Annotated in this window: 56 protein-coding genes and 1 riboswitch (1 of these 57 cut by a window edge); of the genes, 21 read left to right on the top strand and 35 right to left on the bottom strand. The window is 73.0% G+C overall.

Translation table 11 applies throughout. The features are described 5' to 3' along the window. The 7 genes from ACIBR0_RS03525 to ACIBR0_RS03495 form a co-directional block, all read right to left on the bottom strand. Window positions 1–792, bottom strand: partial view of an ABC transporter ATP-binding protein gene (locus ACIBR0_RS03525; RefSeq protein WP_396712505.1) — the 5' portion only. Its footprint begins 141 nt before the window's first position; the window shows 792 of its 933 coding nt (coding positions 1–792); its start codon is at window positions 790–792; the stop codon falls past the left edge of the window. A 134-nt stretch (window positions 793–926) separates the two neighbouring features. Beyond that, the gene (locus ACIBR0_RS03520; protein WP_396712504.1) at window positions 927–1,463 is read right to left on the bottom strand and encodes a hypothetical protein; all 537 of its coding nucleotides are present in this window, start codon (window positions 1,461–1,463) and stop codon (window positions 927–929) included. A gap of 1 nt (window position 1,464) precedes the next feature. Then, window positions 1,465–3,360 (bottom strand): DNA primase, encoded by a 1,896-nt coding sequence (gene dnaG, locus ACIBR0_RS03515; RefSeq protein WP_396712503.1) that lies wholly within the window; start codon window positions 3,358–3,360, stop codon window positions 1,465–1,467. A 70-nt stretch (window positions 3,361–3,430) separates the two neighbouring features. Next, window positions 3,431–5,071, bottom strand: coding sequence for a BCCT family transporter (locus ACIBR0_RS03510; RefSeq protein ID WP_396712502.1), 1,641 nt, complete (start codon window positions 5,069–5,071; stop codon window positions 3,431–3,433). Between the two features lie 93 nt (window positions 5,072–5,164). Then, entirely contained in the window at window positions 5,165–6,001 is an 837-nt protein-coding gene (locus ACIBR0_RS03505) for a siderophore-interacting protein (RefSeq protein ID WP_357030747.1), read from the bottom strand. Window positions 6,002–6,006: 5 nt separating this feature from the next. Then, window positions 6,007–7,290 (bottom strand): deoxyguanosinetriphosphate triphosphohydrolase, encoded by a 1,284-nt coding sequence (locus tag ACIBR0_RS03500; RefSeq protein ID WP_396712501.1) that lies wholly within the window; start codon window positions 7,288–7,290, stop codon window positions 6,007–6,009. Continuing rightward, on the bottom strand, window positions 7,287–7,640 hold the full coding sequence (locus ACIBR0_RS03495) for a VOC family protein (RefSeq protein WP_396712500.1): 354 nt from the start codon (window positions 7,638–7,640) through the stop codon (window positions 7,287–7,289). Before ACIBR0_RS03495 ends, ACIBR0_RS03500 begins: the two co-directional genes overlap by 4 nt. Before the next feature lie 210 nt (window positions 7,641–7,850). On the opposite strand from ACIBR0_RS03495, the gene ACIBR0_RS03490 reads away from it, so the two are divergent. After that, window positions 7,851–8,339, top strand: coding sequence for a roadblock/LC7 domain-containing protein (locus ACIBR0_RS03490; RefSeq protein ID WP_396712499.1), 489 nt, complete (start codon window positions 7,851–7,853; stop codon window positions 8,337–8,339). A 139-nt stretch (window positions 8,340–8,478) separates the two neighbouring features. Here the strand turns inward: ACIBR0_RS03490 and ppdK are convergent, their stop codons facing one another. Further along, window positions 8,479–11,187 carry a pyruvate, phosphate dikinase gene (gene ppdK / locus ACIBR0_RS03485; protein WP_396712498.1) on the bottom strand — a complete coding sequence of 903 codons (2,709 nt, stop codon included), beginning with the start codon at window positions 11,185–11,187 and terminating at the stop codon, window positions 8,479–8,481. Window positions 11,188–11,502: 315 nt separating this feature from the next. On the opposite strand from ppdK, the gene ACIBR0_RS03480 reads away from it, so the two are divergent. Further along, complete coding sequence (locus tag ACIBR0_RS03480) at window positions 11,503–13,224, top strand: beta-N-acetylhexosaminidase (protein ID WP_396712497.1); 1,722 nt, start codon at window positions 11,503–11,505, stop codon at window positions 13,222–13,224. Between the two features lie 125 nt (window positions 13,225–13,349). Here ACIBR0_RS03480 and dusB read toward each other — a convergent pair whose 3' ends face one another. Beyond that, the gene (dusB, locus tag ACIBR0_RS03475; RefSeq protein WP_396712496.1) at window positions 13,350–14,522 is read right to left on the bottom strand and encodes a tRNA dihydrouridine synthase DusB; all 1,173 of its coding nucleotides are present in this window, start codon (window positions 14,520–14,522) and stop codon (window positions 13,350–13,352) included. 178 nt (window positions 14,523–14,700) lie between these two features. On the opposite strand from dusB, the gene ACIBR0_RS03470 reads away from it, so the two are divergent. Continuing rightward, on the top strand, window positions 14,701–15,672 hold the full coding sequence (locus ACIBR0_RS03470; protein WP_396712495.1) for a hypothetical protein: 972 nt from the start codon (window positions 14,701–14,703) through the stop codon (window positions 15,670–15,672). Window positions 15,673–15,749: 77 nt separating this feature from the next. On the opposite strand, the gene ACIBR0_RS03465 is transcribed toward ACIBR0_RS03470, so the two are convergent. The 3 genes from ACIBR0_RS03465 to ACIBR0_RS03455 form a co-directional block, all read right to left on the bottom strand. Then, window positions 15,750–17,129: a glycine--tRNA ligase gene (locus ACIBR0_RS03465; RefSeq protein ID WP_396712494.1), complete on the bottom strand. Its 1,380-nt coding sequence runs from the start codon at window positions 17,127–17,129 to the stop codon at window positions 15,750–15,752. A gap of 115 nt (window positions 17,130–17,244) precedes the next feature. Beyond that, the gene (locus tag ACIBR0_RS03460; RefSeq protein WP_396712493.1) at window positions 17,245–17,823 is read right to left on the bottom strand and encodes a hypothetical protein; all 579 of its coding nucleotides are present in this window, start codon (window positions 17,821–17,823) and stop codon (window positions 17,245–17,247) included. A gap of 24 nt (window positions 17,824–17,847) precedes the next feature. Beyond that, on the bottom strand, window positions 17,848–18,189 hold the full coding sequence (locus tag ACIBR0_RS03455; RefSeq protein WP_396712492.1) for an antibiotic biosynthesis monooxygenase family protein: 342 nt from the start codon (window positions 18,187–18,189) through the stop codon (window positions 17,848–17,850). 27 nt (window positions 18,190–18,216) lie between these two features. Between ACIBR0_RS03455 and ACIBR0_RS03450 the strand changes: the two genes are divergently transcribed. The 7 genes from ACIBR0_RS03450 (at window position 18,217) to ACIBR0_RS03420 (ending at window position 22,382) form a co-directional block, all read left to right on the top strand. After that, window positions 18,217–18,474, top strand: a complete 258-nt coding sequence (locus ACIBR0_RS03450) for a hypothetical protein (RefSeq protein WP_357041759.1) — start codon at window positions 18,217–18,219, stop codon at window positions 18,472–18,474. A gap of 54 nt (window positions 18,475–18,528) precedes the next feature. Next, window positions 18,529–19,485, top strand: coding sequence for a metal ABC transporter substrate-binding protein (locus tag ACIBR0_RS03445; protein WP_396712491.1), 957 nt, complete (start codon window positions 18,529–18,531; stop codon window positions 19,483–19,485). Further along, a complete protein-coding gene (locus ACIBR0_RS03440) occupies window positions 19,482–20,243 on the top strand; it encodes a metal ABC transporter ATP-binding protein (RefSeq protein WP_396712490.1) in 762 nt (253 codons plus the stop codon). The genes ACIBR0_RS03445 and ACIBR0_RS03440 overlap by 4 nt, the downstream gene beginning before the upstream one ends. A gap of 2 nt (window positions 20,244–20,245) precedes the next feature. After that, window positions 20,246–21,118 carry a metal ABC transporter permease gene (locus tag ACIBR0_RS03435; protein ID WP_396712489.1) on the top strand — a complete coding sequence of 291 codons (873 nt, stop codon included), beginning with the start codon at window positions 20,246–20,248 and terminating at the stop codon, window positions 21,116–21,118. Window positions 21,119–21,155: 37 nt separating this feature from the next. Then, the gene (locus ACIBR0_RS03430; RefSeq protein ID WP_396712488.1) at window positions 21,156–21,470 is read left to right on the top strand and encodes an ArsR/SmtB family transcription factor; all 315 of its coding nucleotides are present in this window, start codon (window positions 21,156–21,158) and stop codon (window positions 21,468–21,470) included. Between the two features lie 100 nt (window positions 21,471–21,570). Further along, a complete protein-coding gene (locus ACIBR0_RS03425; RefSeq protein WP_396712487.1) occupies window positions 21,571–22,176 on the top strand; it encodes a hypothetical protein in 606 nt (201 codons plus the stop codon). Between the two features lie 38 nt (window positions 22,177–22,214). Beyond that, the gene (locus ACIBR0_RS03420) at window positions 22,215–22,382 is read left to right on the top strand and encodes a hypothetical protein (protein WP_186832171.1); all 168 of its coding nucleotides are present in this window, start codon (window positions 22,215–22,217) and stop codon (window positions 22,380–22,382) included. A 231-nt stretch (window positions 22,383–22,613) separates the two neighbouring features. On the opposite strand, the gene ACIBR0_RS03415 is transcribed toward ACIBR0_RS03420, so the two are convergent. The 6 genes from ACIBR0_RS03415 to ACIBR0_RS03390 all read right to left on the bottom strand — a co-directional run bounded on the left by ACIBR0_RS03415 (window position 22,614) and on the right by ACIBR0_RS03390 (window position 28,754). Continuing rightward, window positions 22,614–24,632, bottom strand: coding sequence for an acyl-CoA dehydrogenase family protein (locus tag ACIBR0_RS03415; protein ID WP_396712486.1), 2,019 nt, complete (start codon window positions 24,630–24,632; stop codon window positions 22,614–22,616). 123 nt (window positions 24,633–24,755) lie between these two features. Then, window positions 24,756–25,259 (bottom strand): DUF6328 family protein, encoded by a 504-nt coding sequence (locus ACIBR0_RS03410; protein WP_396712485.1) that lies wholly within the window; start codon window positions 25,257–25,259, stop codon window positions 24,756–24,758. Between the two features lie 87 nt (window positions 25,260–25,346). Further along, window positions 25,347–26,096 (bottom strand): sugar isomerase domain-containing protein, encoded by a 750-nt coding sequence (locus tag ACIBR0_RS03405; RefSeq protein WP_396712484.1) that lies wholly within the window; start codon window positions 26,094–26,096, stop codon window positions 25,347–25,349. 61 nt (window positions 26,097–26,157) lie between these two features. After that, window positions 26,158–26,988, bottom strand: coding sequence for an alpha/beta fold hydrolase (locus ACIBR0_RS03400; RefSeq protein WP_396712483.1), 831 nt, complete (start codon window positions 26,986–26,988; stop codon window positions 26,158–26,160). A 30-nt stretch (window positions 26,989–27,018) separates the two neighbouring features. Further along, window positions 27,019–27,804, bottom strand: a complete 786-nt coding sequence (locus ACIBR0_RS03395; protein ID WP_396712482.1) for a TIGR03943 family putative permease subunit — start codon at window positions 27,802–27,804, stop codon at window positions 27,019–27,021. After that, window positions 27,801–28,754, bottom strand: a complete 954-nt coding sequence (locus ACIBR0_RS03390; RefSeq protein WP_396712824.1) for a permease — start codon at window positions 28,752–28,754, stop codon at window positions 27,801–27,803. The genes ACIBR0_RS03395 and ACIBR0_RS03390 overlap by 4 nt, the downstream gene beginning before the upstream one ends. A gap of 361 nt (window positions 28,755–29,115) precedes the next feature. Then, window positions 29,116–29,221: riboswitch (TPP riboswitch) on the top strand. Between the two features lie 73 nt (window positions 29,222–29,294). Between ACIBR0_RS03390 and ACIBR0_RS03385 the strand changes: the two genes are divergently transcribed. From ACIBR0_RS03385 to gndA, 4 genes are all read left to right on the top strand, one after another. Further along, window positions 29,295–29,885, top strand: coding sequence for an ECF transporter S component (locus ACIBR0_RS03385; protein WP_396712481.1), 591 nt, complete (start codon window positions 29,295–29,297; stop codon window positions 29,883–29,885). Window positions 29,886–29,990: 105 nt separating this feature from the next. Further along, entirely contained in the window at window positions 29,991–31,436 is a 1,446-nt protein-coding gene (locus ACIBR0_RS03380) for an ABC transporter ATP-binding protein (protein ID WP_396712480.1), read from the top strand. Further along, on the top strand, window positions 31,436–32,236 hold the full coding sequence (locus ACIBR0_RS03375) for an energy-coupling factor transporter transmembrane component T family protein (protein WP_396712823.1): 801 nt from the start codon (window positions 31,436–31,438) through the stop codon (window positions 32,234–32,236). The genes ACIBR0_RS03380 and ACIBR0_RS03375 overlap by 1 nt, the downstream gene beginning before the upstream one ends. A gap of 125 nt (window positions 32,237–32,361) precedes the next feature. Then, complete coding sequence (gndA, locus tag ACIBR0_RS03370) at window positions 32,362–33,804, top strand: NADP-dependent phosphogluconate dehydrogenase (protein ID WP_396712479.1); 1,443 nt, start codon at window positions 32,362–32,364, stop codon at window positions 33,802–33,804. Between the two features lie 32 nt (window positions 33,805–33,836). Here the strand turns inward: gndA and ACIBR0_RS03365 are convergent, their stop codons facing one another. The 5 genes from ACIBR0_RS03365 to recO form a co-directional block, all read right to left on the bottom strand. After that, window positions 33,837–34,601, bottom strand: coding sequence for a pirin family protein (locus ACIBR0_RS03365; protein ID WP_396712478.1), 765 nt, complete (start codon window positions 34,599–34,601; stop codon window positions 33,837–33,839). Next, window positions 34,595–34,816, bottom strand: a complete 222-nt coding sequence (locus ACIBR0_RS03360) for a thioredoxin reductase (RefSeq protein ID WP_357036528.1) — start codon at window positions 34,814–34,816, stop codon at window positions 34,595–34,597. Before ACIBR0_RS03360 ends, ACIBR0_RS03365 begins: the two co-directional genes overlap by 7 nt. Before the next feature lie 123 nt (window positions 34,817–34,939). Further along, the gene (locus ACIBR0_RS03355; RefSeq protein ID WP_396712477.1) at window positions 34,940–35,125 is read right to left on the bottom strand and encodes a hypothetical protein; all 186 of its coding nucleotides are present in this window, start codon (window positions 35,123–35,125) and stop codon (window positions 34,940–34,942) included. A 64-nt stretch (window positions 35,126–35,189) separates the two neighbouring features. Beyond that, window positions 35,190–35,990 (bottom strand): isoprenyl transferase, encoded by an 801-nt coding sequence (locus tag ACIBR0_RS03350; protein WP_357036522.1) that lies wholly within the window; start codon window positions 35,988–35,990, stop codon window positions 35,190–35,192. 8 nt (window positions 35,991–35,998) lie between these two features. Then, window positions 35,999–36,874 carry a DNA repair protein RecO gene (recO, locus tag ACIBR0_RS03345; protein WP_396712476.1) on the bottom strand — a complete coding sequence of 292 codons (876 nt, stop codon included), beginning with the start codon at window positions 36,872–36,874 and terminating at the stop codon, window positions 35,999–36,001. A gap of 102 nt (window positions 36,875–36,976) precedes the next feature. Here recO and ACIBR0_RS03340 point away from each other — a divergent pair, with 102 nt between their 5' ends. Further along, window positions 36,977–37,753, top strand: a complete 777-nt coding sequence (locus tag ACIBR0_RS03340) for a DUF4097 family beta strand repeat-containing protein (RefSeq protein ID WP_396712475.1) — start codon at window positions 36,977–36,979, stop codon at window positions 37,751–37,753. On the opposite strand, the gene ACIBR0_RS03335 is transcribed toward ACIBR0_RS03340, so the two are convergent. From ACIBR0_RS03335 to ACIBR0_RS03300, 8 genes are all read right to left on the bottom strand, one after another. Then, window positions 37,740–38,909 (bottom strand): acyltransferase, encoded by a 1,170-nt coding sequence (locus ACIBR0_RS03335; RefSeq protein ID WP_396712474.1) that lies wholly within the window; start codon window positions 38,907–38,909, stop codon window positions 37,740–37,742. The genes ACIBR0_RS03340 and ACIBR0_RS03335 overlap by 14 nt on opposite strands. A gap of 150 nt (window positions 38,910–39,059) precedes the next feature. Continuing rightward, window positions 39,060–39,962: a GTPase Era gene (gene era, locus ACIBR0_RS03330; protein ID WP_396712473.1), complete on the bottom strand. Its 903-nt coding sequence runs from the start codon at window positions 39,960–39,962 to the stop codon at window positions 39,060–39,062. Then, on the bottom strand, window positions 39,959–40,345 hold the full coding sequence (locus ACIBR0_RS03325; RefSeq protein ID WP_396712472.1) for a cytidine deaminase: 387 nt from the start codon (window positions 40,343–40,345) through the stop codon (window positions 39,959–39,961). Before ACIBR0_RS03325 ends, era begins: the two co-directional genes overlap by 4 nt. Then, entirely contained in the window at window positions 40,338–41,750 is a 1,413-nt protein-coding gene (locus ACIBR0_RS03320) for a hemolysin family protein (RefSeq protein WP_396712822.1), read from the bottom strand. The genes ACIBR0_RS03325 and ACIBR0_RS03320 overlap by 8 nt, the downstream gene beginning before the upstream one ends. Further along, complete coding sequence (gene ybeY / locus ACIBR0_RS03315) at window positions 41,726–42,199, bottom strand: rRNA maturation RNase YbeY (protein WP_396712471.1); 474 nt, start codon at window positions 42,197–42,199, stop codon at window positions 41,726–41,728. The genes ACIBR0_RS03320 and ybeY overlap by 25 nt, the downstream gene beginning before the upstream one ends. An 18-nt stretch (window positions 42,200–42,217) precedes the next feature. Further along, on the bottom strand, window positions 42,218–43,273 hold the full coding sequence (locus ACIBR0_RS03310; protein ID WP_396712470.1) for a PhoH family protein: 1,056 nt from the start codon (window positions 43,271–43,273) through the stop codon (window positions 42,218–42,220). A 161-nt stretch (window positions 43,274–43,434) separates the two neighbouring features. Next, window positions 43,435–44,805, bottom strand: a complete 1,371-nt coding sequence (locus ACIBR0_RS03305) for a serine hydrolase domain-containing protein (protein WP_396712469.1) — start codon at window positions 44,803–44,805, stop codon at window positions 43,435–43,437. Continuing rightward, window positions 44,802–45,158 carry a histidine triad nucleotide-binding protein gene (locus tag ACIBR0_RS03300; RefSeq protein ID WP_357029890.1) on the bottom strand — a complete coding sequence of 119 codons (357 nt, stop codon included), beginning with the start codon at window positions 45,156–45,158 and terminating at the stop codon, window positions 44,802–44,804. The genes ACIBR0_RS03305 and ACIBR0_RS03300 overlap by 4 nt, the downstream gene beginning before the upstream one ends. A 94-nt stretch (window positions 45,159–45,252) precedes the next feature. On the opposite strand from ACIBR0_RS03300, the gene ACIBR0_RS03295 reads away from it, so the two are divergent. After that, complete coding sequence (locus ACIBR0_RS03295) at window positions 45,253–46,014, top strand: SDR family NAD(P)-dependent oxidoreductase (protein WP_396712468.1); 762 nt, start codon at window positions 45,253–45,255, stop codon at window positions 46,012–46,014. A gap of 61 nt (window positions 46,015–46,075) precedes the next feature. Then, window positions 46,076–46,984, top strand: coding sequence for a polyphosphate kinase 2 (gene ppk2, locus ACIBR0_RS03290; RefSeq protein WP_357029894.1), 909 nt, complete (start codon window positions 46,076–46,078; stop codon window positions 46,982–46,984). A 63-nt stretch (window positions 46,985–47,047) separates the two neighbouring features. On the opposite strand, the gene ACIBR0_RS03285 is transcribed toward ppk2, so the two are convergent. From ACIBR0_RS03285 to hrcA, 3 genes are all read right to left on the bottom strand, one after another. Then, window positions 47,048–47,782, bottom strand: coding sequence for a 16S rRNA (uracil(1498)-N(3))-methyltransferase (locus ACIBR0_RS03285; protein ID WP_396712467.1), 735 nt, complete (start codon window positions 47,780–47,782; stop codon window positions 47,048–47,050). A 2-nt stretch (window positions 47,783–47,784) separates the two neighbouring features. Beyond that, complete coding sequence (dnaJ, locus tag ACIBR0_RS03280) at window positions 47,785–48,930, bottom strand: molecular chaperone DnaJ (RefSeq protein ID WP_357029931.1); 1,146 nt, start codon at window positions 48,928–48,930, stop codon at window positions 47,785–47,787. A 75-nt stretch (window positions 48,931–49,005) separates the two neighbouring features. Continuing rightward, complete coding sequence (gene hrcA / locus ACIBR0_RS03275; protein ID WP_396712466.1) at window positions 49,006–50,028, bottom strand: heat-inducible transcriptional repressor HrcA; 1,023 nt, start codon at window positions 50,026–50,028, stop codon at window positions 49,006–49,008. Window positions 50,029–50,261: 233 nt separating this feature from the next. Here hrcA and ACIBR0_RS03270 point away from each other — a divergent pair, with 233 nt between their 5' ends. Beyond that, the gene (locus tag ACIBR0_RS03270) at window positions 50,262–50,948 is read left to right on the top strand and encodes a DUF4870 domain-containing protein (RefSeq protein WP_396712465.1); all 687 of its coding nucleotides are present in this window, start codon (window positions 50,262–50,264) and stop codon (window positions 50,946–50,948) included. A gap of 79 nt (window positions 50,949–51,027) precedes the next feature. Here ACIBR0_RS03270 and hemW read toward each other — a convergent pair whose 3' ends face one another. After that, window positions 51,028–52,251: a radical SAM family heme chaperone HemW gene (gene hemW / locus ACIBR0_RS03265; protein WP_396712464.1), complete on the bottom strand. Its 1,224-nt coding sequence runs from the start codon at window positions 52,249–52,251 to the stop codon at window positions 51,028–51,030. 20 nt (window positions 52,252–52,271) lie between these two features. Between hemW and ACIBR0_RS03260 the strand changes: the two genes are divergently transcribed. From ACIBR0_RS03260 to ACIBR0_RS03250, 3 genes are all read left to right on the top strand, one after another. Continuing rightward, window positions 52,272–53,081 (top strand): enoyl-CoA hydratase-related protein, encoded by an 810-nt coding sequence (locus ACIBR0_RS03260; RefSeq protein WP_396712463.1) that lies wholly within the window; start codon window positions 52,272–52,274, stop codon window positions 53,079–53,081. Window positions 53,082–53,218: 137 nt separating this feature from the next. Further along, window positions 53,219–54,082 (top strand): hypothetical protein, encoded by an 864-nt coding sequence (locus tag ACIBR0_RS03255; RefSeq protein WP_396712462.1) that lies wholly within the window; start codon window positions 53,219–53,221, stop codon window positions 54,080–54,082. Window positions 54,083–54,304: 222 nt separating this feature from the next. Continuing rightward, complete coding sequence (locus tag ACIBR0_RS03250) at window positions 54,305–55,210, top strand: phytanoyl-CoA dioxygenase family protein (RefSeq protein ID WP_396712461.1); 906 nt, start codon at window positions 54,305–54,307, stop codon at window positions 55,208–55,210. Window positions 55,211–55,360: the final 150 nt, after the last annotated feature.

The raw sequence follows: 55,360 nt of genomic DNA, 5'->3' as shown, positions 1-55,360 counted from the left end.
CCGGTCGGGCAGGACCTCGACCCGCTCCCCCAGCCCGTCGAGCTTGCCGGCGAACGGCTCCTGCGACTCGGCGGCGAAGCGCAGCTCCACCACCTCACGGGTGGAGTGCTGCTCGATCAGCGCGCGGGGCGAGCCCTCGGCGACGATCCGCCCGCCGTCCATCACCACGAGCCGGTCGCAGAGCTGCTCCGCCTCGTCCATGTAGTGCGTGGTGAGAACCAGGGTGACGCCCTGCTGCTTCAGCCGGAACAGCCGCTCCCACACCAGGTGCCGGGCCTGCGGGTCGAGGCCGGTGGTCGGCTCGTCGAGCAGCACGATCTCCGGCTCGTTGACCAGCGCGCGGGCGATGGTCAGCCGGCGCTTCATGCCACCGGAGAGCGGCTCGACCTTGCTGTCGGCGCGCTCGGTGAGCTGCACGAAGTCGAGCAGCTCCGCCGCGCGGGCGCGGGCCACCCGGCGCGGGATGCCGAAGTAGCGCGCGTAGGTGGTCAGGTTCTCCCGCACGGTCAGCTCGGGATCGAGGTTGTCGAGCTGGGGGCAGACGCCGAGTCGGGCCCGGATGGCCGGCCCGTCCCGGACCGGGTCCATGCCGAGGATGCGCAGCTCGCCGCCGGTGGGCGGGGAGGTGCAGCCGACCATCCGCATGGTGGAGGACTTGCCGGCGCCGTTGGGCCCGAGGAAGCCGAACGCCTCGCCGGAGCGCACCTCGACGTCGATGCCGTCGACGGCGGTGAAGTCGCCGAACCGCTTCACCAGCCCCCGAGCCTGGATGAGTGGTTGAGCCATGGTCACCCCGAAACCCTAGCGACCACCCCCGACACTCCCCACCGAGTTATCGGCCCACCCGATCGCTGACGCGCCACCGGTACGACACGCCGGCCGGTGTGCTGCCCAGCCGTCACCGATCACGCCGGCCGAGGGCCGCCTCAGGCGTCGCCCGACGTCGTGGCGGTTCGGGCGGCGGCGACAAGGCGGTCGGTCTCCGCGAGGACCTCCGGGTCGTCGGCGGGCGTCCCGGGCTCGAACCGCACCGTCCAGGTCACCCCGTCCACGCCGGGCACGCGCCGCGCGGCGATCCGGCCGGCGCCGCCGGGCACCGGGTGCTGCTGGGTGTACGCCACCGAGCGGGTCACCCGGGCCCGCACCTGGTGCGGCAGCTCCCCCGGGTCGAGCAGGAGGTAGGTCTCGGCCGGGCTGTCCGCCACCACGAGGTAGCCGTCGCGTTCGGCGACCCGCTCGGCGGGCGTGACCGTCAGCTCCCGGCCGGACCAGACGGCCTTGTGCAGGTCGTGCCACCCCAGGCGGTGGCCCCGCCCCGGCAGCCAGAGACCGAGGTTGGTGGCCACCACCACCCCGTCCCCCTCGCCGTTGCCCGCGGCGGCCCAGGCGAGCACGCGCTCATCGGCCTGAAGCGGCGGACGGTCGGCAGGCGGCAGCTTCGGCTTCCGGCTGAACAGTCCCATCTCAGAGCCCTCCCGCGGCCTGCTCCCGCAACGCTCGGGCGTGCTGCTCCAGGGACAGCAGCTCACCGAAGGCGGCGAAGTACTCGTCCTTGTTGTTGACCGGGTTGATCCGCTGGATCCGGGACTTCAGGTCCTTGATCCGGCCGGTCACCGAACCCCACTGGACGCGCGCCATGGTGATCGACACGTACCGCGGGTCGGGCTCGCCGTCGATCCGCAGCGGTTCCACGGCCAGTTCGCCGACGAGCGCCCGGGCGGCCAGGTCGGCGCAGGCGTCGCGGACCGACTCGATCCAGACCGCCCCGCCGGCAGCCGCCGCAGCCCCGCCCGCCGCGGCGATCGCCTCGCGGACCACCACGTGGACGGGGTGGCGGTAGTCCGGGGCCTCGACCGTGTCGAACATCGGCCCGGCCAGCACCGGCTCCTGCAGCGCGAGCTTCAGCGCCTCCCGCTCGACCATCGCCTGCGGGCTGTCCACGACCGGCTCGGCGCGGGCAGGACGCGGCGCGGCCTCGGCACCACGCCCGGACGGCGGGGCGTTGCCGGCGGCGAGCACCGCCCGCTGCACCGGCTCGATCTCCATGCCGAGGTCGCCGGCGAGCTTGCGGACGTACTCCGGGCGCTTCTCCCGGTCCTTGATCTTGGCCACCAGCGGCGCGGCCCGGCGCATCGCCTCCACCCGGCCGTCGACGGTGTCCAGGTCGTGGCGGCCGATGACGTGCCGCAGGGCGAAGTCGACCAGCGGCTCACGGCGGGCGACCAGGTCGCGGACCGCCAGGTCGCCCTTGGCCAGGCGCAGCTCGCACGGGTCCATGTTGTCCGGGCTGACCGCGATGAAGGTACGCCCGACGAAGCGCTGGTCGTCGTCGAAGGCGCGCAGGGCGGCCTTCTGCCCGGCGGCGTCCCCGTCGAAGGTGAAGATGATCTCCCCGGCCACCGCGTCGGTGTCCATGAGCAGGCGGCGCAGCACCCCGATGTGGTCGGCGCCGAAGGCCGTGCCGCAGGTGGCCACGGCGGTGGGCACCCCGGCCAGGTGGCAGGCCATCACGTCGGTGTAGCCCTCGACCACCACGACCTTGCCCTGCTTTGCGATCTCCCGCTTGGCCTGGTCGATGCCGTAGAGGACGTGCGACTTCTTGTAGATCGGCGTCTCGGGGGTGTTCAGGTACTTCGGGCCGTCGTCGTCGTCGAAGAGCTTGCGGGCGCCGAAGCCGATCACGTCGCCGGTGAGGTCGCGGATCGGCCAGAGCAGCCGGCGGCGGAACCGGTCGATGAGGCTGCCCGAGCGGGCCGGCCGGGACAGCCCGGCGGTGACCAGCTCGTCGTGGGTGAAGCCCTGCTGGCGCAGGTGCTTAGTCAGCAGGTCCCAGCCGTCCGGGGCGAACCCGCAGCCGTAGCGCTCGGCGGCGGCCCGGTCGAAGCCGCGCCGGGCCAGGAACTCCCGTGCCGGACGGGCGCCGGCCGTGGTGAGCTGCGCCCGGTAGAACTCGACGGCGGCGGCGTGCGCGGCGACGAGCCGCTGCCGCTGCCCCTGCTGGGGCCGGGCGCGCGGCGTGGTGTGGTCGGACTCGACGTAGCGCAGCTGGATCCCGGCGCGGGCGGCGAGCCGCTCGACCGAGTCGATGAAGCTGAGGTGCTCGGCGTCCATCAGGAACTTGATCGCGTCGCCGCCGACCCCGCAGCCGAAGCAGTAGAAGACGTTGCGGGCCGGCGAGACGTTGAACGACGGGCTCTTCTCGTCGTGGAACGGGCACAGCCCCTTGAGGTTGCCGCCGCCGGCCGACCGGAGGGTCACCGTGTCGGAGATGACCTCCGCGATCGAGGTGCGCTCACGGACCAGCGCGATGTCCTCGTCCCGGATCCGCCCCGCCATGGTCGCCACCTCCTCGGCGTACATCCTGCCCTGCCGGACCGACGTTCCGCCGCGCGGGGACGCCGCGTGTGGCGGCCACCGCTACGCGGACGGTTCACCGGGGCCGGCGGCGGAGGTAGCGGCGGATCGGCGGCGGATCCTCCTCGGCGTAGGACCGGGCGGCGCGTACGGCCTCCGCGAGGCCGTGGCGGCGGCCCGGCCGCGGCGGGTTGACCGCCGGGTCCCGCGACATGTCCCGGACCAGCGCGACGGCCAGGCCGAGCATCACCACCACGAACGGCAGCGCCACCAGGATCGTCGCCTGTTGCAGCGCGCCCAGCCCGCCCACCAGCAGCAGCACGGCGGCGACCGCGCCGATCAGCACGCCCCAGAGCACCACCAGGAGCCGGTGCGGGCGCAGCGCGCCGCGCGAGGTCAGCGACCCGAGCACCAGCGACGCGGAGTCGGCGCTGGTCACGAAGTAGAACGCGATCAGCACCATGGCCAGGACGCTGGTCAGACCGGCGAGCGGCAGGGCGTCGAGCAGACCGAAGAGGGCCTGCTCGGCGCCCGCGCCGGCGTCCGCCACCAGGTCCCGGGTGCCGGTGGCCTGGGCGCGCAGCGCGCTGCCGCCGAGCACGGCGAACCAGACCGCGCTGGCGCCGCTGGGCACCAGCAGGACCCCGACCAGGAACTGCCGGACCGTCCGCCCCCGGGAGATGCGGGCGATGAACGTGCCGACGAAGGGCGCCCAGGAGATCCACCAGGCCCAGTAGAAGATGGTCCAGGAGCCGAGCCACGCCGGGTCGGAGAAGGCGCCGGTCCGCGTGGACATGAAGACCAGGCTGCTGAGGTAGTCGCCGACGGCGGCGGGCAGCACCTCCAGCGTGTAGATGGTGGGCCCGACCACGAAGACGAAGAGCATCAGCAGCACCGCGAGCACCACGTTCGTCGTCGAGAGCCACTTGATCCCGCGATGCAGCCCGGAGAAGGCGGAGATCACGAAGGCGAGGGTGAGCGCGCCGATGACGACCAGTTCCACGGCGGTGCTGCCCGGGACACCGGCCACCAGGTCAAGTCCGGCGGCGACCTGGAGCGCCCCGATCCCGAGACTGGTCGCCGAGCCGAAGACCGTGGCGAACACCGCCAGCAGGTCGACGGCCCGGCCGGCGGCGCCATCGGCCCGGTCGCCGAGCAGCGGGCGGAAGGCGGCGGAGATGCGGTTCTCCCGGCCCTTCCGGAAGGTCGAGTACGCCAGGGCGAGCGCCACCACGGCGTAGATCGCCCACGGGTGCAGGGTCCAGTGGAACAGGGTGTACTGCATCGCGGCGGCGCCGGCCGCACCGGTCTGCGGCTCCACGTTCACCGCCGGGGGTGGTGTCGCGTAGTGCTGGATGGGCTCGGCGACCGCGAAGAAGACCAGACCGATCCCCATGCCGGCGCTGAACATCATCGCGATCCAGGCCAGCGAGCTGAACTCCGGCTCGTCGTCGTCGGCGCCGAGGCGGATCCGCCCGAACCGGCTCGCCGCGATCACGACGGCCAGCACCAGGAAGGCGTCGGCGGCCAACACGAAGAACCACCCGAAGGTGTCGATCGCCCAGGCCAGGCCGGACTCGCCGACGCCGGCGAGCGAACGCCGGGCGAGGACGCCCCAGGCCACCACGGCCAGCACACCGCCGACACCGAGCACCAGCACCGTCCGGTCGACGGACCCTTCCGGGCGGCCCGCCCGTTCCCGCACCTGCTCGCTCATCGTCACCCCCTGCCCATCCTGCGGGGGCGACGGGAGGGCGCGACGGGGTTCGGCCCAAAGGCCACCCGTTACGGTCGGGGGTCGGAGCTGGCCTCAGGCCGGCAGGGCGGCGGTCTCCTCGGCCTCGACCTGCCGGTTCCAGTCCTGCTTGGTGGCGCGCCAGCCCTCGTCGTCCAGGCCCCGCCGCCAGTACCCGGAGATGGACAGCCGCTCGCGCGGCACGCCCCGCTCGACGCGCAGCAGCCGGCGCAGTTCCTTGACGAAGGTCGCCTCGCCGTGCACGAACGCGTGCACGTCACCGGCGGAGAAGTCCAGCTCGCGAACCGCCTCGACGAGGGCCTCGCCGACCGGGCGGGCGCCGCGGTGCAGCCAGGTCAGCCGTACCGCGCCGGGGCTGGGCAGGGGCTGCTCGTCGGCCGGTCCGTCGACCTCGACCAGCGCCACGGCCGGCGCGCCGGCGGGGAGACGTTCCAGGGCGGCGGCGATGGCCGGCAGGGCGCTCTCGTCGCCGACCAGCAGGTGCCAGTCGGCGTCCGGGCTCGGGGCGTACGCGCCGCCGGGCCGGGTGAAGTGCACCTCGTCGCCGGGGCGCAGCGCGGCTGCCCAGGGTCCGGCGAGCCCCTCGTCGCCGTGGTGCACCACGTCGACGGTCATCTCGGCGGCCAGCGGGTCGAAGGCCCGCACGGTGTACGCGCGCAGCCGGGGCCAGTGCGCGGGCGGCAGGTCACGACGGATCGCCGCGAGGTCCATCGGGGCCGGGTAGTCGACCCCCGGCACCGGGAAGACGATCTTGATGTAGTGGTCGGTGAACTCGCCGACCGGCAGGCCGACCAGTTCCGCACCGCCCAGCACGAGCCGGATCACGTGCGGGGTGGGCCGCTCGGTGCGTACCACCCGGGCGGTCGTGATCTTCTTCGGGCGCTCCGTCATGCTGGTTAGGCTAGCCTAAGTTGCTGGTCGGGGCCATCGGCGGGCGCCCCACCCCCGACGAGGCGGGCGTGCCAGGCCACGGCGGCCGGGTCGGTGAGCGAGGCGACCTGGTCGATCACCACCCGCAGCCGGGCACCGTCGTCGGCCGCCTCCCGCCACAGCGGGGCGAAGACCTCGTCCAGCCCGTCCGGCGCCCGGTCCGCCAGCACGCCGACCAGCCCGGCCAGGATCTCCCGCTGCCGCTCGTAGCGTCCACGGGCGCCGGGGCGACGCATCACGTACCGCAGGGCGATGCCCTTGAGCAGGGCGCAGCGCGCCCGGATCTCCCTCGGCACCACCAGGTCGGCGGCGTACCGACGGTGCGGGCCGGGACCGAAGTCCGCCTCGGTGGCGGCCACCACGTCGGTGACGAAGCGGCCGGTGAGCACGCTGGTGGTCGTCTTCAGCGCGGCCTGCGCCCGGTGGCTGCCGTCGTACCCGGCGAGCGGGGCGAGCACCGGGTCGGCGAGCAGGTCGAGCAGCACCGCGCCGAGGTCGGCCGGGGACTCGCCGGAGTAGGTGGCGGCCACGTCGGCGCAGAGCGCCGCCCGCTCGTCCGGGTCGGTGAGCAGGGGACCGAGCGAGACGTACCCGCCGTGGATGCCGTCCTCGACGTCGTGCACCGAGTACGCCACGTCGTCGGCCCAGTCCATCACCTGGGCCTCCAGGCAGCGCCGCCGGCCGGCGGGCGCGCCGGCCCGCAGCCAGGTGAAGACCGGCAGGTCGTCGGCGTACGCCCCGAACTTCCGCTCCCCCGGCTGACGCGACCAGGGGTACTTGCTGACCGCGTCGAGCGACGCCCGGGTGAGGTTGAGCCCCGCGGAGGCGCCGTCCGGCGCGAGCACCTTGGCCTCCAGGCGGGTGAGCACCCGAAGGGTCTGCGCGTTGCCCTCGAAGCCGCCGCAGGAGGCGGCGAGGGCGTCCAGCGCGTCCTCGCCGTTGTGCCCGAACGGTGGGTGGCCCAGGTCGTGGGCGAGCCCGGCGGTGTCCACCAGGTCCGGGTCACAGCCCAGCCGGGCGCCCATCTCCCGGGCGATCTGCGCGACCTCCAGCGAGTGGGTCAGCCGCGTACGCAGGAAGTCGTCGGTGCCGGCGGTGTGCACCTGGGTCTTGGCGGCGAGCCGCCGGAACGCCGCGGAGTGCAGCACCCGGGCCCGGTCCCGCTCGTACGGCGAGCGGCCGTGGCCGGTGTCCTTCGGCGGCTCGGCGACCCACCGGTCGGCGTCCGGGTCAGCGGGCCGGACGGTCAATCCCCACGCTGCCGCAGGACGCAGAACTCGTTGCCCTCGGGGTCGGCGAGCACCGTCCACCCCACGCTGCCCTGGCCGATGTCGACGTGCCGGGCGCCCATGTCCACCAGCCGCTCCACCTCGGCCTCCTGGTCGTCGGGGCGCAGGTCGAGGTGGAGCCGGTTCTTGCCCTCCTTGCCGGCGGCCACCGGCACGAAGACGAGGCCGGGCACGCGGTCGGTGGCCGGACGGATCTCGACCTCGTCCGGCTTCTCGGTGACCACCTGGTAGCCGAGCGCCTCGGCCCACCAGCGGGCCAGTCGGGCCGGGTCTTGGGCGTCCACGGTCAGGCTCTCCCAGGCGCTGCTCATGCCGTCAGGTTACGCCGGACGGGTGTGACCGGCGCGCCGGCGCCGCGCCGGCCGACGGCGTCCGGGCGACTGACAACCCTCCGTTCAGTCGGGAGTTGTCGCCCGATCGCCGAGGGTTACGGGCTCGCCAGCCGCCATGGCGCCCGGTAACGTTCCCGGCGCGCATCGTCACCAACCTGGGAAGCCCGACCGGTGGGAGAGGGATCGCTCGTGGACGTGGACACCATGGTGGGAACGGAGCTGCGCAGGCTGCGCCGACGCCGCCCGGAGGTTGCCGGGAGCGTGCTGGCCGGCACCGACGGCCTGCTCATCTCCAGCGACCTGCCGGCGACCGACGCCACCCACCTCGCCGCGCTGGCGGCGGCCAGCTTCGGGCTGGGCCACCGGGTGGCCGACACCGTCCGGCAGGGCGGCTTCAGGGAGTCGGTGGTCCGCACCGACGCCGGGGCCGTGGTGACCTACCCGGCCGGCCGCAACGCCCTGCTGACCCTGGTCACCACACCGGAGACCGATCTGGAGTCGCTGCACGACGACGCCCGGGCCGTGGCGTCCCGGGCCGGCTCCGCACTCGACCGGGGCACCGGGCGGGTCGGGGCGACGCCGTTGCCGCAGGCCCACGCCACGCTGGCGGTCCGCACGCCGATGGCGAGCCTCCCCCGCCGGGCGCCGCACCACACCTGGCGCCGCCCCCCGATCTGAGCCCGCCCCGGCACGGCAGCGCCGGCGGCACGACAGGACTGACCGGACCCCGGCCCAGAGGCCCCGCGACCGCCGGCACGACAGGCGGCGGCGGGCCCGCTCCCCCGGGCCCGCCGCCGCCTGTCGTACGCCGCGGTCGTCAGCGGCTGTCGGAGCCGCCCGTCTCCACCACCGCGCGACCGGCCTCCAGCCGCGCGACCGGCACCCGGAACGGCGAGCAGGAGACGTAGTCCAGGCCCACCTCGTGGAAGAAGTGCACCGACTCGGGGTCACCGCCGTGCTCGCCGCACACGCCGATCTTCAGGCCCGGCCGGGCCGCCCGGCCCTCCTCGGTGGCGATCCGCACCAGCCGGCCGACGCCCTCGCGGTCGATCGACTCGAACGGTGAGATGCCGAAGATGCCCAGCTCCAGGTAGCGCCAGAAGAACGCACCCTCGACGTCGTCGCGGGAGAAGCCCCAGCCCATCTGGGTGAGGTCGTTGGTGCCGAAGGAGAAGAACTGCGCCGCCTCGGCGATCTGGCCGGCGGTCAGCGCGGCCCGGGGCACCTCGATCATGGTGCCGATCAGCACGTCGACCGGCTGCTCCCGGGTCACCTCGGCGATGATCTTCTCGGCCTCGGAGCGTACCGTCTCCAGCTCCTGCACGGCCCCGACCAGCGGGACCATGATCTCCGGGCAGGACCGTACGCCCTGCTTCGCGCACTCCACCGCGGCCTCGGCGATCGCGCGGACCTGCATGGCGAACAGGCCCGGGATGACCAGCCCGAGACGGACGCCGCGCAGGCCCAGCATGGGGTTCTGCTCGTGCATCCGGCGGACGGCGGAGAGCAGCGCCTCCTCCTTGGCGACGTCCTCGCCGCGCTCCTGGGCGACGGCCACGTTCACCGCCAGTTGCTCCAGCGGCGGCAGGAACTCGTGCAGCGGCGGGTCGATCAGCCGGACGGTGACCGGCAGGCCGTCCATCTCCCGGAAGATCTCGACGAAGTCGGCGCGTTGCAACGGCAGCAGCGCGGCGAGCGCGTCGTCCCGCTCCTTCCCGTCGCGGGCCAGGATCAGCCGCTCCACCAGCTCCTTGCGGTCGCCGAGGAACATGTGCTCGGTCCGGCACAGGCCGATGCCCTCGGCGCCGAAGCGCCGGGCCCGGGCCGCGTCCGCGCCGGTGTCGGCGTTCGTCCGTACCCGCAGGCGCCGCTTGCCGTCGGCGTGGGTCATGATCCGGTGTACGGCGCGGACCAGCGCGTTGTCGATGTGCGCCGGGTCGAGGCTGCCCTCGAAGTACTGCACCACCTCCGACGGCATGACCGGCACCTCGCCGAGGAAGACCTTGCCGGTGGTCCCGTCGATGGAGACGACGTCGCCCTCGGAGACGGTCTGCCCGCCGACGACGAACTTCCGCCCCGGAATGTCGATGTCCAGGTCGTCGGCGCCGGACACGCAGGTCTTGCCCATCCCCCGGGCCACCACGGCGGCGTGGCTGGTCTTGCCGCCGCGGGAGGTGAGGATGCCCTGCGCGGCGATCATGCCGTTCAGGTCGTCGGGGTTGGTCTCCCGCCGGACCAGGATCACCGACTCGCCCTCGGCGGCCAGTTCCACCGCCCGAGCCGAGGTGAAGACGACCTTGCCGACCGCCGCGCCGGGTGAGGCGCCGATGCCCTTGGCGACCGGCTGGAACTCGTGGTCGAGCTTGAACCGGGGGAACATCAGCTGGGCGAGCTGTGCGCCGTTGACCCGGTGCAGCGCCTCGTCCAGGTCGATCAGGCCCTCGTCGACGAGCTGGCCGGCGATGACGAACGCGGCGGCGGCGGTCCGCTTCCCGACCCGCGTCTGGAGCATCCACAGCTTGCCGCGCTCGATGGTGAACTCGATGTCGCAGAGATCCTTGTAGTGCTCCTCCAGCCGGGCCATGATGCTGAGCAGTTCGTCGTAGGACTTCTTGTCCAGCTGCTCCAGCTCCTGCAACGGCACGGTGTTGCGGATGCCGGCGACGACGTCCTCGCCCTGGGCGTTGGCCAGGTAGTCACCGTAGATGCCCTGGGCGCCGCTGGCGGGGTCCCGGGTGAAGGCCACGCCGGTGCCGGAGTCCGGGCCGAGGTTGCCGAAGACCATCGCCACCACGTTGACGGCGGTGCCGAGGTCGGCCGGGATGCGCTCCTGCCGGCGGTAGAGCACGGCGCGATCGGCGTTCCACGACTCGAAGACGGCGTGGATGGCGAGGTCGAGCTGCTCGCGCGGCTCCTGCGGGAACTCCCGGCCGGTGTGCTTGCTGAAGATCCTCTTGTACGCGTCGACAAGACCACGCAGGTCGTCCGCGTCGAGGTCCAGGTCGTTCGTGACGCCCTTGGCGCGCTTGACGTCGTCGAGCGCGTGCTCGAACTCCTCGCCGGGGACCTCGCAGACCGTCTTGCCGAACATCTGGATCAGGCGACGGTAGGAGTCCCAGGCGAAACGGTCGTTGCCGCCGGCCTGTGCGCTCAGTCCGACGACGGAGCGGTCGTTGAGGCCGACGTTGAGGACGGTCTCCATCATGCCGGGCATGGAGAACTTCGCGCCGGAGCGGACCGAGACCAGCAGCGGGTCGTCGGGGTCGCCGAGGCGCTTGCCCATCGCGCTCTCCAGGGTGGCCAGCCGGGCGGAGATCTGGTCGCCGAGCCCGGCCGGCTCCTCACCCGTGCTGAGGTACGCCTTGCAGGCCTCGGTGGTGATGGTGAACCCGGGCGGGACGGGCAGGCCGAGGTTGGTCATCTCGGCCAGGTTGGCCCCCTTGCCGCCGAGCAGGTCCTTCTGGTCCTTGTTGCCCTCGGAGAAGTCGTAGACGTACTTGTGCTCCACCGCCTGTTGCCCTGCCACCGTCAGCCTCCCACGCGCGCCGGAAATTGACACTTAACGAAGGTTCAGTTCGCACATACCCCGGGACCGACCTCCGGTAATCCCGGAGTGGTCGACGTTCGGTGGGCGAAGGTTAAGCGAACATCGCGCAGCTTGGAATGGTCGGTGACAATCGGCACAACCGTCACCACTGTCCGCGTCCGTACCGGTTTTTGGGAACGCTTCCATGCGCACGATCACGCAATCCCGAATCCCCTCGTACTCTTGACGGCACTGGTTTTGACGAACCTGACTTTTGCCATATTCCGCGCGAATACACCCCCCGGAGTCGTCGCCGTGCCCACCACCCCCGCCGCCCGCCCCGAGACCGGTCCCGACCCCCTCGATCCGGCTCGCCTCTCCTCCTCCGGAGCGACCGCGGCCGACCTGGCGCGGACCGCCCTCCAGCGAGCGGGCGAGCTGCTCGCCCCGCCCGCGCCGGTCCGGCTGGGTGACGTGGTGCCCGCCCCGGAACACGTCGCCCCGGACACGACCGCCGACTTCGTCCTGCCCGAGGACGCGGCGGTGCGGGTCGGGGCCGACCCGGGCGCCCGCGCGGTCGCCGCCCAGCTCGCCGAGCTGCTGCGTCCCGCGACCGGCTACCCGCTGCCGGTCGCCGAGGCCGCCGACGTGGCGCCGGACGGCCCACTGGTGCTCACCCTCTCCGGCGCGCCCACCACCGGCTCCGGCCTGCCGGTCATTGATCCGACCGGCCCCCTCGGCGACGAGGGCTACCGGCTCGACGTCACCCGCACCGGCGTTCGCATCACCGCCGTCGCCCCGGCCGGGCTCCTCCACGGCGTGCAGACCCTCCGTCAACTCTTCCCGGCGGCGCTCGAGAGCCCGACCCCGGTCCCCGAGCGGTGGGTGGTCCCCGGCGGCACGATCGTCGACCGGCCCCGGTACGCGTACCGGGGCGCGATGCTCGACGTCGCACGCCACTTCTTCGGCGTCCCCGACGTCCTGCGGGTGATCGACCACCTGGCCCGGTACAAGCTCAACCACCTGCACCTGCACCTCACCGACGACCAGGGCTGGCGGATCGCCGTCGACTCCTGGCCCCGGCTGGCCACCGTCGGCGGGGCGACCGAGGTGGGTGGCGGACCCGGCGGGCACTACACCCGGGACGACTACCGCCGCATCGTCGCGTACGCGGCGGCCCGGCACGTCACCGTGGTGCCGGAGATCGACCTGCCCGGGCACACCAACGCGGCGCTGACCGCGTACGGGGAACTGGCGCCGGACGGGGCCACGCCTCCGCCGTACACCGGCACCGAGGTCGGCTTCAGCTACGTCGACCCGGCCAGCGAGCGGACGTACGACTTCGTCGCGGACGTGCTCGGTGAGATCGCGGCGCTCACCCCCGGACCGTTCCTGCACATCGGCGGCGACGAGGCGTTCAAGGTGCCGGCCGCCGCGTACGCCGGTTTCGTCGAGCGGGTCCAGCGGATCGTGGCCGGCCTGGGGAAGACCCTGGTCGGCTGGCACCAGATCGCCCCCGCCGCCCACGCGCCGGGACGGGTGCTCCAGTGGTGGGGCACGACCGGCGACGACCCGGTGACCGCCGACGCGGTACGCCGGGGCGCACGGGTCGTCCTCTCCCCGGGCAACCACGCCTACCTCGACATGAAGTACGCCCCGGACACCCCGATCGGGCACGACTGGGCAGGCCTGGTCGACGTGCACCGGGCGTACGACTGGGACCCGGGCGCGCACCTGGCCGGCGTACCGGCGGACGCCATCCTCGGGGTGGAGGCACCCCTCTGGACCGAGTCGGTGACCTCCCGCGCGGAGATCGAGTTCATGCTCTTCCCCCGCCTGCCGGCCATCGCCGAGTTGGGCTGGTCACCCCGTGCCACGCACGACTGGGCCGGGTTCCGGGAGCGACTGGCCGGACACGGCGCCTGGTGGGACGCGGCGGGAATCGTCTTCCACCGCTCCCCCGAGATCCCCTGGCCAGCAACGCCGGCCGTCGTGCCCGCCCCGCGCACACCGACCGCCGACCGCACCCGAGCGTGAGGGCCGGCCGGCGACAGCAACTTCGGGGAAGTTGCCGCCTCGGCGCGGATCGAGGGGGCACTTTCCCCGAAGTTGTGCGCGCCGCCGCGCACCGCCGCGCACCGCCGCGCCGCCGCGCACCCGCGTCAGCCGCCGGAGTCGTCCAGCTCGGCGCCCTCGGGCACCGTGTCGTCGTCGCGGCTGGCCAGCCACCCGTCGGGCAGGTGTACCTTGCCGGGCGAGTTGGTCCGGCCGCGGGGCTGACCCAGCGTCTCCACCGGGAACGGGACCGTCGGGTCGAGCTTGCCGAGCAGGTCGTCGAGCTGGGCGAGACTCTCGATCATGGCGAGCGACCGGCGCAGCTCGCTGCCGACCGGGAAGCCCTTGAGGTACCAGGCGACGTGCTTGCGGAAGTCGGTGCAGCCGTCCCGCTCGCCCCGGGCCGGCGTCCGGGCGCCCGCGGTGAACTGGTCGACGAGCAGTTCGGCGTGCCGGCGCATGGTCGCCGCGACCTCGCCGAGGCTGGGCAGCCGCCGCTCGGGACGCCCGTCGAACGCGGCCTCCAGGTCCGCGAACAGCCACGGGCGGCCCAGGCAGCCCCGGCCGATCACCACCCCGTCCACGCCGGTGTGCGCCACCATCCGCAGGGCGTCGTCGGCCTCCCAGATGTCGCCGTTGCCGAGTACCGGCACGTCGAGCGTCTGCTTCAGCGTGGCGATCGCGTCCCAGTCGGCGGTGCCCGAGTAGCGGTGTGCGGCCGTACGACCGTGCAGGGCGACCGCCGCCACCCCGGCGTCCTGGGCGGCGAGGCCCGCCTCGACGTACGTCAGGTGGTCGTCGTCGATGCCCTTGCGCATCTTGACGGTGACCGGCACCCCGGCGGGTGACGCGGCGTCCACCGCGGCCTTCACCAGCCGGGCGAAGAGCCGCCGCCGCCACGGCAGCGCCGAGCCGCCGCCCCTGCGGGTCACCTTCGGGACCGGGCAGCCGAAGTTGAGGTCGATGTGGTCGGCGAGGTTCTTCTCGACCACGATCCGCACGGCGGCGGCGGTGACCTCCGGATCGGTGCCGTAGAGCTGGAGGCTGCGCGGCTGCTCGTTCTCGCCGAAGGCGATCATGCGCAGCGTCTTCGGGTTCCGCTCGACCAGCGCGACCGTGGTGATCATCTCGCACACGTAGATGCCGCCGCCCTGCTCACGGCAGAGCTGGCGGAACCCGACGTTGGTGATCCCGGCCATCGGCGCCAGGACGACCGGCGGCGACACCAGGTGCCGCCCGATGGTCAACGGGCGCAGCACGGGAGCGGTCGTCGCAGTCACCGCCCAAGTGTAAGGAAGGGCCCCCGCTTAACGCCTCGTGCAGAGGAAGGGCCCCCTGTTAACACGGCGCATATCACATCCGACGTGCCCTGCGGGGGTTCTCCACAGCGGCGCCGGCCGTCCACAGGCCGGTCCCGCAGGGCGGACGTGAACCGGTCGAGGACCGATGCTGCGGCGCATGCGTGAACAACCGCCCGAGTTCGCCGACACGGTGGAACGGCAGCAGCAGATCATGACCCGCGCCCAGCTCCTGGCCGCCGGTTTCGACGACATGTACCTGTACCGGCAGACCCGGCGGGGCCTCTGGCAGCGGGTGCTGCCGGCGACGTACGCGCTGGTGACCGGCACCCTCACCGACGAGCAGCGGCGGATCTCCGCCGCGCTCTACGCCGGGCCGGACGCGCAGGTCACCGGACTGGCCGCGTTGATCTGGTACGGCTTCCGGCAGAGCCCGCGTACCGAGGACGTACACCTGATCGTGCCGCACCACGCGCGGCGCGCATCCGCCGGTCATGCCGTGGTCGCGCGGGCCCTGGCCCTTGATCCTCGGGCCCGGCGGACGTCGCTCTACGCGGTGTGCTCGCCAGCGCGAGCCGTGGTGGACGCGGCGCGCGGCCTGCGCCAGCTTCGTCCGGTACGGGCAATGGTCGGGGAGGTCATCCAGCGCGGATTCACCGACCTGGCGACCCTCGACGAGGAGATCCGCCGGGCACGGCGGAGTCGGACGGCGTTGATCCGGAAGGCGTTCTCGGAGGTGGCCGCCGGCACGCGGTCGGCGCCCGAGGCCGAGCTGCGGGAATGCCTCGGTGGCAGCGTCGTGTTGCCGGAGATCCTGTGGAATCCGCGCCTGCGGACCGGCGAGGGCGGGGTCCTTCCGACGCCGGACGGTTACCTGGCGGACGCCGCGGTGGCGCTGGAGGTGGACTCGCAGGAGTACCACTTCAGCCCCGCCGACTGGACCCGGACGCTGGACCGGCACAACGAACTGAGCCGGCACGGCATCCTGATCCTCCACTTCACGCCGGCCCAGCTGCGACGCGATCCGGTCCGGGTCCGCCGGATGGTGGAGGACGCGTACGCGTCCCGGGCGGGTGCCGGCGCCGTGACCGGGGTGCGGGTCGAATCGGTCGCGGCACCGTCGGCGTCGTAGGCGGCATCATCGGCGGCGGCGTTAAGAGGGGGCCCCTCCTCTACCTGAGGCGTTAAGAAGGGGCCCTTCCTTACAGCTCAGCAGCCGGGGAGGCGCTCGATGAGGTAGCGCTCCACCTGGTCCAGGGAGACGCGCTCCTGGGCCATGGTGTCCCGGTTCCGGACGGTCACGGCGTTGTCGTCCAACGTGTCGAAGTCGACCGTCACACAGAACGGGGTGCCGATCTCGTCCTGCCGCCGGTAGCGGCGGCCGATCGCCTGCGAGTCGTCGAACTCCACCACCCAGCGCTTGCGCAGCTGCGCCGCGAGGTCCTTCGCCTTCGGCGAGAGCGCCTCGTTGCGGGACAGCGGCAGCACCGCCACCTTGACCGGGGCGAGCCGCGGGTCGAAGCGCATGACGGTGCGCTCCTCCATCTTGCCCTTGGTGGTCGGCGCCTCGTCCACGTCGTACGCCTCGAGCAGGAAGGCCAGCACCGCGCGGGTGAGGCCGGCGGCCGGCTCGATCACGTACGGCGTCCAGCGCTCGTTCTTGGTCTGGTCGAAGTAGGACAGGTCCACGCCGGAGTGCTTGCTGTGCGTGGACAGGTCGAAGTCGGTGCGGTTGGCGATGCCCTCCAGCTCCGCGAACTCGGTGCCGCCGAACTGGAAGCGGTACTCGATGTCGACGGTGCGCTTCGAGTAGTGGGAGAGCTTCTCCTTGGGGTGCTCGTAGAAGCGCATGTTCTCCTCGGAGAGCCCGAGGTCGAGGTACCAGTTCCAGCGCTCCCGCAGCCAGTACTCGTGCCACTCCTCGTCGGTGCCCGGCTCGACGAAGAACTCCATCTCCATCTGCTCGAACTCCCGGGTGCGGAAGATGAAGTTGCCCGGGGTGATCTCGTTGCGGAACGACTTGCCGGTCTGCGCGATGCCGAACGGCGGCTTCTTCCGCGCGGCGGTCGCCACGTTGTTGTAGTTCACGAAGATGCCCTGGGCGGTCTCCGGGCGCAGGTAGTGCAGGCCCTCCTCGCTCTCCACCGGGCCGAGGTAGGTCTTCATCAGGCCGTTGAACATCTTCGGCTCGGTGAAGGTGCCCTTGTTGCCGCAGTTCGGGCAGTTCAGCTCGGACAGCGAGGTGAGCGGCTTGCCGTGCTTGGCCTCGTACGCCTCTTCGAGGTGGTCGGCCCGGAACCGCTTGTGGCACGACTGGCACTCGGTGAGCGGGTCGACGAACTCGGCGATGTGGCCGGAGGCCTCCCAGACCTTGCGGGCCAGGATGACCGCGGAGTCGAGGCCGACGACGTCCTCACGCTGCTGGACCATCGTCTTCCACCACTGGCGGCGGACGTTCTCCTTGAGCTCCACGCCGAGCGGACCGTAGTCCCACGCCGACCGGGTGCCTCCGTAGATCTCGCTGGAGGGGAAGACGAAGCCTCGGCGCTTGGCGAGGCTGACGACGGCGTCGATACGGTCGGCTGGCATGTTTCCTCCTACGCCGGCTGGCGGCCGGCGGGGACACAGTGGGATGGAACGAACAGTTCGGGACAACGGTACGACCAGCAGGGCCCCGAGCCCAGCAGAATACCGGGGGGCAGGGTCAGCTGATCGCGCAGACCTCCATGGCACCCGTCTGCTGGTCCTGCTCCAGGGTCACCTGCTGGCGGTCGCGGTCCCCGCCGGTGTAGGTGACGTCGACCGGCACGGTGAGCGTCGTGGTGTCCACCTCGCCGACGCGGTAGTCGGCCACCTGCGGCTCGTCGGCGACGCGGCGCTCGAAGTCCCGCCGTGACTCGCGCCGCTGCGCGGACTCGCAGAGCTGCTGGTACGCGGCGCCGTACTTCCGCTCCACCAGGGCCTGGTAGTAGTCCTGGGACGCGCGCCGGCCCTGCTCCTCGACCGCCTGGACGCCGGTGACGGCGAGCCCCACCACGGCCGCCCCGCCACCGCCGCAGCAGAGCAGGAGGGCGAGCGCGCCGGCGCCGAGCCCGAGCCAGAGCCGGGTGTTGCGGCCCTCGGTGGGCGGCGCCGCGAACGGCGGCGCGACGCCGGGGCCGGCCGGGGGGACGGGAACCGCCGGGTCCGTGGGTGGACCGGGCACGACCGGGGGTCGCGCGCCGCCGTCCTGGCCGGGCAGCGGGGGGTACGGCGAGGGGGCCGCCGGTCCGGGAGCGCTCATGAGAGCAGGGTAGTGCCCCGGGGCTCAACGGTAAGGGGCAGAGGCCCGATCGCTCGGAGCCACCACGACGTCCCCGCCGGGAGCGGCGCTGGCCAACGCCTCGTACGCGGACGGCTCGTCGACCGACTCGGCGAGCAGCGGGACCGCGGTGATCTTGACGTCGAAGCCGCCCAGGGCCCGGCGGTAGGTGCCGACGGACTCCCACTCGGTGACCAGGCACCAGTGGCGGGGGTCGTCGAGGGCCCGCACCAGCTGGCCGCGCAAATACCCGGGTCGGGCCGCGAGGGCGGCGAGGGCGGCGTGCGCCCGCGCGGTGAAGTCGTCGGCGACATCGACGTCGACCACGAACCGGTTGGTCACCAGCACCGGGTTCCTCCTCGTAGAGTCTGTGGGATGCAGCGTACGCAGAGCCCGATCGCGGCCCGGCTGGCCCGGGCGAACCCGACGACGGTGTTCCTGGTCACCCTGGTGCTGGTGCTGGTCGCGTTCTTCACGCCCGGCGTGGTCGGTGGCCTGTTCACCCTCCTGCTGGCGGCGGGGGTGGCCGCGCTGCTGGTGACGACCTGGTCGGTCCAGACGCCGGGGACGCGGATGATCCGGCTGGTGATACTGACCCTGCTGGTGGCGGCGGGGCTGGCGAAGCTGCTCTGACATGCAAGCATGCGTTTTTGACAATCATTGTCGTTCGCGCGGACAGTTGACGACATGAACAACCGCACCGCACCGCGCGCCCTGGCCGCGGCGACGACCGCCCTGCTCGCCCTGGGCGGCGTCACCGCCTGCTCCGACAACGAGGCCGCCGGCGCCGACCCGCAGCGGGTCGACGTGGTGGCCGCCTTCTACCCGCTCCAGTTCCTCGCCGAGCGGATCGGCGGCGACGCGGTGACGGTCACCAACCTGGTCAAGCCGGGCGCCGAGCCGCACGACGTGGAGCTCAACCCGGGCCAGGTCGGCGACGTCGTCGAGGCGGAGATGGTGGTCTACCTCGCCGGCTTCCAGCCGCAGGTCGACGAGGCCGTCGAGCAGAACGCCAAGGACCGCGCCTTCGACGTGGCCACCGTGCAGCCGCTGCGCGACGCCGCGGCCGACGCCCACCACCACGAGGGCGAGGGCGAGGAGCCCGGGCACAAGGAGGAGACCGGCGGCAAGGACCCGCACCTCTGGCTGGACCCGACCCGCCTGGCCACCGTCGGCGACGCGCTGGCCGAGCGGCTCGGCAGGGCCGACCCGGACCGGGCCGCCGAGTACACGAACCGGGCGAGGGAGCTCCGCACGGAGCTGGAGAAGCTGGACGGCGAGTTCACCGCCGGGCTGAAGACCTGCCAGCGCCGCGAGATCGTGGTCAGCCACACGGCCTTCGGGTACCTGACCGAGCGCTACCAGCTGGAGCAGATCGGCATCACCGGCCTCAGCCCGGAGAACGAGCCGTCGCCGCAGCGCCTGGCCGAGGTCGCCGAGGAGGCCAGGGAGCACAAGGCCACCACCATCTTCTTCGAGACGCTGGTCAGCCCGAAGGTCGCCGAGACCATCGCCGGCCAGGTCGGCGCGAAGACCGCCGTGCTGGATCCGATCGAAGGGCTGTCGACCGACGACGGCGGAGACTACCTTTCGGTGATGCGTACCAACCTGGCGAGCCTGAGGACGGCGTTGAGCTGCTCGTGACATCCCCTGTCATCACTGTCACGCACGGGTTGGTCGGCTACGACGGCCGCCCCGTGCTGCGTGACGTCTCCCTGACGGTGATCACCGGCGAGGTGGTCGCCCTGCTCGGCGCCAACGGCTCCGGGAAGTCCACGCTCATCCGTGCCGTCCTCGGGTTGGTGCCGCTCAGCTCCGGGTCGGTCACCCTCTTCGACCGCCCGTTGCGGCGGTTCCGCCAGTGGCACCGCATCGGGTACGTCCCGCAGCGGCTGGGCGCCGGCAGCGGCGTACCGGCCACGGTCCGCGAGGTGGTGGCCTCCGGCCGGCTCGCCCGACGGGGCGTACTGCGCCCGGCCGGCGCCGCCGACCGCGACGCCGTCGACGCGGCGCTGCACGCCGTGGGCCTGGCCGACCGCGACCGCGACCCGGTCGCCACCCTCTCCGGCGGGCAGCAGCAGCGCACTCTGATCGCCCGCGCGCTGGCCGGCCGGCCGGAGCTGCTCGTCCTCGACGAGCCGACCGCCGGGGTGGACGCGGAGAGTCAGGAGGCGTTCGCCGGTGCGCTGCGCGACTTCGTCGGCGGCGGGGGCACGGTCCTGCTGGTGGCCCACGAGCTGGGCCCGCTGCGACCGCTGATCAGTCGCGCGGTCGTCGTGCACGCCGGTGGGATCGTCCACGACGGCGCGGTCCCCGAGCCCGCCGGCCACCACGCCGAGCCCGACCACGACCACGTGCACCCGCACGGCCCCGACGAGCCCGCCGGGCTGTGGAGCAGCTGACCATGGAACTCTTCCAGTACCCCTACATGCAGCGTGCCCTGATCGCCGCGCTGGTCATCGGCCTGGCCGCCCCGGCTCTCGGCATCTACCTGGTGCAGCGGAGGCTGGCGCTGATCGGTGACGGGATCGGCCACGTCGCGCTGACCGGCGTCGGCGCCGGCCTGCTGCTCAAGCAGTCACCGGTGCTGGTGGCGGTGATCGTGGCGAGCCTCGGCGCGATCACCATCGAGTTGGTCCGTGCCCGGGGGCGCACCTCCGGTGACCTGGCGCTCGCGTTGCTGTTCTACGGCGGTATCGCCGGGGGCGTCATGCTGGTCGGGCTCTCCGACAGCACCAGCGCCAACCTCACCGCGTACCTCTTCGGGTCGCTGGTCACGATCCAGCCCGCCGACCTGATCACGATCGTGGTGCTCGGCGTGGTGATCCTGGTGACGATGCTGGCGCTCCGCCCGGCGCTCTTCGCGGTCTGCCACGACGAGGAGTACGCGCGGGTCTCCGGCCTGCCGGTGCGGACGCTCAACCTGCTGCTCGCGGTCGCCACGGCGGTCACCGTCACCATCGCCATGCAGGCGGTCGGCGTGCTGCTCATCAGCGCCCTGATGGTGGTGCCGGTCGCGGCCTCCCAGCAGGTGACCCGGGGTTTCCGCAGCACCATGACCGCCGCCATGACGCTGGGCCTGTTCGCCGCCGCCTCCGGCGTCTGGGTCGCGGCCACCGCGAACACCGCCCCGGGCGCGTCGGTGGTGCTGATGGCGATCGCCTCGTTCGGGGTCGTCGCGATCGCCGCGGCGGTCTGGCGGGTGCTGCGTCGCCGGACCGTCCCGGCCGCCGCGCCGGTCACCGAGCCGCACGAGGTCGTCCTGCACCGATCCTGATCAGCGCGTTGCCGACGAGATTGGTTACCGTTACAGCGTGAGCAGCGGGTCAGGTTACGACGCGTTCGAGGGTGCCAGCGAGTTGCTGCGTGCGCTCTCGGCACCGATCCGGCTGGCCATCGTCAGCGAGCTGGCCGACGGGGAGCGCTGCGTCCACGAGCTGGTCGACAAGCTGGGGGCGCCGCAGCCGCTGGTCTCCCAGCACCTGCGGGTGCTGCGCGGTGCCGGCGTGGTGCGCGGGTCCCGGCGCGGCCGGGAGATCGCGTACACCCTGGTCGACGAGCACGTCGCGCACATCGTGGCCGACGCCGTCGACCACGCCGGGGAGGGCTCCCCCGGCATCGCTGTGTAAGGAAGGGCCCCCTCTTAACGCCTGGCGTGGTAAAAGGGCCCCTTCCTAACATGCGTGCGCGGGGTGCCCCGCACCGCACCGCCGTGACACGCTGTCCGGCGTGAAGATCTACGCCGATCGCTTCCCGACCGCCGTCCGACAGATGATCACCGACCTGCTCGTCGTCGCCTGGGTGTACGCGGCGGTGCGCGGTGCGCTGTGGCTGCACGACCTGGTGCAGAAGCTCGCCGTACCCGGACAGAAGCTGGAGGGCGCCGGGACCGGCCTGGCCGACAACCTGGGCGAGGCCGGCGGCAAGGTCGGCCGGGTGCCGCTGGTGGGCGACGAGCTGACCGCGCCGTTCGAACGGGCCGCCGACGCGGCCCGCTCCCTGGCCGACGCGGGCCGGGACCAGCAGGAACTGGTCGACCAGCTCGCCCTCGCCCTGGCCGGCACGTTCCTCGTGTTCCCCCTCGGCCTGGTGCTGTTCGGCTGGCTGCCGCTGCGGCTGCGCTGGATGCGCCGCGCCGGGTCCGCCGCGAAGCTGGCCGCCGCGCCCGCCGGACGGGACCTGCTCGCCCTGCGGGCACTGGCGACCCAGCCGTTGGGCAGGCTCACCGGCATCGGGCCGGACGTCGCCGAGGCGTGGCGGCGGGGCGACGACGCGACCGTCGACGCGCTGGCCGCCCTGGAGCTGCGCCAACTCGGCCTGCGCGACGGTCGGTGACCCGCCCGGGCCCCCTCGGCGGTCGCTAAGGTCGTCGGGTGTTCTTCTTCCTCGTCGTCATCGCCGTCCTGCTGCTCGGCTACGCCGGTTTCCTCCTCACGTTCGTCCGACAGGGCCGCAAGATCCCGCCGGCGGCGTACCTCGGGTTGGCCGTGCTCAACGGGCTGATCCTGGCGGCGGTGCTGGCCTGGGCCGTCTCCCGCTGACCCGGCCCCGGCCCCGACGCGGCAGGCCACCGGTCCCGGCCAGATGCCCTCGCGTGCGTCATACCTGCCCGTCATATTCATGACGGACAGGTATGACGCTCATCCGCGCGACTCCGGCGGTCGGGCCGCTGGGCCGTCGGCGCTCCACGTGGCGCTGACCGGTGGCACCGTCCGACGGCGGACTGGCCAAAGCGGTGCCGGGGCGACCGCACGCCGGACGGCAGGTCGGTGTCAGGCGGGCGGTGGGATGCGGCGGCGGACGTCGGTGGCGTCGGACGGGCCGGGCGACCAACGGGCGACCCAGGGCAGGTCGGCCGGCGGCGTGATGACGCCCTCCTCCAGCCCGGCGTAGCGGCCGGCGAGGATGCGTTGGGCGGCGGCCACGTCGACGGAGTCGGTGTTCTCCCAGAGGGCGGTGAAGAGCGCGTCCACCCGGACCCGGGCCTGCCGGCAGAACAGGTCGGCCAGCTCCACGTTCTCCGGGCGGGTGCCCCGTTCGGCGTGGGCCCGGACGCAGACCGCGGCCATCGCGAACAGCTCCGCGCCGATGTCCACCACGCGGCCGAGGAACGCCTGCTTCCGCTCCATCTTCCCCTGCCAGCGGGACATCGCGTAGAACGTCGACCGGGCCAGTTTGCGGGAGGCCCGCTCGACGTGGCGAAGGTGGCCGGCGAGGGGACCGTACCCGGCGTACGCGCCCGGGGCCTGTCCCTTGCCGACGGCCAGGGTCGGCAGCCACTTCGCGTAGAACGCGCCGGCGCGGGCCCCCGCCTTCGCCTTGCGGCCCAGGCCGGCGTCCGGGTCGATGATGTCCCCCGCGACCGAGAGGTGCGCGTCGACCGCCTCCCGGGCGATGAGCAGGTGCATGATCTCGGTCGAACCCTCGAAGATCCGGTTGATCCGCAGGTCCCGGAGGAGCTGCTCGACGGCGGCCGGACGCTCGCCCCGGGCGGCCAGGGAGTCCGCGGTCTCGTAGCCGCGGCCGCCCCGGATCTGGATCAGCTCGTCGGCGATCCGCCAGGCCATCTCGCTCGCGTACAGCTTGACCAGGGCGGCCTCGATGCGGATGTCGTTGTGGTCGTCGTCGGCCAGCAGGCAACAGAGGTCGAGCATGGTCTCCATGCCGTACGTGGTGGCGGCGATGAAGGACAGCTTCTGCGCCACCGCCTCGTGCTCGCCCACCGGACGGCCCCACTGGACCCGGTCGGCGGCCCACTCGCGGGCCACGTTCAGCGCCCACTTGCCGGCGCCGACGCACATCGCGGGCAGTGACAGCCGGCCGGTGTTGAGGGTGGTCAGGGCGATCTTCAGGCCCTTGCCCTCGCCACCGATGACGTTCTCGGCCGGCACGAAGACGTCGTGGAAGCGGGTGAGGCTGTTCTCCAGGCCCCGCAGGCCGACGAAGGTGTTGCGGCGTTCGACCGTGATGCCCTCGGAGTCGCCCTCGACCACGAACGCGGTGATCCCGCCCCGTCGATCCTCGGTGGCCGGGACCCGGGCCATCACCACCAGCAGGGTCGCCACCGTGCCGTTGGTGGCCCAGAGCTTGACCCCGTTGAGGCGGTAGCCGGTGCCGTCCGGGGTCGGTTCGGCGGTGGTGGCGAGCCGTGCCGGGTCGGAGCCCACGTCCGGCTCGGTGAGCAGGAAGGCCGAGACCTCACCGGCGGCGAGCCGGGGGAGGAAGCGCTGCTTCTGCTCGGCGGTGCCGAACATCTTCAGCGGCTGCGGCACGCCGATGGACTGGTGGGCGGAGAGCAGCGCGCCGATGGCCGGGCTGATGGAGCCGGCCAGCATCAGCGCCCGGCAGTAGTGCAGGTTGCTCAGCCCGAGCCCACCGTAGCTGCGGTCGATCTTCATGCCGAAGGCGCCGAGCCGACCCAGGCCCTGGAAGACCTCGTCCGGGATGGACGCGTCCCGCTCGATCGCCGCACCGTCCACCTCGGAGTCGAGGAACTCGCGGAACCGGCCGAGGAACTCGTCGGCCCGGCTGACGTCCGCCGGGTCGGGGCGGGGCCACGGCTCGAGGAGGTCGAGGCGGAACCGGCCGAGGAAGAGTTCCTTGCCGAAGCTCGGACGGTCCCAGGATGACTCCCGGGCCGCCTCGGCCACCTGGCGGGCCTCCTTCTCGGAGACCTGACCGGCCTCTTTCGGCAGTGGCCCGGCCCCGCCGGCGGCGTCCACCCGGTCGGCGGTGGGTCGGTCCGGGCCGGAGCCGTCCGGCGCGGGTCGGCTGTTCTGCGTGGTTGTCACGGCTGCCCCCTCGAACCTCGGTCCGGCTGCGTCGACGTACGCGACACAGAAAACGCTACCCCCGGGTGTTACCCAGGGGTAGCGTTCCGTAAAGATCGAGTTCTGTCGGTTTTCCGGGGCCGGTCAGTCCCGGTAACCGGTCGGCGGATTGTCGTCCTCGTCGTCGACGTCGTCCTCACCCCAGTTGCGCCGGACGAAGGGCAGGATCCCCCAGAAGGTGAGGAACCAGATCGCGGTGAGCCCGCTCAGCACGAAGGCGATCGGCCGGTCGAGCACGAAGTCCGTGATCAGCAGGACCGCCGACACCATCGAGATCAGCATGAAGGCGAGCCCGCCACTGGCCATCCGGTGCGCGAACCGGACCATCTCCGGCTTGCGGCCCTGCCGGAACAGCGCCCGGTGGAAGGCGACCGGCGAGATGATCAATGCGGTGGCGGCCGCCGCGGCGAGCAGCGCGACGATGTAGACGTCCTTCTGAAAGCCCGTCGTCCGGGTGAAGCCGTTGCTGAACGGCAGGGTGAGCAGGAAAGCGAAGAGGATCTGGACGCCCGTCTGGGCGACCCGCAACTCCTGGAGCAGATCGGCGAAGTTGCGCTGCCAGCGCTGCTTCTCGGTTTCCTTCGACACGCACACCTCCGGTCAGACGGTACTGCCGGCGGGGTGCGCCCACCGGCAGCATCGCTGATGCCCGATCGCGCTGATGGCGAAACCGGCTCAGGAGCCGCGGCGGATACGGCCCGCGTACCGGGCCTCCAGGGCGTTGTTGTGCTCGTCGCCGCCGGCGATGTTGGCCGACAGGTAGACCGGGGGCCGCTCCCCCGCCGCCAGCAGCCGGGCCACCACCTCGACCGTCAACTGCTGAGCCAGCAGCGCCGCGGTGATCGAGGAGACCGCGCCGACCGCGCCGCCGCCCGGCAGTGGAAGGGTGGCGTCCCCGTACGGGGCGCCGTTGTCGAGCACGACGTCGGCGAAGTCGGCGAGCTTGCGCCCGGACGGGTGGCGGGAGGTCATCCGGCCGGAGTGCTCCGTCGAGGTGATGACGATCAGCCGGTGCCCCCTCTCGCGCACCAGGGCGGCGAACTCGACCATCGCCCCGTTGACCCCCGAGTTGGAGGCGAGCACGAACACGTCCTGCGGGCGGACCGGAGCCAGCTCGTACAGGCGGTGCGCCACCGACGGGTCCCGTTCCAGCATCGGCCCGAGCAGCTCCGGCGAGCCGCCGCCGAGCAGCACCAGGTCGCGCAGGGCGATCCGGTTGGTCGGCACCAGCCCGCCGGCCCGGCCGGCGATCTCCATGGCGAGCGCCTCGGAGTGTCCGGTGCCGAAGGCGTGCACGACACTGTCGGCGCGGACCGCCTCGGCGACGAGGTCCGCCGCCCGCCCCACCGCCGCACGCTGGCTCTCGGCCACCCGGTGCATCGTCGCCGTCACCACCGCCAGGTAGTCGTCACCGCTCAGCGTCACGCTTCCTCCGTCCATCCGTGTTCTCGTCGCGCGCCGCCGGCCGGACCGATCCGACCGGCGGTCAGGCCAGACCGCGTACGCGGGCCAGGATCGCCTCGGCCAGCGGTGCGGGAGCCTCGTCGGGGATCCAGTGGCTCACCCGGGGCAGCGTGACGAACCGGTAGTCGCCGGTCACCTGGTCGGCGCACGCCTCCGCGGCGGTCCGCCCCACCGCGATGTCCCGGTCGCTCCAGACGTAGGTGGTCGGCACCGACACCGGGCCGGTGGCCGCCATCGTGGAGCGGGACATCGCGCGGTACCAGTTCAGCGCCGCGGTGAGGGCACCCGGCTCGCGCATCGGGTCGGCGTACACGGCCACCCGCCGGTCGTCGCCGACGCCGTGCAGCATCCGCCGCAGGCCGGTGGCGTTGAGCGCCAGCAGCGCCTTCTCCGCCCTGCCGGGCTGGCGGAACAGCATGATGTACGCCGAGCGCGCCTTCTGCTGCGGGTCCTTCGCCAGCGCGTGGGCGAAGGCGGCGGGGTGCGGCACGGACACCGCCGTCAGGGTGCGGACCCGGTCGGGGTGCCGGGCGGCGAGGTCCCAGCCGACCACGGCGCCCCAGTCGTGCCCCACCACGTGCGCCGCCTCGACGCCGAGGGCGTCCAGCACGGCCACCGCGTCGGCGGTCAACTCCGGCATCGCGTACGCCTCGACGGCCTCCGGCCGGGCGCCCGGCGAGTAGCCGCGCTGGTCCAGCGCGTACGTGCGCAGGCCGGCGGCATGCAGGGCGGGCACCACCTCGTCCCACTCGCCACCGTGCTGCGGGAAGCCGTGCAGCAGGAGCACGGGCGTGCCGTCCTCCGGCCCACCGGCGCGTACGTCGAAGGTCAGCCCTCGGGCCTCGATCCGCATGATCGGCAGCCTACCCAGGCACGGTGGCCGTCACTCGTACTGGCGCTTGGGGGTGGGCACCTGCTTCCACGACTCCACGTCGAGGTACGGGATCTCCGCGTCGTTGACCGGGTCCGGGGCGACCCGGTCGCTGTAGCGGCCGGTCACCTCGACCCAGGTGTCGTCGGCGAGACCGGCGGGCACGTTGCCGGTCAGGCCGAGCTTGACCGGCCGCCCGTCGGCGGCGCAGCAGGAGAGCACGATCCGGGCGAGGATCGGCTGCCCGTCCGGGCCCTTCGCGACGAAACCGGTGATCAGCACCCGCCGGTCGCCGATGGACGTTCCCTTGTCGAACAGCGCCCGGGAGGCGTAGTCGAGCACTCCCACCCGGACCGGGTCGCCCTCGGGCAGGGGCGGGTAGTCCGAGGGCTGCTGCTGGCTGGACAGGGCGGTGCCGGCCTGGCCGGCCGCGTACGACCCGAGGGCCGGCGGGGCCACCAGCAGCAGGCCGAGCACGGGCAGGATCAGCAGCCAGCCGACCCGCGGCTCGTGGTGGCCGTGCCCGTCGTCGTCCCCGTGCCCGTCGTACCCGGGCGCGTCGTGCCCTTCGAGGCCGGGGCTGTCGGGTGCGCCGCCGGCCGGGACCGGCGCGGGGCGGGCGGGTCGCAGCTCGTACCAGAGGGTCATGATCGCGGCCACGACCAGGAGGATCCCGGCGGCGACCAGGAAGGGACGCAGCCCCTCCTTGACGTAGTTCAGGTAGAGGTCGGTGAGGCTGGCGCGGATCACCGCGCCGCCGAGCAGCAGCAGGACGACGGCCTGCGCCTGCCGGTTCACAGCAGCACCGCCCCGGCCCCGACGGCGACCAGGACGGCCACCACGAAGGTGGTGGGCGCGAACCGGGACGCGAACCGCCGGCCGAAGACGCCGGTCTGCATCGAGATCAGTTTCAGGTCGACCATCGGTCCCACCACCAGGAAGACGAGCCGGGACGTGAGCGAGAACTGCGACAGCGAGGCCGCGACGAAGGCGTCCGCCTCCGAGCAGATGGAGAGCAGGACGGCGAGGACGGCGAGAGCCAGCACCGAGAGCACCGGGTTGTCGGCGAGGGTCTGCAACCACCGCTCGGGCACCAGCACGTTGATGGTGGCGGCGGCCATCGCGCCCACGACGAGGAAGCCGCCGGCGTGGGTGACGTCGTGCCGGACCGCCGCCCAGAACGCCAGGCCGCGCGAACCGCTCTCCAACTCCGGACGGCGGGGCAGCCGGATCCAGTCGGCGCGGCCGAGGCGGAGCCAGAGCCAACCCATGATCATGGCCACGATCAGGCTGGCCACCGCGCGGCCGACGACCATCTCCGGGTTGTTCGGGAAGGCCACCGCGGTGGCGGCGAGCACGATCGGATTGATCGCCGGCGCGGCGAGCAGGAAGGCCAGCGCAGCGGCCGGGGTGACCCCGCGCCGGATCAGCGAGCCGGCGATCGGCACCGAGCCACACTCGCAGCCGGGCAGGACCACGCCCGCGGCGCTGGCCACCGGCACCGCCAGCGCCGGGTGGCGGGGCAGCGCCCGGGCCCAGAACGACCGGGGCACGAAGACGGCGATCACCGCGGAGAGCAGCACGCCGAAGACGAGGAACGGCACCGCCTGGACCATGACCGAGACGAACACGGTGGTCCAGGTCTGGAGTCGGGGCGAGGACAGCAGGCCGGCCAGCGGCTCCCGGAAGATGATCAGCAGGACCAGCAGCGCCGCGAGCACCTCGACCGAGCCGACCCGGCCACCCAGCCAGGTGCGTGGGCCGGCACCGTCGGGCCCCGCCGGCTCCTCCGGGCGTACGCCCTGCGTCCCGGTCGGGGCGGTCGGTGCGGCCAGGCCGACCGTCCCTGTGCGGTGCCCCTCGCTGTCGCGGGACGGGTCGGGGCGGTCGGTTTCCGGTGTCACGTGTGCGTCCTTCTGCCGGGTGGCGGGACCGGCGGCCTGAGACTACCGGTCGACCTCGGCTCCGGTCGATGGATCCGGCCGGACCTCCGTGTCGGGTCGGTGGGACGGGTCGAGGTGGCGAGGCGTCTCGCGATGTTCGACTGACCTGCGGAGAGATCACTTTGCCCGATGATCTTCAGGGGTGTTAGCGTCGACGAGACAACTTCACATCCGACAGGGGAGCGCACAGCGCTGAGAGTGCGGGCACCGCCCGCAGACCCTCGAACCTGATCTGGGTAATGCCAGCGCAGGGAGTTCGGTCGACCTCCAGCCGCGCCGCCGTCCGGGCACTCCGGGCGTCGGCGTGCGTCTTCTCCTGGTTCACCTCTGGACTGGGAGCGCAGCATGACCACCACCGACACCACCCGTTGGCGCACGATCGACATCGTCGTCGCCTCGGTCCTCGCCGTCGCCTTCGGCGTCATCTTCTGGGCCTGGAACTTCGTCTGGGCCGCCACCGAGGGCGCGTTCGCGTTCTTCCCGCCGGCCCAGTCGGTCATCTACGGCATCTGGCTGCTGCCCGGCGTGCTCGGCGGCCTCGTCATCCGCAAGCCGGGGGCGGCCTTCTACTGCGAGTTCCTCGCCGCGTTCGTCTCGGTGCTGCTGGGCAGCCAGTGGGGTGCCGTGGCGATCCTCCAGGGCGCGTTCCAGGGGCTCGGCGCCGAGCTGGGCTTCGCCGCCTTCCGGTACCGCTCGTTCCGCCTGCCGGCCGCCCTGATCTCGGGCGCCCTCGCCGGCCTGGCCGCGGCCATCTTCGACCAGATCCGGTACTACTCGGAGCTGGAGCTGTGGAGCGCCCGGGTGCCGATCTTCGTGATCACCGTGCTCAGCGCCACGGTCATCGCCGGCGCCGGCGCCTGGTACCTCACGCGCGCCCTGGCCGGCACCGGCGTCCTCGACCGCTTCCCCGCCGGCCGCGACCGCGCCCTGGTCTGACCCCACCCACCTCCCTCGTTGATCAAGAGGTTTGCGTCAACGGGAGCCGTTGTCCTGACGCAAACCTCTTGATCAACAGCAGTGGGCGGAGGGGGTGATCGGCCGGTGGGCAGGGTGGAGCTGCGGGGGTTCGGGTGGCGGCACGCCGGGCGGCGCGCGTGGGCCGTGCGGGGACTGGACCTGCGGGTGGAGCGTGGGGAGCGGGTGCTGCTGCTCGGGCCCTCGGGCGCGGGCAAGAGCACCCTGCTCGCCGCGCTCGCCGGCCTGCTGCCCGAGGACTCCGGCGAGCAGGAGGGCACCGTCGAGATCGACGGGCTGGACCCGCGCAAGGACCGGGAGCGCGTCGGCATCGTCTTCCAGGACCCGGAGACCCAGCTGGTGATGGCCCGCTGCGGCGACGACGTGGCGTTCGGGCTGGAGAACCGGGGCGTACCCACCGCCGAGATCTGGCCGCGCGTGGACCAGGCGCTGCGCCGGGTCGGCTTCCCGTACGACCGGGACCGTCCGACCGCCGCGCTCTCCGGCGGCGAGCAGCAGCGTCTCGCCCTGGCCGGCGCGCTGGCCCTGCGCCCCGGCCTGCTGCTGCTCGACGAACCCACCGCCAACCTCGACCCGGCCGGTGCCGCGCTGGTCCGGGAGGCGGTGACCCGGGCTCTGGACGCCGACACCACGTTGATCCTGGTGGAGCACCGGGTCGCCGAGGCGCTGCCGCTGGTCGACCGGGTGGTCGTGCTCGAACCGGGTGGCGGCGTACGCGCCGACGGCACGCCCGAGGCCGTGTTCGGCGCACACGGCGACGCGCTCGCCGCCGACGGGGTCTGGGTGCCCGGCCGGCCCGTACCGCCCCGCCGGGCCACCACACCCGCGGGGAGAACGCTGCTCGCCGCCGAACGGCTCGGCCTGCCGCCCCGGCTGGCCGCCGTCGACCTGACCGTACGCGCGGGCGAGGCGCTCGCCGTCCTCGGCCCGAACGGGGCCGGGAAGTCCACCCTCGCGCTGCTGCTCGGTGGGCTGTTGAAGCCGGGCATTGGTCGCGCCGCCGCCACGGCCGAACTGGCCGGCGCCGACGCCCGCACTCCCCCGCACCGGTGGCGCGCTCCGGCGCTGGCCCGCCGGGTCGGCTCGGTGTTCCAGGACCCGGAGCACCAGTTCGTCACGAGCACCGTCTTCGACGAGCTGGCGCTGGGCCCCCGCCGCACCGGCCGCCCCGATCCCGAGGTACGGGCCACGGTGGACGGACTGCTGGACCGGCTGCGGCTGACGAAACTCGCGGGCGCCAACCCGTACACCCTCTCCGGTGGTGAGGCGCGGCGGCTGAGCGTGGCGACGGCCCTGGCCACCGCGCCCCGCCTGCTGGTCTGCGACGAACCCACCTTCGGCCAGGACCGGCGTACGTGGCTGGAGCTGGTCGACCTCCTCGCCGAGCTGCGCGACGCCGGACACGGCCTGGTCACCGTCACCCACGACGCGGAGTTCGTGGCCGCCCTGGCCGACCGGAAGGTCCTGCTGGACCGCCCGCCGGTCGACGTGCGGCCCGGGACGCGACCGTGATCGGGGGCTTCGGGCCGGTCGCCCGGCCGGACGCGCCGCTGGCCCGCCGCAACCCGGTGGCGAAGCTCGCGGCGGCTCTGGTCTTCTCGATCGTCCTCATCGCCACCCTGGACCCGGTGGCCCCGGCGATCGCCATCGCCGTGGAGCTGGCGGTGCTGCCGCTGTTCGGCGTGCACCCCCGGGTGCTGCTCCGGCGGGCGTGGCCCCTGCTGCTCAGCGCCGCCGGGATCGTGGTGACGCTGGTGCTCTTCGCGGCCGATCGCTCCGGTCGGGTGCTGGTCGAGGCCGGGCCGGTGGTGGTGACCTCCGGGGTGCTGCTCACCGCCCTCGGCCTGGTGCTGCGGGTGTTCGCCGTCGCGCTGCCGGGGGTGATCGTCTTCGCCACCACGGATCCGACCGACCTGGCCGACGCGCTGGTCCAGAACGCGAAGGCACCGGCCCGGTTCGCCATCGGGGCGCTGGCCGCGTTCCGGCTGGTGCCGCTGCTCGGCCACGAGTGGCAGATGATCGCCATGGCACGCCGGGCGCGGGGCGTGGACGCCGGGCGGAACCCGGTGGCCCGGCTGCGGCTCTTCGCCTCGACGGGGTTCGCGCTGCTGGTCGGTGCGATCCGGCGGGGCACCCGGCTGGCGGTCGCGATGGACGCCCGGGGCTTCGACGCGGGAACCCCGCGAACGGTGGCCCGACGCCAACGTTTCGGCCCCGCCGACGCCGCACTGGTCGCCGGCGCGACGGCCCTGGCCCTCGCCGCCATCACGGCCAGCGTCCTCCTCGGCACCTTCCGTCCGCTGATCAGCTGAGCCGGGCCGGACGACGACGTTCTGCGGCGCGGCGGTGACCCCTGGTGACGACGCCGCCCCGCGTGCCGTGGACCGCGATACGGTCGCAGCGGCAGGAGTGTCGGCGGCGGAAGGTGGCGGGACGCATGGCGGAGCAGGCGACGGCGCAGATCGGCGTGACCGGGCTGGCGGTGATGGGCCGGAACCTGGCCCGCAACCTCGCCCGCAACGGCTTCACCGTGGCGGTGCACAACCGCTCGCCGGAACGGACCCGCAGCCTGGTCGCCGAGCACGGCGACGAGGGGACGTTCGTGCCGGCCGAGTCGATGAGGGACTTCGTCGCGGCGCTGGAGCGCCCTCGGGCGGTCATCGTGATGGTGAAGGCGGGCGGCCCCACCGACGCGGTCATCGACGAACTGACGCCGCTGCTCGACTCCGGCGACATCATCGTGGACTGCGGCAACGCCCACTTCGCCGACACCCGCCGCCGGGAGGAGGCGCTGCGCGCCCAGGGGCTCCACTTCGTCGGCACCGGTGTGTCCGGCGGCGAGGAGGGCGCGCTGCTCGGGCCGAGCATCATGCCGGGCGGCTCCCCGGAGTCGTACCGCAAGCTCGGCCCGATCTTCGAGAAGATCGCCGCGCAGGTGGACGGCACCCCGTGCTGCCGGCACATCGGCCCGGACGGCGCCGGTCACTTCGTGAAGATGGTGCACAACGGCATCGAGTACGCCGACATGCAGCTCATCGCCGAGGCGTACGACCTGCTGCGGGTGGGCCTGTCGGCGGAGCCGGCGGAGATCGCCGAGATCTTCCGCGAGTGGAACTCCGGTGAGCTGGAGTCCTTCCTCATCGAGATCACCGCCGACGTCCTGGCGCACACCGACGCGTCCACCGGGCGGGCGTTCGTGGACGTGGTGCTCGACCAGGCCGAGCAGAAGGGCACCGGTCGCTGGACCGTGCAGAGCGCGCTGGACCTGGGAATCCCGATCACCGGCATCGCCGAGGCGACCTTCGCCCGCTCGCTGTCCGGGCACGCCGACCAGCGCGAGGCGGCCCGCGCCGCATTCGGAGACGCGGGCGAGAAGTGGCAGGTGAGCGACCGGGAAACCTTCGTCGAGGACGTGCGGCGCGCGCTGCTGGCCAGCAAGATCGTCGCGTACGCGCAGGGCTTCGACCAGATCCGCGCGGGCAGCCGGGAGTACGACTGGGACATCGACCTCGGCGGGACCGCCACCATCTGGCGGGGCGGCTGCATCATCCGGGCGCGTTTCCTGGACCGCATCCGGCAGGCGTACGACGAGAAGCCGGCGCTGCGGACCCTGCTGGTGGCGCCCTGGTTCGCCGACACGGTGCGCGACGGCGTGCCGAGCTGGCGGCGGGTGGTGGCCGAGGCCGCCCGCGCCGGGGTGCCCGCGCCGGCGTTCGCCTCGTCGCTGGCGTACTTCGACGCGTTGCGCGCGGAGCGCCTGCCGGCGGCGCTGATCCAGGGGCTGCGGGACAACTTCGGTGCGCACACATACCACCGGGTCGACCGCGAGGGCACCTTCCACACCGTCTGGGCCGGCGACCGGTCGGAGACCGAAGCCTGACCCACCCCCGGGGGCCCCGCACCCGCGCGGGGTCAGGTGATTGTGGCGTGCATCTCCCACACCAGGATCTCGGCCGGCTCGGTGGCGGTGACCCGGCGGCCACCGGTCATCGTCAGCCGGGCCGCGTCACCGGTGCCGAGGACACCGCTGCCCTCCATGGTCACCGCGCCGATCGGCACGTAGAGGTGGACGAACGGCGCGTCCGGGAGGGTGACCTCGTCGCCGGGGCCGAGCCGGGCGGCGTGCAGGGTCGCGTACCGGTTGCGGATGCGGATCGCCGAGTCGGTGGCGTGCCGCTCCATTCCGGCCGCCACCGGGACCAGGCCGCCCCTGAGCAGCTGGTCCTCGATCTCCAACTGTTCGTAGCCGGGGTCGACACCCTCGGCGTCGGGCAGGACCCACATCTGCACGAAGTGGACCGGGTCGCTGTGCGGGTCCCGCCCGTCCAGCCGCCAGGAGTCGTTCTTCTCCGAGTGCAGGATGCCGGTGCCGGCGCTCATCCGCTGCGCCAGGCCCGGGTAGATCACTCCGGAGTGGCCGGTGGAGTCCTGGTGCACCAGGGACCCGCGCAGCACCCAGGTGACGATCTCCATGTCCTGGTGGGGGTGGGTCTCGAAGCCGGCTCCCGGCCGGACCACGTCGTCGTTGTTCACCAGCAGCAGGCCGTGGTGGGTGTTCGCCGGGTCGTAGTGCCGGGAGAACGAGAAGGAGTGCTTCGAGTCGAGCCAGGAGATCGACGTGGTGAAACGCTGGTCGGCCCGGCGGATGTCGACGGCCGGGGCCGGCGCGCTCACCACGCCCGCTGCCCGGTCTCGGTGGGCGCCCAGGTCAGGGCCGGTTCGCCGGTGGCAAGCTCGGCGATCTCACCGGAACGCAGCGCCGGCGTGTGACCGAACTCCTGGCAGTGCTGCTCGGCGATCTCGGCGCAGATCTCGGCGACCTGCTCGCAGATCGGATCCCCCAGATCCGCCGCGTTCAGCGCCATGATCATCTTGTACCGCAGGTCCCGCATCCCCGACCCCCCACCGTCACACGTCCCCGCCCCCGATCCTAGGTGTCGGCGGGCCGGCAGGAGCCCGGATGCGCGTCGACGCCGCCCCCGGGGTCGGTGGGGACGGCGTCGACGCGAGCCGGATCAGAAGAAGCGGCGACGCTTGGCCTTCTGCGGGCGCAGCATGTCCGCGCCCTTGGTGAGCAGGCGGCTGAGCCCGGAGGGGCCACGGCGGGCCTCCAGCGTGTGGCTGAGCCGGCGCGCACCGGCCGCCGCCACGGGCAGGGCGACCGCCATCACCGCCCACTGGGCAATACGCTTCTGGATCATGTGGGTTCACCTCCGTCAGTGGCTGCTGACCGTAGTGGTACCCAGACCCACGGGGTGGTAAGCGTCAGGTGGTGGGGGCAACCGGGTTCGGCAGGGCCCCGCCGAACCGGCGGTCCCGCTGCGCGTACAGCTCACAGGCGTACCAGAGGTGGCGGCGGTCGAAGTCCGGCCAGAGGGTGTCGAGGAACACCAGCTCGGCGTACGCGGTCTGCCACAGCAGGAAGTTGGAGATCCGCTCCTCGCCCGAGGGACGCAGGAACAGGTCCACCTCGGGGATCTCCGGGTGGTACAGGTACTTCGCGACCGTCTTCTCGGTCACCTTCCCCGGATCCAGCTTCCCGGCCGCCACGTCCCGCGCGATCGCCGCCGCCGCGTCGCCGATCTCGGCCTGCCCGCCGTAGTTGACGCAGAACTGGAGGGTGAGTGTCGAGTTGTCCCGCGACATCTCCTCGGCGGTCTGCAGCTCCGAGATGACGCTCTTCCACAGGCGACCGGACCGACCCGACCAGACCACCCGGACGCCCAGGTCGACGAGCTGGTCGCGGCGACGCCGGATCACGTCCCGGTTGAAGCCCATCAGGAAACGGACCTCCTCCGGCGAGCGCCGCCAGTTCTCCGTCGAGAAGGCGTACGCCGACAGATAGGGGATGCCGAGCTCGATCGCGCCCTCGATGGTGTCGAAGAGGCTGTACTCACCCTGCTCGTGGCCCTTGGTGCGGGGCAGGCCGCGCTCCTTGGCCCACCGGCCGTTGCCGTCCATGACGATCGCGACGTGCTTCGGCACGGCCCCGGCGGGCAACGCCGGCGGGCGCGCCCCCGACGGGTGGGGTGTCGGCGGCACCGGCTCGCGCCGGCCGGCCCTCATCGATCGGATCACTCGGTCATCTCCCTGCTTGCACCGTCCCCACCGGCCCCCGCAGCCGACGGGAAGGGACCCCCGCCGTCCGCGCCGTCGACCGACGGCGGGACCGCGCCGGCCGTCGGGACACCCCGGTCGACCAGCGGCAGCGAGCGTAGCGCGCGCTCCAGGTGCCATTGCAGGTGCGCCGCGACGAGGCCGCTGCACTCCCGGCGTACGCCGGTCTCGGCCGCGTCGGCGACCACCCAGTCACCGATGGTCAGCGCGGACATCAGGTCGATGGTGGCCGGGGCGGGATGGGCCGCGCCCGGCGGCCGGCAGTCCGGGCAGACGGCGCCGCCGGCCGGGACGGAGAAGGCCCGGTGATGGCCGGGCGTGCCGCAGACGGCGCAGGCGGTCAGCGCCGGCGCCCAACCGGCCAGCGCCATCCCGCGCAGCAGGTACGCGTCGAGCACCAGCGTGGTGGCGTGCTCGCCCCGCGCGAGGGCCTTGATCGCGCCGAGGGTGAGCTGGAACAACCGCAGCGACGGCTCCCGCTCGACGGGGGTGAGGCGTTCCGCGGTCTCGGCGATCGCGCTGGCCGCGGTGTAGCGCGGGTAGTCGCCGAGGAACCGCTTGCCGTACAGGTCGATCCCCTCGACCTGGCTAACCGTGTGCAGGGAGCTGCCGTGGTTGCCCTTCGGATCCCCGGCGAGCTGGAGGTCGACGTGGCCGAACGGCTCCAGCCGGGCCCCGAAGCGGGAGGTGGTGCGCCGTACGCCCCGGGCGACCGCGCGGAGCCGGCCGTGCCGTCGGGTGAGCAGCGTGATGATCCGGTCGGACTCGCCGAGCTTCTGCACGCGCAGGACCACCGCGTCGTCGCGGTAGAGCTGTCGGCGGTACCCGGCCATCGGGTCATTCTCCCTCGGGGTGGGAAATCAGGGTCGGCTCGGGGTGGACGCGCGGACCGACCCCGATGTGCGGCGTCGGCAAGCGGCCGTAGCGTCCTGGCCATGGCACTGCACCGGACCGTCACCGCGCTCGGCGCGGCCACCGCCCTGATCCTCCTCGCCGGGTGCGACAACCTCTCCTTCCGGCGACTCGACTTCGACACCACCGAGGCGGTCCGGATCACCTCGATCCGGGTGGAGCCCGGCGCGGGCGACGTCGTGGTGCGCGCCACCGGTCAGCCGAACGAGGTACGGATCAAGCGGGTGGTCCGCTACCAGGGCGGTGAGCCCGACACGACGTACGAGATCATCGGGTCCGAGCTGGTGCTGGACACCGAGTGCGGCTCCGGGTGCACCGTCTCCTACGAGGTGACCACCCCGCCCGGGGTGAGCGTGCGGGGTGAGACCGGCTCCGGGGACGTCGACCTGAGCAAGGTCGGCGAGGTGCAGTTCGAGCTCGGCTCCGGCGACGTGCGGATCGCCGGGGCGACCGGCCCGGTCCGCGCCGAGACCGGTTCCGGCTCGATCGAGATCGACGACGTCGCCACCCCGGTCACCCTGCGGGCGTCCTCCGGCGACATCACCGCCCGGCGCCTGCGGGGCGCGGTGGACGCCGAGGCCAGCTCGGGGAGCGTCACCGTCGAGCTGACCGCGGTGGCCTCGGTCCGGGCGCACGCCCGCAGCGGAGACGTCGAACTGACCGTGCCGGCCGGCAGTTACCAGGTCCGCTCGGAGGCCGAAGCGGGCCGTGCGGAGCTGGGCGTACCCCACACGGCCGGCGCCACCGCGGTGCTCGACGTCGCCACGGGCAGCGGCGACATCGCGGTCATCCAGCGCTGATCTCGACGGTCTCCAGTTCGGGCGCGCTCCGCTGCCTCGGCACCCCGGCCCGGCCGACGTCCGGCCGGGCGGCCACCACGGGGGCACCGGCGTGGCCGGCGCCGGCCGGGGCCGGGCTGGAGGGCACGACGTCGGCGGCGCGGGGGCGCGCCGGGCGGCGGCCACCGGGAACCAGCTCAGGTGGTCGCCGGGCGGCCACGTCCTCGACCCAGCCCACCGCGGCGGTGACCAGCCCCACCAGGACGAAGACCAGCGCCACCCGGACGGCCAACCCGACCGGGTCCTGGTGGGTCCAGCCCACCACGTCGACCAGCGGGGTGAGGGCGACCACGAACGGCATGTGCCACAGGTAGACGGTGAGCGCGCGCCGGTTGAAGACCGTCACCACGCGGCTGAACACGGCGCTACGGTCCACCCAGGCCGTCGTCGCCGGCCCCCGACCGAGCAGCACGAGGACGAAGGCCGCCGACCAGAGGGCGTTGGCCAGGGGGTTGTCGTTGAGGTCGTACCCGCGCGGACCCGGATGGGTGACGATCCACGTCCCGCCGGCGAGGGCCAGGGCGAGGGCGAGAGGCACCAGCACGCGGTTGGCCAGCCGGCGCAGCATCCCCGCCTGGTGGGCGAAGCCGAGCAGCCAGGCGCCGAAGTACAGGCCGAAGTCCCGCGCCGCCGTCGGTGCCGCCGGCCACAGGCCCGCCTGCAGCGCCAGCAGCAGGGCGTACGGGGCCAGCAGAGTGGGCAGCGGCGCGCGCCGGAACAGCCACAGGGCGATCGGCGAGGCGAGGACGAACCACAGGTAGTCGCGCAGGTACCAGATCACGCTGAGGGCCAGCGCTCCCCAGTCGTTGGCCGGCGGGTCGGCGACCGGGAACAGCCAGAGCAGCACCTTCGGCGAGAGCGGCAGACCGGTGAGCAGCATGGCCGGCACGAACACCGCGGCGAGCACCCAGAGCGACGGCAGCAACCGGCGTATCCGCCGCAGCACCGCGCCAGGGCCCCACCTGTGCAGGGAGGCGGCCATCAGCGAACCGGCCAGGGCGAACATCACCGACATGGCGGGGAACACGAGAGTCAGCGAGGCCCACCCGGTGACGTGGTAGACGACGACGCGGACGATGGCGAGGAAGCGGAGCAGGTCCAGGTATCGGTTTCGCATCAGCCTGCACTTGTGTCCGGGGGCACGAGGATTTCCGTCTCCTACCCTCCGCCGCTCCCCCGGCAAACAGACGCGACCCCTGCGGGAAGTGAAAGATGCCATCCGCCCGACCGGTACCGATCACGCCGGGCCTCTTCCCCTCGTGGCCGGTCAGAACCCCAGCTTGCGCAACTGCTTCGGGTCGCGCTGCCAGTCCTTCGCCACACGTACGTGCAGGTCGAGGTAGACCCGACTGCCGAGCAGCTCCTCGATCTGCTTCCGCGCCCGGGTGCCGACGTCCTTGAGCCGGCTGGCCCGGTGGCCGATCACGATCGCCTTCTGGCTCGGCCGCTCGACGTACACGTCGGCGTAGATCTTGATCACCTGGCCCTCGGGGATCATCTCCTCCACCACCACCGCGATGGAGTGGGGCAGTTCGTCGCGGACCCCCTCCAGGGCCGCCTCCCGGATCAGCTCGGCGACCATCACCTGCTCCGGGTCGTCGGTGAGCATGTCGTCCGGGTAGAGCTGCGGAGACGGCGGCAGGTAGCCGGTCATCACGTCGACCAGGGTGTCCACCTGGTGCCCCGAGACGGCGCTGACCGGCACCACGGCGGCGAACTCACCCAGCTCGCTGACCGCCAGCAACTGCTCGGCCAGCCGCTTCTTGTCCACCAGGTCGGTCTTGGTGACCACCGCCAGCACGGTGGCCTTCAGCTCAGCCAACTCACCGGTGATGAAACGGTCGCCCCGGCCCACCGGCTCGTCCGCCGGGATGCAGAGGCCGATCACGTCGACCTCGCTCCAGGTGGCGCGGACCAGGTCGTTGAGGCGCTCGCCGAGCAGCGTACGGGGGCGGTGCAGGCCGGGGGTGTCGACGAGCACGAGCTGCGAGTCGGGCCGGTGCAGCACGGCCCGGATGATGTGCCGGGTGGTCTGCGGCTTGTTCGACGTGATCGCGATCTTGGTGCCGACGATCGCGTTGGTCAGCGTCGACTTGCCGGCGTTCGGCCGGCCGACGAAGCAGGCGAAACCGGCCCGGTAGGGCCGCTCCGCCCCGACGGCGCCCGTCACGCGACCACCGTGCCGAGGACTGTGCCGTCCGGCGCCGCCACGTGGATCGGCGCGTCGGCGGCGAGGTCCCGGACGGCGGCGTGACCGGCGCCGTCCAGCGTCGACGCCTCGGTCACCACGACCGCGGCCTCCAGCCGGGTCGCGCCGGCCGCCGCCGCCGAGGCGACAGCGAGCTGGAGCGCGGTGATGGTCAGCGAGGGCAGGGAGACGCTGGCCGCCGCGTACGTCCGGCCGTCCTGGTCGCGGACGGCGGCGCCCTCCACGGCACCGACCCGGCCGCGTGCTCCCCGGGCGAGGACGACCAGCTTGCCGTCCTCGGCGCTCAGCGCCACCGGCTCGGACGGGGTGGGCCGGACGGCCGGCGCGGCGGGTGACTCAGGCATCTGCGGGTTGCCTCTCCTCGGATCGGTCGGTGTCGCCCCGGGACTCGGCCTGCTCGCCGCGTCCCGGGTTGTCCTGCGTGTCGGTCGACTCCACCCGGCGGACGAGCACGGTGTCGATCCGGTTGCGTCGGCCGGTGGTGCCCTCGGCGACCAGCCGGAGGCCGGCCACCGCGACCTCCGCGCCCGGGATGGGAACCCGTCCCAGGGACTGCGCGAGCAGGCCGCCGACGGTCTCCACCTCGTCGGTGGGGAGTTCGGTGTCGAACAGCTCGCCCAGGTCCTCGACGGGGAGCCGCGCGGTGACCCGCACCGCCCCGTCGTCGAGATGCTCCACGGGCGGGCGCTCGACATCGTACTCGTCGGTGATCTCGCCGACGATCTCCTCCAGGATGTCCTCGATGGTGACCAGACCGCCGGTGCCGCCGTACTCGTCGACGACGATGACCAGGTGGTTGCGGGCGGCCTGCATCTCCGAGAGCAGGTCGTCGACCGGCTTGGACTCCGGGACGAAGGTCGCCGGGCGCATCAGCTCGGCCACCGGCAGCTCCCGGTCCTCGTCGGCGCCGCCCTGGGTGCGGCGGATGAGGTCCTTGAGGTAGAGCACGCCCAGCACGTCGTCGACGCTCTCGCCGATCACCGGGATGCGGGAGAAGCCGGAGCGCAGGAAGAGCACCAGGGCCTGAGAGAGGGTCTTGCTCTCCTCTATCCACACCATCTCGGTACGCGGCACCATCACCTCGCGGGCGATGGTGTCCCCGAGCGCGAACACGGAGTGGATCATCTGCCGTTCGCCGTGCTCGACGACACCGCGCTGCTCCGCCAGGTCGACCAGCTCACGCAGCTCCACCTGGGTGGCGAACGGCCCCTCGCGGAAGCCGCGCCCCGGGGTGACCGCGTTGCCGATCAGGATCAGCAGGGAGGCGAGCGGGTTGAGCGCCCGCCCGAGCCAGCGCACCAGCGGCGCGACCGCCCGGCCCACCGCGTACGCGTGCTGCCGGCCCACGGTGCGCGGGCCCACGCCCACCACGACGAAGCTGACCACGGTCATCGTCCCCGCGGTGACCAGGGCGGCCCGCCAGCCGGCGCCGAAGGTGTCCACCGCGACGAGCGCGACCAGGGTGGTGGCGGTCAACTCGGCGAGCAGCCGCAGCAGCAGGAGCAGGTTGAGGTGGCGGACCACGTCACCGGCGACGGCCTGGAGGGCGCGGGCGCCGCGCGCTCCCTCCCGGGCCAGCTCGGCGGCCCGGGCCGGGGAGACCGCGGCGAGCGCGGCCTCGGTCATCGCGATCAGCCCCGCGAGCACCACCAGACCGGCGGCGAAGACGATCAGTTGCAGGTCGGGCAGGCCGGCCGCGCCGGCCGCCACTGTGTGGGCGGACATCACCGCGACCGGGTCGACCGCCAGCTGGCCAGCAGTCGGGCCTGGAGCGTGAACATCTCCCGCTCCTCCTCCGGCTCGGCGTGGTCGTAGCCGAGCAGGTGCAGCACACCGTGCACGGTGAGCAGGTGCAGCTCGTCGGCGGGGGTGTGCCCGGCGGCGGCCGCCTGCTTGGCCGCCACCTCGGGGCAGAGCACGATGTCGCCGAGCAGCGCCGGCTCACCGCCGGCGGCGGTGCTCTCGCCCGGGCCGTGGTCGACGCTGCCCTCGTCCATCGGGAAGGCGAGCACGTCGGTCGGACCGTCGCCGCCCATCCAGCGGTGGTTCAGCTCGCTCATGTAGTCGATGTCGACCAGCAGCACGGACAGCTCGGCGAGGGGGTTGACCCCCATCTCGTCGAGGGCGTGCCGGGCCACGGCGAGCACGGCGTCGGTGTCGACGTCGACACCCGACTCGTTGGCGATTTCGATGGACAACAGTCTTCCCTCGGTGGTCTAGCGGCGCCGGCCGGCCCGGCCGCCCTGGGCGGTCCGCCCCGGCACGGCGTGCACGCCCTGCGCCTGCTGGTTCTCCCGCTCGTCCCAGCGGGCGTACGCGTCGACGATCTCCCCCACCAGCTTGTGCCGGACCACGTCCGAGCTGGAGAGCTGGGCGAAGTGCACGTCCTCGACGTTCTCCAGGATCTCCCGGACGACCCGCAGGCCGCTGGTCGTCCCGCCGGGAAGGTCCACCTGCGTGACGTCACCGGTCACGACGATCTTCGAGTTGAAGCCGAGCCGGGTGAGGAACATCTTCATCTGCTCGGGCGTGGTGTTCTGCGCCTCGTCCAGGATGATGAACGCGTCGTTAAGGGTCCTGCCCCTCATATATGCCAGGGGCGCGACCTCGATCGTGCCCGCCGCCATGAGCTTCGGGATCGAGTCCGGGTCGAGCATGTCGTGCAGCGCGTCGTACAGCGGGCGCAGGTAGGGGTCGATCTTCTCGTTCAGCGTGCCGGGCAGGAAGCCCAGCCGCTCCCCCGCCTCGACCGCCGGCCGGGTGAGGATGATCCGGTTGACCTGCTTGGCCTGGAGCGCCTGCACCGCCTTCGCCATGGCGAGGTAGGTCTTGCCGGTGCCGGCCGGGCCGATGCCGAACACGATGGTGTGCCCGTCGATGGCATCGACGTAGCGCTTCTGCCCGAGCGTCTTGGGACGGATGGTGCGCCCGCGCCGGGAGAGGATGTTGAGCGTCAGGACCTCGGCGGGCCGCTCGGCGCCGCCCTGCTCGAGCATGCTGACGGTACGCCGGACGGCGTCGGTGGTCAGAGTCTCGCCCTTCTCGATGAGCTCGATCAGCTCGCTGAAGAGCCGCTCGGCGACGGCGTTGTCCGCGGGGGCGCCGGTGATCGTGATCTCGTTGCCCCGGACGTGCACGTCGCTGGCGAGCGAGCGCTCGACCAGGCGCAGGATCTCGTCACCCGCACCGAGCAGGTTGACCATGATCTTGGGGTCGGGAACGGTGATCCTGGTCTGCGCCTGGGGCGGGCCGGGAGGTGGGGTGCCGGTCATGGGTCGGGCCGAGGGGCCCTGCGCACCTGCTCTCGATCTCGGCGCCGGGCCTGGCGGCGCGGCGTGCGGACGTTCCATCCATCGTATCGGGTCAACGGCGGTGGCACCCCGCCCATTTCCGCCCGACCGGGTCACCTCCCGCCGCAGGCAGATCCGCCCGTTCAGGCCCGGAAGTCGTACCGGTCGAAGGTCTCCTGGTGCCGGGTGAAACGGTAGGTCGCCCAGTGCATCCGGACCACCGCGCCGGAGGCGTCCCGGGTCAGCCGGAGCAGCTCACCCACCTCCCGCCCGGAGACCGTCCGGTACACGTCCGGCCGGTCCGGCAGCGGGGCGAAGACCGCCGGCGGCCGGCCCGCCGGGTCGTCCGAGCCCCGGGCCCGCAGCGCCCCGTCGTGCCAGGAGAAGACGTACTCGAACCCCTCGCCCCACCAGCGTCCCAGCAGGCCGCGTACCTCGGGTGGGGTCGGCGGGCCGGGCCGCCACGGCACCGTGTCCGCCGGGTCGTGCTCGGCCGCCGCCGCGAGCAGCCGGTGCGGCAGCTCGAAGAGCTGGGCCGCGGTGCCGGACGTGCCGAGCACCGCGGCGCCCATCGCCCCGGCGGTGCCCTCTCCACCGCGCCGCCCGTAGACGGCGGCCAGGAAGCCCGGCATCGCCCCGTCGTGCCCGACGTGCACGACCCGGTCGCCCTGCGGAACCAGGATCAGGCCGAGCCCGAAACCACCGGACCAGACCGTCTCGTCGGTGACCGTCAGCGGCCAGCGCATCTCGTCGAGCGTGGTCGGGGCGAGGACCCTCCCGTCCGGGTCGAGCGCCGCCGGGTCGGCGAGGAACGCGGCCCAGCGGGCCATGTCCGTCGCCGTGCTCCACAGCTGGGCCGCCGGACCGATCGCCCCGAAGTCGGTGGGCTGCTCCGGGTGGGCCTCGTCGGAGTACGCGTCGACGAGGAACCCGGTGGCCGCCGTCGGTCCCGGGGCGACCGTGGTGCCGGTGAGCCCGAGCGGGGTGAGCACCCGCTCGGCGAGCACCTCCGCCCAGGTCCCGCCGCGCAGGTGCCCCACCAGCCGGCCCAGCAGCGCCATCCCGAGGTTGGAGTAGTGGTAGCGGCGACCGGTGGGCAGCACCCGCTCGGCCCGGGCCAGGTCGGCCAGGAACGCCTCGGCGTCCGGCGCGCGCAGCGTGTCCCACACGTCGCCGTACGGCTCCCGTTGCAGGCCGGCGGTGTGCGACAGCAGCCGACGCACGGTCAGCTCGCCGTGTGCCGGCAGGTCCAGGTGCCGCTCCAGCGGGTCGTCCAGGTCGAGCAGGCCGTCGTCGCGGCACTGGACGGTCAGCACGGCGGTGAAGGTCTTCGTGACCGAGCCGATCCGGAACGCCGTCTCCGGGCCGAGCGTCGTGTCGTTGCCGGTCTCCCCCACCTCGCAGGTCCAGAGCGGCCGGTCGGCGCGGTGCAGCGCCGCGGCGACCGCCGGCACGCGGGCCTGCGCCTGGACCTGCCGCACCATCCGGGAGAGGCGGTCCCCCACGGGCGTCATGCGAGGTCCCGAGCCAGCATCGGGCCGAGCGGGGCGCCGCCGAGCAGGTGCGCGTGCACGTGGAAGACCTCCTGGCCGCCGTACCGGCCGGTGTTGAACATCAGCCGGAAGCCGTCGCCGAGCAGCCCCTCGTCCTCGGCCACGGCGGCGGCCGTGGCCAGCACCTCCCCGGCGAGCGCCGGGTCACCCTGGCCGAGGGTCGCCACGTCGGCGTAGTGCTCCTTCGGGACCACCAGCACGTGCACCGGGGCTTTCGGGTCGACGTCCCGGAACGCCAGGGTGGTGGGGGTCTCCCGGACGACGGTGGCCGGGATCTCCCCGGCGACGATGCGGCAGAACAGACATTCAGTCACCCGGGCAGTGTAAGGAAGGGCCCCTTCTTAACGCCTGCGGTAGAGGAAGGGCCCCTTGTTAACACCCCGGGTCCGCTGCGGCAGGATGGCCGGCGTGACTTCTCGGGCGGTACTGGTGACGGGGGCCTCGCGCGGCATCGGGCGCGCGGTGGCGACGGCGTTCGCGGCCGGCGGCGACCGGGTGGCGATCCACCACCGCGACTCCGCCGACCTGGCCGAGGCGCTCCGCGCCGACCTGCCGGGCGACGGACACGTGGTGGTGCGCGCCGACCTGACCGACCCGAACGGCGTACGGGTGATGGTGGACGAGGCCGCGCACCGGCTCGGCGGGCTGGACGTGCTGGTCAACAACGCCGGTGTGTACGGCGACCGGGACCGGCCGCACCCGGTCTTCGGTGCCTCCTACGAGGACTGGCAGGCGCGGTGGCGGCAGGTCATGGAGACCAACCTGACCGGCGCGGCCAACGTGACCTGGTGCGCCGCCCAGCACATGCGGGAGCGGGGCGGACGGATCGTCAACGTCTCGTCCCGGGGCGCGTTCCGGGGTGAACCGGACCAGCCCGCCTACGGCGCCAGCAAGGCCGGGCTGAACGCCCTCGGTCAGTCCCTCGCGGTGGCGCTCGCGCCGTACGGCATCGCCGTGGCCACGGTCGCGCCGGGCTTCGTGGAGACGGACATGACCACCGAGCACCTGAGCGGGGAGCGCGGCGACGCCATCCGGGCGCAGAGCCCCTTCAACCGGGTGGCGCGGCCGGAGGAGATCGCCGCCGCCGTGCACTGGCTGGCCGCGCCGGAGGCGCAGTGGGCGTCGGGCACGATCGTCGACCTCAACGGTGCCTCCTACCTGCGCAGCTGACAGCAAACTGACAGCCGTCCCGGCGTCGGATCGGCACCGGGACGGGGTAAGGGTCTCCGGCATGGCCGACACCGTGCTGGACCTCGCCGCCGACTACCGCGTGCTCGACGGCCACGACGACGACCCCGTCCTGCTCAACCCGGACGGCAGCCCGGTGGACACCTGGCGCGAGGACTACCCGTACGACAAGCGCATGGACCGCGACGAGTACGACCAGCAGAAGCGGCTGCTCCAGATCGAGCTGCTCAAGCTCCAGGAGTGGGTTCGCGAGTCCGGTGAGCGGCTGGTGATCCTCTTCGAGGGGCGCGACGCCGCGGGCAAGGGCGGCACCATCAAGCGCTTCATGGAACACCTGAACCCGCGCGACGCCAAGGTGGTGGCCCTGGTCAAGCCGAACGAGCGGGAGGCCACCCAGTGGTACTTCCAGCGCTGGCTGGCGCACCTGCCGGCGGCCGGCGAGATCGTGCTCTTCGACCGGTCCTGGTACAACCGGGCCGGGGTGGAGCGGGTGATGGGCTTCTGCACCCGCAAGGAGTACCTGGAGTTCCTGCGGCAGGTCCCGGAGCTGGAGCGGATGCTGGTGCGCTCCGGCATACGGCTGGTCAAGTTCTGGTTCTCGGTGTCGCAGAACGAGCAGCGGACCCGCTTCGCGGTGCGGCAGGTCGACCCGGTACGCCAGTGGAAGCTCTCCCCGATGGACATCGCGTCGCTGGACAAGTGGGACGAGTACACCGAGGCCAAGGAGGCGATGTTCTTCTGGACCGACACGGCGGACGCGCCGTGGACCGTGGTGAAGAGCAACGACAAGAAGCGCGCCCGGCTGGAGGCGATGCGGCACGTGCTGAACCGCTTCGACTACGCCGAGAAGGACCGCGAGGTGGTGGGCGTGCCGGACCCGCTCATCGTCGGCCCCGCCGGGCTCGACCTGCGCCCCGACGACCAGCCGGTGCAGGTCTTCCCCCGCCCGTGAGGCGCGTTAAGAAGGGGCCCTTCCTCTACCCCAGGCGTTAACAGGGGGCCCTTCCTTACACCGTCACCAGCGGTCGAGGCGGGCGGAGAGCACCGACAGGGCCGCGACCCCGGCGGTGGAGGTACGCAGCACCGACGGCCCCAGGCGCACCGGCCGGGCGCCGGCCTCGGCGAAGGCGTCCAGCTCGGCCGGGTCGATGCCGCCCTCCGGGCCGACCACCAGCACGATCTCGCCGGCGTCGGGCAACGGCACGGTGGCGAGCCGCTCGTCGGCCTCCTCGTGCAGCACGTACGCGGCAGCGGCACCGGCGATCCGGCGGGTCACCTGCGTCGTCGACTCGTCCGGGGCGCCGGCCACCACCGGCAGCCACGCCCGGCGGGACTGCTTGGCGGCCTCGCGGACGGTCGACGCCCACTTCTCCCGCGCCCGTACGCCCCGGTCGCCCCGCCACTGGGTCACCGAGCGGGCAGCGGCCCAGGGCGCGATCTCGTCCACGCCCACCTCGGTCATCGCCTGCACGGCCAGTTCGCCGCGGTCGCCCTTGGCGATGCCCTGCACCACCACGAGACGCGGGACGGGCGCGTCCACGTACCCCCGGGAGACCACGTCGAGGTCCAGGGTGCCCTGGCCGACGGCGGTGACCACGGCGGCGGCCGTGCCGCCCCGCCCGTCGGCCAGGAGCAGCTCCTCGCCGACGCGCAGCCGCTGCACGGTGGCGGCGTGGTGCCCCTCGGGGCCGTCCAGGACCAGTTGGTCGGCGGCGGGCAGCGCCTCGACGAGGAACAGCGGCGCGGACATGGTCAGGCGTGGCCGTTGAAGGCGTCGCGCATCCGGGAGAAGAAGCCGCCCTGCTTGGTCAGCTCGGCGACCTCCTCGCCCCGGGTCTTGGCGAAGTCGCGCAGCATCCGCTCCTGGTCGGCGTCGAGCTTCGTCGGGGTCCGCACGTCGAGGTGGACGTAGAGGTCACCCCGGCCGGTGCCGCGCAGGTGGGGTACGCCCCGGGCACGCAGTCGCAGCGTGCTGCCCGGTTGGGTGCCGGCCTTGACGTCGAGCGGCTCCTCGCTGTCCAGCGTCTTGATGGTCAGCCGGGTCCCCAGGGCCGCGGCGGTCATCGGGACGGTGACCCGGCAGTGCAGGTCGTCGCCCTTGCGGGAGAAGACGTCGTGGGGTCGTTCGTGGATCTCCACGTACAGGTCGCCGGCGGTGCCGCCACCCGGGCCGACCTCGCCCTGCTGGGCCAGCCGGATCCGCATGCCGTCCTCGACCCCGGCGGGGATCTTGACGGTCAGCGAGCGGCGGGTGCGCACCCGGCCGTCGCCGGCACAGGTCGGGCAGGGGTGCGGGATGGTGGTGCCGTAGCCCTGGCAGACGGTGCACGGCCGGGCGGAGACCACCTGGCCGAGGAAGGTGCGCTGCACCGACTGCACCTCGCCGCGGCCGCCGCACGCCTCACAGGTGGCCAGGTGCGTGCCGGCGGCGGTGCCGGCACCGGAGCAGGTGGTGCAGAGCACGGCGGTGTCGACGGTGATCGGCGCCTCGACGCCGAACGCGGTCTCCTGGAGATCCAGTTCGAGGCGCAGGATCGCGTCGGCACCCGGTCGGGTACGCGGACGCGGCCCCCGCGCGCCACCGGCGGCGCCGCCGAAGAACGCGTCCATGATGTCCTGGAAGCCGACGAACGGCCCCGCCCCGCCGGGGCCACCCGGACCGCCGGCGCCCCCGCCGCCGGGGGCGAGCGGGTCACCGCCGAGGTCGACGATCTGCCGTTTCCGGTCGTCCGAGAGGACCTCGTACGCGGCGTTGATGTCCTTGAACTTCTCCTGGGCCTCCGGGTCCGGATTCACGTCCGGGTGGAACTGCCGCGCCAGCTTGCGGTAGGCGCGCTTGATCTCGTCGTCGGAGGCTTCCCGGCTCACACCGAGGATGCCGTAGTAGTCCCTGGCCACTGCGTTCCGTGTCCTCATGTTCGTCTCGCGTTGCGCCGGTCGTCGGCCTCCCGTGCCACCGACGACCCTGACTGGTCAGTTCTGGGCCAGCAGATCGCCCACGTAGCGTGCCACGGCACGTACCGTGGCGATCGTGCCGGGGTAGTCCATCCGGGTGGGCCCCAACACGCCGAGCCCACCGACGATGGTCGCGCCGGGGCCGTACCCGGTGCTGACCACCGAGGCGGCGCGGAGGTTGTCGACCTCGTTCTCGTCGCCGATCAGCACCCGGGTGGTGCTGGGCTGGGTCTCGCCGATCAGCTTGAGGAGCACGACCTCCTCCTCCAGCGCCTCCAGGATGGGACGCAGGGAACCCTGGAAATCGAGCAGGCCACCACGGGTCAGGTTGGCCGTGCCGGCCAGGGCGATCCGCTCCTCGTGCCGCTCGACCAGCGTCTCGAGCAGCACGGTGGACAGCGTGGTCATGGCCCCGCGCAGGTGCGGCGCCGACTCGTCGACCAGGGCCTGGACCAGGGGTGGGGTCTCCGACAGCCGGCTGCCGACCAGCTTCTCGTTGACCAGTCGGCGCAGGTCGGTGACGTCGTCCGCCGCGACCGGCGCGGGCAGCTCGACCAGCCGCTGCTCCACCCGACCGGTGTCGGCGATCATGACGAGCATCAGTCGGGTGGTGGAGATCGGCACCAGCTCCAGGTGCCGCACCGAGGAACGGGCGAGCGACGGGTACTGCACGACGGCGACCTGTCGGGTCAGCTGCGCCAGCAGCCGCACCGTGCGGTGCACCACGTCGTCCAGGTCGACGGCGCCGACCAGGAACCGCTCAATCGCCCGGCGCTCGGCCGGGCTCAGCGGCTTGACCCGGGACAGTCGGTCCACGAAGAGCCGGTAGCCACGGTCGGTGGGTACCCGGCCGGCGCTGGTGTGCGGCTGCCGGATGTAGCCCTCCTCCTCCAGCACCGCCATGTCGTTGCGCACCGTCGCCGGCGAGACGCCGAGCTGGTGCCGCTCGACCAGCGCCTTGCTGCCGACGGGCTCCTGCGTGGCGACGTAGTCCTCGACGATCGCGCGCAGCACGGCGAGTTTGCGGTCGTCGAGACCCATCCTCCCCACCTCCTGTCGCACGTCGGGCCGGGCGCGCGGAACGGGCCCGGGCAGCGGCCTGGCACTCGACTGTAGCGAGTGCCAGTCTACGTCGGCAGGGCCGGCATCGCGATGATCAATGGCGGAGGGTGCTGCGCGCACCCGCCCGCCTGCGGCGCCAGGGCCGTCCATCCGGACATCCCGGGCGGTGTCGCTCTGGTGCGCCCTTGCCGACTGCCCCTACCGTGACGTCCATGACTGAACCACCTCGCCCTCCCGGCGCGGGAGACCCGGACCCGACCGTTCCGTCGGGCTTCCCCGGCCCGCCCGCCCCGGACGAACCCACCGCACCACTGTCCGGGGCACCGGGCGCGGGCGGCTATCCCCCGCCCGGTGGCTATCCGCCACCCTCCGGTGACGCCCCGACGTCGGGCGGCTACCCACCGCCCGGTGGCTATCCCCCCGCCGGTGGCTATCCGCCGCCCGGTGGCTATCCGCCCCCCGGCGGTCATCCCCCGCCCGGTGGTTATCCGCCCCACGGCGGCGGCTACCCGGCCGGCGCGTACGGCCCGCCGGCGGGCGGCTACCCCAACGCCGAGGACAAGACCTGGGCACTGGTGGCGCACTTCGGCGGCCCGCTCGGCGTGATCATCGGCGGCGGCCTGTTCGGCTGGGTCGCGCCGCTCATCGCGATGATGACCCGCGGTCAGCAGTCACCGACGGTGCGGGCACACGCGGTCGCCGCGTTGAACTTCCAGCTCACCTGGGCGGTCGTCGGTGTGCTGAGCTGGGTGCTCACCCTGATCACCTGCGGCCTGCTCTTCTTCGTCCCGATGCTCGTCTGGATCGTCCCGGTGATCTTCGGGATCATCGGCGGCGTCAAGGCCAATGAGGGTGTGCTGTACCGGTACCCGATGACCTACTCCTTCGTGAAGCGCTGACTCCGGGCCGGCCGCTCCCCCGGCCGGCACCGAGGTCCGGTCCCCCGCACGGAACAGGGGCGAGGTGGGAGACCGGGCCTCAGGGCAGCAGGTCCCGGACGACCGCGTCGGCCAGCAGTCGCCCGCGCAGGGTGAGCACGGCCCGGCCGGCCGCGTACCGGTCGGGGTCGAGCAGCCCGTCGGCGAGCGCCTTCCCCGCGCCGACCCGGCCGGCCTCGTCGAGGGCGTCCAGCGGCAGCCCGGAGGCGAGCCGCAGGCGCAGCATCACGTCCTCCATGTGCGCCTCGTCCGGCCCGAGCACCTCCCGCGCCAGACCGGGCGACTCCCCGCCCGCCAGGCGTTGCGCGTACGCCGTGGGGTGTTTGACGTTCCACCAGCGCACGCCGCCGACGTGGCTGTGCGCCCCCGGGCCGAGGCCCCACCAGTCCGCGCCGGACCAGTAGAGCAGGTTGTGCCGGCACCGGGCCGCGTCGGAGCGCGCCCAGTTGGAGACCTCGTACCAGGAGAAGCCGGCCGCGCCGAGGGCGGCCTCCGCGGCCAGGTACCGGTCCGCGGCGACGTCGTCGTCCGGGTACGGCAGCTCGCCGCGGCGCATCCGGGCGGCGAGCCGGGTGCCGTCCTCGACGATCAGGGCGTACGCGCTGACGTGGTCGACCCCGGCGGCCACCACCTGGTCGAGGGAGGCGGCGAAGTCCTCCGCGCCCTCCCCCGGCGTCCCGTAGATCAGGTCGAGGTTGACGTGGTCGAAGCCGGCGTCGCGTGCCTCCGCGGCGGCTGCCACGGCCCGGCCGGCGCTGTGCTTCCGATCCAGGATCGCGAGCACACCGGGCGCGGCGGACTGCATGCCCAGCGAGATCCGGGTGTAGCCGGCGGCCCGCAGCGTCCTCAGCGACTCCGGCGTGACCGACTCGGGATTCGCCTCGGTGGTGACCTCGGCGTCGGCGGCGAGCCCCCAGGTGCGGTCGACGGCGTCGAGGATCCGGGCGAGGTCGTCGGCGGGCAGCAGGGTCGGCGTGCCACCGCCGACGAAGACGGTGTCCACCCGTGGGGGCGGGCCCTCGCCCAGCGCCCGGCGGGCCAACGCCAGCTCGGCGAGCACGGTGTCGGCGTAGCCGTCCCGGCTCGCCCCACCGCCCAGCTCGGCGGCGGTGTACGTGTTGAAGTCGCAGTAGCCGCAGCGGCTGGCGCAGAACGGCACGTGCACGTACACCCCGAAGCCCCGCGCGCCGACCGCGCGGGTGGCGGTCGCGGGGAGCGACCCGTCGACGGGGACGGGTTCGCCATCTGGAAGGACGCCGGGCATGGCCACTAGTGTGCCCTCACATGACCTCTCCCGACGCGCTCGTGCGGGTCTCCACGGCCCGCGGGGTGACCACCCTCACCCTGGACAGCCCGCACAACCGCAACGCGCTCTCGACCCCGCTCATGACGTCGCTGCTGGACGGCATCGCCGCGGCGGTCGCCGACGACTCCGTACGGGTGATCGTGCTGGACCACACCGGCCCGGTCTTCTGCTCCGGGGCGGACCTGAAGGAGACCGCCGCCGCGTACGCCAGCGGGTCGGTGCCGGCCGGGATGCTGGGTGACGTGCTCGCGGCGGTCTGGGAGTGCCCGAAGCCGGTGGTGGCCCGGGTCGCCGGACCGGCGCGCGCCGGCGGCCTCGGCCTGATCGCGGCGGCCGACCTGGCGGTGTGCTCCCAGGAGGCGACGTTCGCCTTCACCGAGGTACGGATCGGCGTGATCCCGGCGGTGATCTCGGCGACCGTGCTGCCCCGGCTGCACCCGCGTGCCGCCGCCGAGCTGTACCTCACCGGGGACACCTTCGACGGCCGGCGGGCCGCCGAGGTCGGGCTGGTCACCGCCGCCGTGCCGGCGGCCGAGCTGGACGCGGCGGTGGCGCGGTTCTGCGACTCGCTGGTCCGGGGCGCGCCGGGTGCGCTCGCCGGGGCGAAGGAGCTCCTGCGCCGGCGGCCCGCGACCGACCTGCGGGCCGAGATCGCCGACCTGTCGGCCATCTCCACCGGATTCTTCCTGTCCGAGGAGGGAATGGAGGGCGTGCTGGCCTTCCGGGCGAAACGACCCGCTCGATGGGTGGCCGCTCTGGACGATGGTCCGGGTGAGCGTGCCGGCTGATCGGGTTGGTGCCGGCAGGGCGGCCGACTGATCGGGGCGGCCGGCGCCGCCACGCCCGGGGGGTAACGGAGGGAACCGGTCGGACGACCCGGATCAGCCGAACGGGGACGTACGCTTGTCGGACTGTCGAAGTGGGGGTGCAGGTGCGAACTCGGGCAGCCGTGGCGGGTGGCGTCGTCCTTCTCCTGGTGGCCGTGGTCGGAATCTGGATCGTCGTCCGGCAGTTCGGTGAGCAGCTCCGTCTCCCGCTGACCAGCCGGACGTGCACGGTGCGGGCCGACGGCGAGGTGGCGCTCGACGCCGACCAGATGGCCAACGCCGCGACGATCGCGGCCATCGGCATCCAGCGCGGCATGCCCGAGCGGGCGGTGGTGGTGGCGCTCGCCACGGCGTACCAGGAGTCCGGCCTGCGCAACCTCGCCGGGGGCGACCGCGACTCGCTGGGCCTCTTCCAGCAACGCCCGAGCCAGGGGTGGGGCACGCCGACCGAGATCCGCGACCCCCGGTACGCGGCGAACCGGTTCTACGCGGCGCTGAAGAAGGTGCGCGGCTGGGAGCGGATGCGGGTCACCGACGCGGCCCAGAAGGTGCAGCGCTCCGCCTTCCCCGAGGCGTACCAGAAGTGGGCGGACGAGTCGGAGGTGCTGAGCCGGGCACTGCTCGGCGAGGCCACCGGCGCGGTCGCCTGCACGATCGGCGGCAATCCGCTGCGCCGCGGCCAGGTCGCCACCGCCGCCCTGACCCGGGGGCTCACCCTGGACTGGGGTCTCGCGGCGACCGCCGCCGCGGCCGATCTGACCAGCCTGACGATCGCGGCCGCGGACGAGCGCGGCGGTTGGCGGTACGCGCACTGGCTGGTGTCGCACGCCCAGGACAACGGCGTCCGGAAGGTCCGCTTCGGCGGCCTGGAGTGGACCGCCGACGGGGGCACCTGGGACCGGGTCGACGGTGCGGCCGCCCCCGCCGCGCAGGTGGTGGCGGAAGTCGTCGCCGACGCCTGAACGACCCCGATCTCCCTACCAGCAGTGACCGCACAATCGGTCAACCAGCCACAGATCGGCCATACCGCGCCGGAACACTGACCGAGAGTCGCCGTACCGCTCCCGGGCGTCCGGGCACCGGTCGTTATCACGGCGGGCGCTCCCCGGTGGGCGAATCGGCACGTTACGATCGGCGGTCTGTGCCAGGAATGCTTTTCAACGCCTCATGGGGAGGGGTACGACGTGGCGTTCGACTACGGCAACCAAACCGGTTACGAGCCGATCAGCGACATTGACCGCAAGGAGTTCCACGAGCAGGGGTTCCTCCTGCTGCGCAACGTCCTGACCGAGGACCACCGGGCGGCGCTGGAGGCGGCGGTGGACCGCGTCTACGCCGAGGAGAAGGCCAAGGGCAACACCACCAAGGACGGCACCCTGCACCTGCTGGGCTTCCTGGAGCGGGACGAGCTCTTCGGTGACCTGCTCACCCACCCGATCGCGTTCCCGTACATGTGGGGCCTCGCGGGCTGGAACATCTACACCCACCACAACCACCTGGACGTCACCCCGCCGGCGCTGGAGCCGGAGAAGCCGTACTGGGGCTGGCACCAGGACGGGTACCGGCAGAACTCCGACCCGGAGACGATGGACCCGAACCTGCCCCGGCCGATGTTCTCGCTGAAGGTCGCGTACGTCCTGTCGGACCTGTCGGAGAACGGTCGCGGCGCGACCAAGGTGATCCCGGGCAGCCACCTGAAGAACTCGCTGCCCCGCCCGGAGGACACCTCGGTCCACAACCCGGACCCGGAGGGCACGGTGGAGATCACCGCCAACCCGGGCGACGCGTTCATCTTCGACCGCCGCCAGTGGCACTCCCGGTCGACGAACCTGTCGACGATCACCCGCAAGATGCTGTTCATCGGCTACACCTACCGGTGGATCCGCCCGCTGGACGAGCTGCACATCGACAAGGACGGCGAGTGGTGGGCCAACCGCACGCCGGTGCAGCGCCAGCTCTGCGGTGAGGGCACGCACACCGCGAACTACTGGGGCATCAACTGGGACGGCTACATCGACGACGAGATCCCGCTGCGCAAGGAGCTCAAGCAGCGCAACCTCCTCGACCGCAACGTCCCCTGGCTCCGCTGACCGGGTAAGGAAGGGCCCCCTCTTAACGCCTCGCGTCGTAGAGGGGGCCCTTCTTAGTGAGCGTTTGAGAAGTGGGTTGGTTCGGCGGCGTGTCGTGTTGGAGGTAAGGGAAGGCCCTCGGTAGGTCCGGTGGTGTCGAGCCAACCGTTT

It is taken from the genome of Micromonospora sp. NPDC049497 (assembly GCF_044465805.1).
Classification (GTDB): Bacteria; Actinomycetota; Actinomycetes; order Mycobacteriales; family Micromonosporaceae; genus Micromonospora.
This window is presented reverse-complemented; position numbering and strand designations above follow the sequence as displayed.

Bases quoted from the DNA above. Each gene is read 5' to 3' on its own strand.
- ACIBR0_RS03520 (WP_396712504.1), bottom strand. From the start codon at position 1,463: ATGGGACTGTTCAGCCGGAAGCCGAAGCTGCCGCCTGCCGACCGTCCG.
- dnaG (WP_396712503.1), bottom strand. From the start codon at position 3,360: ATGTACGCCGAGGAGGTGGCGACCATGGCGGGGCGGATCCGGGACGAG.
- ACIBR0_RS03510 (WP_396712502.1), bottom strand. From the start codon at position 5,071: ATGAGCGAGCAGGTGCGGGAACGGGCGGGCCGCCCGGAAGGGTCCGTC.
- ACIBR0_RS03505 (WP_357030747.1), bottom strand. From the start codon at position 6,001: ATGACGGAGCGCCCGAAGAAGATCACGACCGCCCGGGTGGTACGCACC.
- ACIBR0_RS03495 (WP_396712500.1), bottom strand. From the start codon at position 7,640: ATGAGCAGCGCCTGGGAGAGCCTGACCGTGGACGCCCAAGACCCGGCC.
- ACIBR0_RS03470 (WP_396712495.1), top strand. From the start codon at position 14,701: ATGCGTGAACAACCGCCCGAGTTCGCCGACACGGTGGAACGGCAGCAG.
- ACIBR0_RS03465 (WP_396712494.1), bottom strand. From the start codon at position 17,129: ATGCCAGCCGACCGTATCGACGCCGTCGTCAGCCTCGCCAAGCGCCGA.
- ACIBR0_RS03460 (WP_396712493.1), bottom strand. From the start codon at position 17,823: ATGAGCGCTCCCGGACCGGCGGCCCCCTCGCCGTACCCCCCGCTGCCC.
- ACIBR0_RS03450 (WP_357041759.1), top strand. From the start codon at position 18,217: ATGCAGCGTACGCAGAGCCCGATCGCGGCCCGGCTGGCCCGGGCGAAC.
- ACIBR0_RS03445 (WP_396712491.1), top strand. From the start codon at position 18,529: ATGAACAACCGCACCGCACCGCGCGCCCTGGCCGCGGCGACGACCGCC.
- ACIBR0_RS03435 (WP_396712489.1), top strand. From the start codon at position 20,246: ATGGAACTCTTCCAGTACCCCTACATGCAGCGTGCCCTGATCGCCGCG.
- ACIBR0_RS03400 (WP_396712483.1), bottom strand. From the start codon at position 26,988: ATGCGGATCGAGGCCCGAGGGCTGACCTTCGACGTACGCGCCGGTGGG.
- ACIBR0_RS03385 (WP_396712481.1), top strand. From the start codon at position 29,295: ATGACCACCACCGACACCACCCGTTGGCGCACGATCGACATCGTCGTC.
- gndA (WP_396712479.1), top strand. From the start codon at position 32,362: ATGGCGGAGCAGGCGACGGCGCAGATCGGCGTGACCGGGCTGGCGGTG.
- ACIBR0_RS03360 (WP_357036528.1), bottom strand. From the start codon at position 34,816: ATGCGGGACCTGCGGTACAAGATGATCATGGCGCTGAACGCGGCGGAT.
- ACIBR0_RS03355 (WP_396712477.1), bottom strand. From the start codon at position 35,125: ATGATCCAGAAGCGTATTGCCCAGTGGGCGGTGATGGCGGTCGCCCTG.
- ACIBR0_RS03350 (WP_357036522.1), bottom strand. From the start codon at position 35,990: ATGAGGGCCGGCCGGCGCGAGCCGGTGCCGCCGACACCCCACCCGTCG.
- recO (WP_396712476.1), bottom strand. From the start codon at position 36,874: ATGGCCGGGTACCGCCGACAGCTCTACCGCGACGACGCGGTGGTCCTG.
- ACIBR0_RS03340 (WP_396712475.1), top strand. From the start codon at position 36,977: ATGGCACTGCACCGGACCGTCACCGCGCTCGGCGCGGCCACCGCCCTG.
- ACIBR0_RS03335 (WP_396712474.1), bottom strand. From the start codon at position 38,909: ATGCGAAACCGATACCTGGACCTGCTCCGCTTCCTCGCCATCGTCCGC.
- ACIBR0_RS03325 (WP_396712472.1), bottom strand. From the start codon at position 40,345: ATGCCTGAGTCACCCGCCGCGCCGGCCGTCCGGCCCACCCCGTCCGAG.
- ACIBR0_RS03310 (WP_396712470.1), bottom strand. From the start codon at position 43,273: ATGACCGGCACCCCACCTCCCGGCCCGCCCCAGGCGCAGACCAGGATC.
- ACIBR0_RS03305 (WP_396712469.1), bottom strand. From the start codon at position 44,805: ATGACGCCCGTGGGGGACCGCCTCTCCCGGATGGTGCGGCAGGTCCAG.
- ppk2 (WP_357029894.1), top strand. From the start codon at position 46,076: ATGGCCGACACCGTGCTGGACCTCGCCGCCGACTACCGCGTGCTCGAC.
- ACIBR0_RS03285 (WP_396712467.1), bottom strand. From the start codon at position 47,782: ATGTCCGCGCCGCTGTTCCTCGTCGAGGCGCTGCCCGCCGCCGACCAA.
- hrcA (WP_396712466.1), bottom strand. From the start codon at position 50,028: ATGGGTCTCGACGACCGCAAACTCGCCGTGCTGCGCGCGATCGTCGAG.
- ACIBR0_RS03270 (WP_396712465.1), top strand. From the start codon at position 50,262: ATGACTGAACCACCTCGCCCTCCCGGCGCGGGAGACCCGGACCCGACC.
- hemW (WP_396712464.1), bottom strand. From the start codon at position 52,251: ATGCCCGGCGTCCTTCCAGATGGCGAACCCGTCCCCGTCGACGGGTCG.
- ACIBR0_RS03260 (WP_396712463.1), top strand. From the start codon at position 52,272: ATGACCTCTCCCGACGCGCTCGTGCGGGTCTCCACGGCCCGCGGGGTG.